Source organism: Stieleria mannarensis, from assembly GCF_014154935.1.
Taxonomy (GTDB): Bacteria; Planctomycetota; Planctomycetia; order Pirellulales; family Pirellulaceae; genus Stieleria; species Stieleria mannarensis.
Window position 1 is genome coordinate 173,014 of sequence record NZ_JACEHH010000001.1, and the last position, 57,671, is coordinate 230,684.

Genomic DNA, 57,671 nt, shown 5'->3' on the forward strand with positions numbered 1-57,671 from the left:
CCCCGATTGGCGGCATCCGGGGCATCGCTGGTTGGCTGCGGCGGTGATCGCCGTTTCGATGGCCTGGTTGGGCTATCTGATGTTCGGGGCCGCCGCGGGTTAACTGAACTGTCGCCGTCCTCTCCGAGGTCGGCGTGGGGCAAAGCTTCGCTTTTTATGCGCACGCCGATTTTATGCGCACGCCGAGTTCGGAGAACACGGCGACCCAAAGTCAGGCGGACCGCCTGTACTTGATGGCAGCGCGCGAATGCTTCCTCGAACAGGCATGGTGAACCGGCATGTCCAATCGGTCAGGGCGGGCGGATTTCGTGGCGCCCCGCTATACTGGAGCGGTCAGTCGCCAACTCAACATGATCCGCCGTGTCCCAGCCCATCGTCGATGTCCACCAGCTGCGGAAGACCTATCGCAGCCTGTCGCTGACCGGGCGCCGCCGGATCGACGCGGTTCGCGGCGTTTCTCTGCAAGCCTATCCCGGCGAGGTGTTCGGGTTGCTCGGCCCCAACGGCGCCGGAAAAACGACGCTGATCAAGATGCTGCTGGGTGTGGTCAAACCGTCCGGCGGCGACGCCACGTTGTTGGGGCAACCGATCGGCAGTTCGGCCGCCCGGTCCCGCGTCGGTTACCTGCCGGAATCGTTGCGCGTCGATCGCCATCATTCGGCGCGATCGGCGCTGCGTTACTACGGGCGGATGAGCGGCATGAGTTCGGCCGAGATTAATGCGCAAAGCGATGCGCTGTTAAAGCTGGTCGGGTTGGAAGGCCGCGATCGAGAATCCGTGCGGCGGTTCAGCAAGGGAATGTACCAGCGTTTGGGGCTGGCCCAAGCCTTGCTTCACGACCCCGATCTGTTGGTGCTGGATGAACCGACCGATGGGCTGGACCCGGTCGGACGCAACGAGGTCCGCAAGGTGATCGATCGATTGCGCGACAGCGGCAAGACGATTTTTCTCAACAGCCACATTCTGCAGGAAGTGGAGATGGTTTGCACGCGGGTCGCGATCCTGGCCAAGGGCGAAATCAAAGCGATCGGGCCGATCGACGAATTGGCACATCGAGACGAACAAAAGTTGATCGTCGAAGTCCCCGGTGAGGGGCATGGTGACCGGGCACCGGATTGGCAAGCGATCTTCGCACCGGGGGAAGCGGCGGAAATGGACGTGACCGAGGTCCGCAAGACGTTTCGATTGACGATCGCCGTTTCCGGCCAGGATCAAATCAATGGGGTGGTCGATCGGTTGCGCGGGGCCGGCCAATCGATTTCGCGATTGGAGGTGCGACGTGAATCGTTGGAGGAGACGTTCATGCGGTTGGTCGAAACCGACTCGGTTGCGAGTGCCTCAGCGGAAATCGAATCGGAGCGCCCGTCGGCGGTCGTCGGTGATGGAGGCCAAGCGTGATCAAACCGTACCTGGCCGTGATCGCGGACTCGTTTCATTCCGCGCTCGCCTCGCGGATCCTGTGGATCGCCTTTGTGGCCATCTGGATCTTCCTGGCGGCGCTGGCGCCGATCGGGTACCACGAAGATTACACGACGACGTTTCGCTGGTTCGATTTGGACAACGGCACGCAGATGAAAGCGATGCTGGCGCGGGGGCTGGTCGATCCCAAGGAATCGGAAACGGCGCTGGGACGCATCGCACGAACCTTTCCCGACGACATCCGGCGCAAGCTTCGTCAGGTCGCGCGCGGGGAAGACGTCCGCATCGACAAGGGCGCGCTGGCCGATTCGCTGAATGAATCGTTGGACGATGAATCCTGGTACGATCAACAAGCGTGGCAGACGACGGTTCGCTTGCGCGAGCTTCGCGAGTTGGATGAGATTCCCGAAGATCAGCTCACCACGCCCCAGCGACGGCGTCGGGCCAGGCTGCGGATCGAAGCGGCCTTGCCGGGCGTGTTCACCGCGATGTCGGCCCGCTCGATCACACTGTCGTATGCGGGATTTGATTTTCCCGCGTTCTTCTTGATCGGAAAGGAGCAATTCGTTTCGCTGATCAACCAGTTCGTCGTGCCGATCATGATGGATTGGTTGCTCGGATTCGCGCTGATCTTCTTGGGGATCTTGGTCACCGCGTCGATCGTTCCCGACATGTTGCAACCGGGATCGTTGCACTTGTTGTTGAGCAAGCCGATTTCGCGAACGATGTTGTTGTTGTCCAAGTTCATCGGCGGCTGTGCGTTTGTGTTTTTGTGCGTGACGCAGTTGGTCGTCGGGCTGTGGTTGATCGCGGGCTTTCGTTTGGACATTTGGAACGCGCGGATGCTGTGGTGCATCCCGGTCGCGGTGTTCTTGTTCGCGGTTTTCTTTAGTGTTTCGTTGCTTGCCGGATTGCGTTGGCGTTCGCCGATCTTGTCGATCGGCGTCACGTGCATGTTCGGCGCATTTGTGTTGGTGATCGGGTTCATCGGCGGCTACTTCGACACGTTGGTTCGCGGGCCCGACCGCATCGCCCAGATGTCGTTTGACGACCAAGACGTTGTGGTCACGACGCGTGGCGGCCAGTTGAAGCGTTTTGACTCGGCATCGAACCAGTGGGACGAGTTGATCGAGGGCGATTTTCGTCGTCGCGACTTGATCGTGCCGCCGGTCCGAATCGCGGACGGCAAGATCGCGACGGCGCGAATCCGAGGCGGCCGGTTTAACCTGTACGGCAGCGGATCGTTGGACCTGTTGGTGTTGGACGGATCTCGGCAATGGAAGCCCAACCCGGGACTGCGGTTGCCCAACGGAACGCGGCGTTTGATCGTCGTCGACGACCGGTTGCTCGCGCTCAATAACGCCGGGTTGATGGCAACGAAGATCGACGAAGCGATTTCCGAATCGGGGATCGGGCAAAGTGATCCGCCGCCATCGTCGGGGGAAAGCAGCGGCGAAGTTTCAGACTCCGGAACGGGCGCCGAAGCGGTGCCATCGCCGGAAAGCATCGGGGTCACCGCGTGGATCACCGATTTGATCCGCATGCAGGGCGGCGCGACCGAAGCGTTTCATTCCATCTTGCCCCGCGGCGTCACGTTGACCGATCCGGTGCGGGTGGAGGCGGTTTCGGGGGCGGATTCACTAATCGTTTACTCGCGCGGTCGTTTGATGCGGCTGGAGTTGTCGGCGGAGGCCGATGATTCGGCCGTCGGCGCACCGGTCACTGGCGGCGCATCGCATGAGCCCACCGCAACGCTGGCCGCGGATGTGTTGATGGACGACAACAGTGCGGCGCGGACGACGATGGCCGTCAGCGGTTCCGCGGTGCTCCTGGCCCGGGCGGACGAACCGATGCGCTGGATCGACGCGGCGACGTTGGAAACGCTCCTCGAGTTCCCTTCGCCGCAGGACCAGACGGTGGTGGCCGCCGAAGGGGTGGGCCAGGCCGATCGCTTTGCCGTTCTGACGACCGACGGCCTGGTCCGGATCGCGACGCGCAGCGGGGACGACCTCGTCTGGACGATGCTGCCGCAGCGCGAGGTGACGGCGATCGAATTCGACGCGCCATCCGGCCGGCTGGCGATCGCCCACCACATCGATTCGATCGATTTCGTCACCCTGGGCAGCGACGCCACGCCGCAAACGACCGTCGACCGGACCATCCGCCCCTCCCTGACCAGCTGGAGAAGTGTTGACCGTTATTTGATCACCCCGCTGCGTACGCTGACGCCACAAACGGGGGAATTGAGCCAGACGGTTGCGGCGTTGGTCAGCGGCAAGACGTCCTTTGCGATCGGGGGCAGTTCAGAAGAGGACCAGGAAGTCGTCCAGCTAAAAATCTTGCGTCCCGTCGTCAGTTGCAGCCTTTTCTTGGCCGTGATGTTGACGGTTTCGTCGGTGTATTTTGCACGCCGTGATTTTTGACGGCTCTCGGCAACCGACCGCCGACCAATCGCGGCAAAGTTTGGTTATCATAGCGGCCTTCCCGTTTCCTACCCGCGAGACATCACCCCCGCCATGAAACTTTCCCGCCTGGTCTTTGCTGCCGCAATCGCAGCCCTTGCTTTGGTGCCATCGGTCACGTCGGCCGAAACCCCCGATGGATTTCAGCCAATTTTTAACGGCAAGAACCTGGACGGCTGGCACGGCCGTCCCCATTTCAGCCCGATCAAGTTGGCCGAAATGTCCGAGCAGGAACGCGCCGAAAAGCTGGCCGAGTGGCAAGCCGACGCCGAAAAACACTGGAGCGTCGAGAACGGCGAACTGGTCAACGACGGGCACGGTGCCTACCTGGTGACCGACAAAGACTATCGTGACTATGAATTGCATCTGGAATACAAGACGGTGCCCCGGGCTGATAGCGGGATCTATCTGAAAGCCACCCCGCAAGTTCAGATCTGGGACACGACCGAAGAAGCCAAGTTCAAGCTGGGTGCCGACAAGGGCAGCGGGGGGCTTTGGAACAACAGCGCCGGTGCCCCGGGGAAAGACCCGTTGGTGTGTGCCGACAAACCGTTCGGCCAGTGGAACTCGGTCCGTGTGTTGCAAATCGGCGCGCGGACCAGCGTTTGGCTGAACGATCAATTGGTCGTCGATCATGCAATCATGGAGAACTATTGGGATCGACAATCGCCACTGTTCGTCAGCGGCCCGATCGAATTGCAAACCCACGGCGGTGAAATCCGCTGGCGTAACTTGAAGATCAAAGAGCTGAGTACCGAGGAAGCCAACAGCAAGTTGGCGGCCAAAGGTGCGGACGGGTTCCAGTCGATTTTCAACGGCAGCGACCTGACCGGCTGGGTCGGCGCGACGGACAACTATGAAGTCGTCGACGGGGCGATCGCGTGTAAGAAAGGAAAGGGCGGAAACTTGCTGACCGAAAAGGAGTACGCCAACTTCGTCGCTCGGCTGGAGTTCCGCCTGCCGCCGGGGGGCAACAATGGCTTGGCGATCCGCTCGCCGCTGAAGGGCAATCCGGCCTATGCAGCGATGTGCGAGCTGCAAGTGCTCGATAACACCGCGGAAAAATACGCCAACCTGGACAAGCGACAGTACCACGGTTCGGCCTATGGCATGGCTGCGGCGGCACGCGGGTACTTGCGTCCGGTCGGCGAGTGGAATTTTCAAGAGGTGACCGTTGACGGCAGCACCATCACGGTGGAACTGAACGGCAACGTGATCTTGAAAACCGATCTATCGGAGATCAGCGAGTACATGGCCGATAGCGACCACCCCGGCAAGGACCGTCCCAAAGGCCACTTCGGATTCGCCGGCCACGGCGACGCCGTCCAGTTCCGCGCGCTCTCCATCCGCGAACTGTAGGTCGCGGTTTGTAGAACCGTTGTCCCAACTGTTCCCCCATGACCGCGCAGCGGGCAGAGGATGCCGGGGTCAGCCGCAAGCGGCTGAGGGGGAACAATTGGGGACAATGGTTCTACACTTCAGTCCTCGCCCCGACCCCTGGGAACGAAACCTTCTCTCCCACCTCCCACCTCCCAACTCCCCGCCACCGTTGTGAACAAAGCGTGAAAATGGTAGACTTCGCGGCTTGCGCGAACCCGTAATTTACGGTGATTCCCGCGGTTTTCTACCTCTCCGCTAGGACACCACGTGGCAGACGAAAACGACGAAAACGGCCAAGACGAAGAGAACGGCTCCGGGGATCCGCCGGGCCCTCAAGGTGAAGGTGCCGCAGGTGGTTCAGGCGAGGGGGGTGAGGGTGCCCTGCGGATGATCGATCTGCCGATCGAAGACGAACTGCGGGAAAGTTACCTGACGTACGCGATGAGCGTGATCGTCAGCCGCGCCCTGCCGGACGTCCGCGACGGGCTGAAACCCAGCCAGCGGCGGATCTTGGTCGCGATGAACGACCTGAACCTCGGCCCAGGCAGCAAGCGGGTCAAGTGCGCCAAGATCTCCGGTGACACCTCGGGTAACTACCACCCCCACGGGGAGTCGGTGATCTATCCGACGCTGGTCCGCATGGCCCAGGAATGGAACATGCGTTCGCTGCTGATCGACAAACAGGGGAACTTCGGGTCGATCGCCGGTCTGCCGCCGGCGGCGATGCGGTACACCGAAGCGCGTCTGTCGGCGGTTGCCGCGGCGATGCTCGATGACCTGAAACTGGACACCGTCGACTTCATCCCGACCTATGACGAGGCGCGGACCGAACCGACGGTGTTGCCCAGCAAGTTCCCCAACTTGCTGATCAACGGGTCCGGCGGGATCGCCGTCGGGATGGCCACCAGCATCCCGCCGCACAACCCGACCGAAATCTGTGACGCGGTCATCAAACTGATCGATGAACCCGACACGACGATCGACGAATTGTGCGAAATCGTCCCCGGCCCGGATTTCCCCACCGGCGGCATCATCTGCGGACGGGCCGGCATCCGTCGCGGTTACAAAACCGGACGCAGCACGATCGTCGTGCGCGCCAAATGTCGCATCGAAGAAATGAAGGGCAACCGGCACCGGATCATCGTGTCGGAAATTCCCTACCAGCAATACCGTGACCGCGTCGTCGAACGAATCGCCGGGCTGGTCAACAACGATCGCATCAAAGGGATCTCGGGGATCCGCGACGAGTCGGACTTGAAGGAACCGGTGCGTTTGGTGATCGAGCTGAAACGCAACGAAGATCCCGATGTCATCCTGAACCAGCTGTACCAGTTCTCGCCGCTGCAAGACACGATCTCGATGATCTTCTTGGCGCTCGTCGACGGCAAGCCGCGCGAGTTGACGCTCAAGGAGATGCTGCAGGAATTCATCCGACACCGCATCACCGTGATCCGGCGGCGAACCCAATTCTTGTTGGCCAAAGCGCGACGCCGCAAACACACCGTCGAAGGGTTGTTGTTGGCGCTTGCCAATATCGACGAGATCATTCAAACGATCCGCACCAGTCGTACGCAACCGGAGGCCAAGCAACGCTTGATGGGCATCGAGTGCCCGGCATCGATGATGCAACGCGCCCTGGGCGATGAGGGCTTCCGGCAGTTCCAACTCGAACGCGGCGAATCGGACACCTACACCCTGACCAGCGTCCAAACCGACGAAATCCTCAAGATGCGGTTGGGGCAACTGGTCAACTTGGAACAGGAAAAGCTGACCGACGAGCACAAGCAATTGCTCGAAGAGATCGCCGACTACCTGGACATCCTTGGCAGCCAGGCGCGGGTCTATGGCATCATCAAGGAAGACTTGGAGGAGATGAAGCGCCGATTCGGTTCGCCGCGCCGCACCCAAATCAGCCACGAAGAACTCGGCAACATCGATCTGGAAGATCTGATCACCGAAGAAACGATGGTCGTGTCGATCACGCACGAAGGGTACATCAAACGCACGCCTTCGAGCGTTTACAACACCCAGCGGCGCGGCGGCAAGGGACTCAAGGGCGCCAAGACCGATGGCGAAGACCCGATCGAGCATCTGTTCGTCGCCAGCACCCACGCCTACCTGCTGTTTTTGACGACGACCGGAAAGGTGATGTGGCAAAAGGTCTATGACCTGCCCCAGTTGCCCCGCGATGCCCGGGGCCGTGCGATCGTCAACCTGTTGGCGCTTGGAGAAGGCGAAAAGATCGCCTCGTGCCTGGCCATCCGCGACTTCAACCAAGAAGGCGCTTACGTCGTGATGGCCACCCGCAGCGGATTGGTCAAGAAGACGCCGTTGGAACAATACAGCCGACCCAAACGCGGCGGGATCATCGCGATCAAGTTGCGCGAAGGCGACGAGTTGGTTTCGGCCAACGTGATCGGACCGGGTGACGAAGTGATCCTGGTCACCGCGTCGGGCATGGCGATTCGGTTCAAGGAATCTGACGCCCGGCCGATGGGGCGCAACACCTCCGGCGTCAAAGGCATCTCGCTGGTCGGTGAGGACAATGTGGTCGGAATGGTGGTCGCCGAACCGGAGGCGACGCTGTTGACCGTTTGCGAGAACGGCTATGGCAAACGCACCCCGTTCGGCCCCAACGCGATCGCCGATGAAGGCGGCGAAGAGACCGAGAGTGAGAATGGAAACGGATCGTCATCGGCCCGCTACCGGACCCAACGGCGTGGCGGAAAGGGGCTTCGTGACATCAAAACCAGCAGCCGCAACGGCAAGGTCATCGCGATTGCCCGTGTGGACGACAACGACGAAGTCTTTCTGATGACCGGCAAGGGAAAGATTCAGCGGATCGCCGCGCGGGACATCAGCGTGATCGGCCGCAACACCCAAGGCGTGCGGATCATGAACGTCGATGGCGGCGACACGGTGGTTGCCGCGGTCCGCATCCCGCCCGAGGAAGAGGCCGAAGAAGGGGCTAGCGAAGCCGATGCCGGTGCACCCACGCCGGAATCCGCAGCGGTTGTGGCCGACGCGGGCGAAACGAGTCAGCCCGCCGACGGCGACAGCCCAGGCTCCGACGAGGAAACGAGTGGGGATGGCGGCGAGTGATCGGCGTGTTGGCCCGTTCCGAGGCTCCGCCTCGGAACCCGCCGCAAATCAGGTAAGAAGATTTCGCGGCTATGAAAATGTCGAAATCCCATGGGGACCAAGCTAAGAATTCACCCTCCCTGGCAGGGAGGGTGAAGTTGTAAACGCCTGTTAAATCCCGGAATCACCGGATCCCGCCGCAGGCTCGAAACAATTTCAGCGCATCGACGGTGGGGCGGACGTCGTGAACGCGGATGACGTGTGCCCCGGCGGCGGCGACGGCCAGTGACACGCCCAGCGTCGCAGCGGTTCGATCGGCGGTCTTGTCGCCGAGCAGTTTGCCGATGAAGCCTTTCCGCGAGTGACCGATCAAGATCGGGGCATCCAAGTCACAGAATCTGGCGGTGTGCCGTAGCAGCCGCAAATTGTGCTCGTGCGTTTTGCCGAATCCGATGCCCGGGTCCAGGCAGACGCGTTCCTTTGCCAATCCGGCATCCAAGCAGAACGCCAAACGTTGCTGCAGGTAGTCGTAGATCTCCTCGACCACGTCGTCGTACGTCGGGTCATCTTGCATCGTTTGGGGCGTGCCCCGCATGTGCATCACGCAGACACCGACCTGTGCGTCGACGGCCAGTTGCGGCATCGCCGGGTCGCCTTCCAAGCCGGTCACATCATTGATGATCTCCGCACCGGCATCGATGGCCGCTTTGGCCACGGTCGCTTTGCTGGTGTCGATGCTGATCGGAATCGACAGCCGCCCGGCCAGCCCTTGGATGACCGGCAAAACGCGATCGATCTCTTCGCCGACGGCGACCGGGTCACTGTAGGGCCGCGTGCTCTCGCCACCGATGTCGATGATGTCCGCGCCGTCGGATTGCATCGCCAGCGCCAATTCGATCGCGGCACTCGGATCGTTGTGCCGTCCGCCATCGGAAAAGCTGTCGGGGGTGACGTTCAAGATGCCCATCACCAGCGGACGCGTTTCGAACGTCAGCACACGTTTGCCGATGTCCCAGCGTTTCTCGGTGCGGGCTTCGTTCTCAGGCATCCTCTGATGCTCCCTTACCAGCGGGATTCCATTTGCGAGACGATCCGTCGGGCCAGACGGTCGATGGCTTCTTGGTTGGCCGTGTCGATCGACTGGCCGGCCTCGGGCACAAACCGAACGCTTTGGCTGAATCCGATGCTGTCTTGATCAACGCTCGCCAAACTATTCTGCATCAACCGTCGCCCATCTCGTGACGTCCAAGTCGCGCCGACCGTGATCGCACTGTCAAGCGCCCGTGGGTCGTCGCTGCTGGTTTCGGTCAACACGGCTTTGGATTGCCCCGAGATGCTACACCGCAAAACGGAATCCGCGTTCGGGTTGCTGACAACCTTGTAGGGCGTCCGCCGCTCGACTTCTCTGACCAGGGCGTCGGTCAATTGTGGGCCTAAGTCGTGGCGGAACGTCTCGTTGCGGACCACGGGGATGTGCACGGTGCGAATGCCGCTGGGGTACAGCGCCGCCGAACCGAATTGGTAGGCCGCGCAGCCGTTGAGGAGGAGTAAACACAGGGAGGATATGAATCCGCTGAAAACGATTTTTAGACCGCGTTGGTGTCCAGCTGGACAGCGCCACGTTGACGTAGCGACGCTCGCCAGCGCGTGGAAAACCCCGTGGATCCACCTTCTGGCGAAGGTAGCTACGTTTGACCGGCGCTTGGCCGTAGGCACGGGTTGGGGGGGCGTTGGAGCGGCCATCGCGTGGTTGCCTGTTAGCGGAGCAGCTTCTTGCCGGTCGTTTCGCTGGGCGCGTCCGCCGGAGATTCCTCGCTCGTCTCCTCGGTCGGTTGCACCGAGTCGACGGTCACCAGCGGTGTGGAGCGTTTGGCCGATGGAAACGCCTTGGCGATGGCTCGGATGGCGAAGTTCTGGGTCGGCGTGGCCGGCAGGTCATCGATCCGCGCCAACACGTCGCGAGCCCGATCGGCCTGCGGCGTGGTGGGGTGGTCACGCAGGATTTTGCGATACAGCTGGGCCGCCGCACCATACTCCTTCTTGCGTTCACGATACTTGGCTCGGAACGCAAGTTTCTCGGCTTTGTGGTAGGCGATTTCCGCAGCTGCGCGGGCGAGCAACTGGTTGTACTTCTCTTCACGCAGTTCGTTGGGGAAGCGGCGACGTGTTTGTTTGACCAGTTCATCGGCTTCGTCCAGCACCAACTCGCTGTACTCCGGTCCGCCATAGATTTCGAGCTTGCAACGGATCCCCAGCAGGTGTGCCAGGAACAGGTGGTCGCTGTCGGTGAACGTTTCGCGAAGGTCGGTCAGGAACTCGTCGGCTTTTTCGTATTGTTCATTGCGAATGTGTTCGGCGGCCGCGGCCATGGTCGCGTCGTCAGCCAGTTTGCCGGTCGGGTCGTCGTAGCGGATTTGGTCCAACACACGGACCGCGTGTCCATCGGCATCGCGGAGCGGGCGGGTGGTGTCGAACAGATTCAGCGAGTACCAGGCATCGTCGCCGGCCTTGGAGACATCGATCCAGTACTTGCTGATCGAGAACAGCCGTGCGGCGGCGCGGTCGCCGTGACGGTTGCGTGGAAAGTCCTTTTGCAGTTCTTCGAAGGCGTCGCGTGCGCCGTTCAGGTCATTGGCAAAGAACAGCGACTCGCCTTGCATGAACAACGCGTCTTGATTCAATCCCGATCCCGGTGCTTCTTTGCACGCCTTTTCGAACAATTCGGCGGCCTCGGCGAACATCCCGGTGCGGGTCGCCTTGGGCGCCCTGGCGGCCTGTTTGAATCGTTCGTCGCCGCGACGATACAGTTCCTTGGCTTTGGGGATGTCTTCGTGCTTTTTACCGGTCACATAGCCGACCAGTCGATTGGTGCTGGGCAGACCGCTGGCCAACGTGCCGCCGGCGTTGCTGGCGCTGCCGGACGCCACGCGGGGCGGATCCTCCGCTTGGACCAGCGGCGGTGTTTCGGTTTCGTCGGTGGCCACGGATCCGAACGGCAGTCTGGGGAACCAGCCGCGTGTTGCCGACCCGCCGCCGAAGCTCTGGCACCCGGCCACGGCCGCCAACACGCAGGTCCCTAGCAACGGTCGCAATCCGCATCGGGTGAAGCGGCCGGGGCGGTCCAATTGTTGTTGATTCTTTTTCATTCCACCGGTTCCATCCGGGCGGGCAGGTAAGGTTGCATTTTCGGGGTCGAGCCGAGGATTGCTTGGATGTATCGGTTGATCAAGCCTCGCATCTCCCGATAAACCGACGAGGGAAGCTCGATCGGCAATCGCGTGTGGGGGGCCAGCAATCGTTCCAGGTGATCGATGGTTTCCCCGCTGACCGTCAACAGGCTGTGCTGACGCGGTCGACAGTCGCGACACACGACGCCGCCGGCGATCGGTGCGAACGCGATCCGCGGGCTGTCGCCGATGCGGCCGCCGCAATCGACGCAGCGGCGCGTCGCCGGTGCATGGCCGAGTAATCGCAGGGCCGAGGTGTCAAAGCCGAGCAGTGCCAAGGCGGAATTTCCGCGGCCGTCGATCTGCCCGAGCGCGTCGAGCGTCAGGTCGTACAGCCCGGGATGGGGATCGTGGTTGTCCGTCAACAGTCGAAGCATTTCGGCGATGTAGTATCCGGCATAGACGCGATCCAACGACTTTTCCGCCCCGCGAAAACGACGCTGGAGCTTGGCCTCGGTCAACAGATCGAGCGCATCGGAGGATTTCCGAATCAGCACTACACGACAGACGGCCAGCAGGTCAAGCGAACCTTCGAAGGAACTCTTGGGGCGGCGAGCGCCCTTGGCCAACGCGGCGACCTGGCCGAAGTCGCGTGTCAGCAGCGTGACGACCAAGCTGGTTTCGCTGAACGGGATCGCTCGCAGGACGACCGCCGTGGTCTGCTCGGCAGCCATCTACAGTTCGTCGTCGTCTTCGCCCAAGTCGCCGAGCGTTGCCAGCAATTCGCTCATTTCCGCCGCGGCGTGTCCATCGCCCTGGTGGCGGGCCTGGTCGATGCCGTCGCGCAAGTGCGTCCGGGCCTCGTCGATGCGGCCCAAATCGACCAGCTGTTGGGCCGCCATGAAATAGGCCGGCACGTAGGGGGGAGTGTCACGCATCAGTTCGCCCAGTTTTCCCAAACTGCTGTCGTGGTCCCCTTCGCTGCGCAATTCCATGGCCAGGCTGTAACGCAAGAACGTGTCCGAGGGATCGTCCTCAAGCATCGCCAGGATTTTTTCTTTGCGTGACATACCTTAGAGCTCCTTCGTCCAACGCTGGCCGCGTTGGGTGTTCTCAAAATGCAGTGACGTGAGTTGTTCGTTGAGTTGCGAATGTTCACCGTTGATGGCGGTTTCGACGCGAAAGACACATCGCGTGGCCATCGATTGGATGATCGCGGCGATCAGAAAGGTTTCCGCGGAGGTCAATTCGCCGGGCGTTTCGGTGACCGACAGATCCAGAATCGCCTCTGAGCAGCTCATCACCTGGGCCTCCGGGTCGCTCAACCACAATCGCACGTTGGCCAGTCGATCGCCGTTGCGGTGGTTGATCAATTGGTGGTGTTCGATATCCAAGTGGGCCATCGCCGACGCATAGCGTCCTTGTTGCGGAACGACGGCGGATCGTTCGGCCCGCGTCGTGCGGCGGTACTGCATCATTTCGCGATTGACCGGCGGGCGATACGGGGCCGTCGTGACCACCATCCGCTGAAAACTTTTCTCGGGCGAATACCCATGCCGGCTCAACAGCGACGCGGCGCGGACATCGACGTCGGGGACCCCGATGCCGTGACCGATGGGCGACAGCCCGACGTAACCGCATTGTTGGTCTCGCATCGGGCCGGCCAGGATCGAGTGACATTGCTCGGCTCGGATGCGTTTTTCGGCCGCGGCGAGCAGGTCGTCACAGCATTTCAGTCCGGCGTGGGTGAAACAGATCGCCGACAGGATTGCGACATCGCTGGCCGGCATTCCCGACCAGTCGTCGCCGTGATCGCCCGGTCGGCTGAAATGGCACCAGGCTTCGACATGCCCGTCGATGGTCGCGACCAATAAATCGCGGGGCGAAAAAAACACTCGCGACAAGATCGCACGCTCAATGATGGTCGCACTGATCGGCGGCGGCGACTGGGCCGCCGTCCAGTGCTCGCTCCACACCCTGGCCAACCCGGGTAAGTCTGCATTGCAAAATTCGCGTACTTCGCTCATGGGGGGGATGCCTCGTGGATGACTCGTGGGAAAATTGTCTGCGGAGGCAAAATGCGGTTAGAAAGGGACGGTGGGAAGCCACACGGCGGCGCGGTAATGCAGTGGGGCGCGGGCGGTTCGGTCTCGGGGCCAGCAATCCTGTCAGCCAGGCAGCGGAATGCTGTCCGCCGGACTATGATTGCCAAGCATACCGCCTGGATCGCGAGAACGTTACCGGCTTTTAACCAAGAGCGCTCAGTTAGAATCAACGGGGGCCCCGATGCTGGCGTGAACCGGCTGAATTCCTCCCTTCGCGTTGCGGTGTGCTCCCGAAACTTTACTTTCACCCCCTGGCCGTCGGTGGATCACCCCGCCAGGGTTTCGCAGGCTCTCGACAAAGGCGTCTGGCTGGCGAAAACAGGGGCTCCGAAACGTACACAGGCACCGGATTCAAAATACGATGGTTGCAGGAACAAGCGTGACCGATCTACCCGACGACCGCGGTGATGTCTTGCCTCCCGTGTTGCCGGTGGACCGCCGGGTCAAACAGGGGGGCTGGCTGTTTTTGCTTTCGCTGCTGGTTTTCTTCGTCGCCACGCTGCTGCTGTATGCGCTGTATGCGATCTCACGCAGCGACGATCCGCTGAAACTGGTCCCGCTTCCCAAAACATTTTTGGTCAGCACGGTGTGTTTGATCGTGATCAGTTTTTTGGTCCACGCGGCGACCCGGACGGTCCGTCGCGATCGATTCCGCACGACGGGGTGGTTGTTGGGGATCAGCACCGCCGCGGCGGTCGTGTTCACGGTGGTCCAGTGCCTGGCGATGACGGAAATCCTGCTCGGTCCGGCGACCTTCCAAGGCCCGGGCCGCGGGGTGGCGGGCATGGTCGTGGTGCTGGCGATCTTGCACGCGCTGCACGTGTTGGGCGGCATCATCGCGTTGGGCATCGTCGCGGCCCGTTCGGCGATCGGGTTGTACGACCACGAACGCCATTGGCCGGTCGATTTCGCCGCCCATTACTGGCACTTTCTGGACCTGGTGTGGCTGTGCATGATCGTGACGTTCTGGCTGACCACCGGCGGGTTCGGGTTTTAGTCGGACAGCGGTTTTTTTGTTCGACGTAGCTACGCTCGCCAGAGCGTGGAAACGCCGGGGATCCACCTTCTGGCGAAGGTAGCTACATCTGACCGGCGATTCACAACGTTTCTTCTGCGAAGTGGCGTTGTCCAGCCTGACTTCATCTTTACGTCGGCGGCGGCAGTTCCCTAGACTGCGGCCCAATACGGTGGAACGGACGGCCACAACACCGACACGAGCCAAAGGACGGGCTATATGTATCGCTGGTTACTCTGCTTTCGTTATCTCAAAACACGCTACATCGCGCTGGCGTCGATCATCTCCGTCACGCTCGGGGTGGCGACGCTGATCGTCGTCAACAGTGTGATGAGCGGTTTTTCGACCGAGATGCACGAGCGGCTGCACGGTTTGGCGTCGGACGTGATGATCGAATGTCACGCCACCGGCGGCATGCCCGATCCGGACGCCCACCTGCGTGAAATCGAACGAATCTGTGGTCCGGCCCTGGTCGGATCCTCGGTCAGCGTCAGCGTCCCGGCGATGTTGGGGATCGATTTCCGCGGCCAACAGATCGGACGCCACGTCAATTTGATCGGCTTGGACCCGACCACCTACGACAACGTCAGCGACTTCGGCAAGTACCTACTGCACCCGGAAAACAAAACCTCGGCCAGTTTCCAGCTGCGTGAATCCGGCTACGCCCCCGATCGCAAGCAGCTCGCCGCGGCCGGTTGGCGACACCGTCGCGATCGAGTCACTGAAGAACGCCGGATCGAAAAGCTGGTCGCCCAAGAGCGGGAAATGATGGCCGAACTGCGGCGCAAGGCTGGTGGCCAGTCCGACGAGTCCGACGAACAAGCCGAAGCGGCCGCCGCGGCCGCCGCGGCAGCCGAGGGACCTTCCTTCGGGCCTTCGCTTTCGCAGGAATTGATCTCCGGCAGCAGCGACCAGTTGGTCGCCGCGGTGGACCCGATGACCGAACAGTTTCCCGGCATCATCCTGGGGATCTCCACCTGCAGTGTTCGCCACCGAGACGATTCCGGCGAAGTGGCCGACCACTTCTACGCCCAGCCGGGCGACGACGTGCGGATGATCTTTCCCAATGCGGCGGGCGAAACCAAGGTCATCAACCAAAAATTTACGGTCGTCGATCTGTATGAATCGGGGATGAGCGAGTACGACAGCACGTTCGCGTTCGTCCGCTTGGACCAGCTGCAAGAATTTCGCGGCATGATCGACCCCCAAACCGGCGTCCGTAGCGTCACGACGATCCAATTAAAACTGGCCGAGGGCACCGACCTGAACGCCATCCGCGACGCGCTGCGACATCGTTTTCCGCCCGAGTTGTACGCCTACAACATCCAGACCTGGCGCGATCTGCAAGGCCCGCTGCTCTCCGCGGTGCGGCTGGAAACCACCATCTTGAACATCCTGCTGTTCCTGATCATCGCCGTGGCCGGGTTCGGGATCCTGGCGACGTTCTTCATGATCGTGGTCGAAAAAACACGCGACATCGGAACCCTAAAAGCGCTTGGTGCTTCGGGGCGTGGCGTCAGCAGCATCTTCATGTCCTATGGGCTGCTGTTGGGATTTGTCGGCAGCGGTGCCGGTTTGGTCGGCGGGCTGTTGTTCGTGCACTACATCAACGACATCGCGCGCTTGCTGGAAATGTTTACCGGACAAGAGGTATTTGACCCGACGGTTTATTACTTCACCGAGATCCCCACGATCGTTCATCCCTTCACCTTGGTCTGGGTGATGTGTGGCGCGATCGCCATCGCGGTCCTGGCCAGCGTTTTGCCGGCCATGCGGGCGGCACGCATGCATCCCGTCCAAGCACTGCGTTTTGAATGATCCGCGGAAACGGTGTTCGACACCTTTTTGTGCTAGCGACCGAGAATCGCCTAAAGGCTAGACACCAACGGTTGCAAATGTGTTCCCCCCCTCCCCATGCCTTGAGACCGTTTGATGCCGACTCCTCTCGTTTTGACCGCACGCGGATTGACCAAGAGCTATCACAAGGACCGCATCGATGTTCCCGTGCTTCGCGGTGTTGATGTTGAAGTCCGGCAAGGTTTGGTCACGGCACTGGTCGGCCGCAGCGGCAGCGGCAAAAGCACGCTGATGCATTTGCTGGCCACGCTGGACCGTCCCGACGCGGGCGAAATCTTTTTTCGAGGCAACCGGATCGACAACGCACCACGCGCGGTCCGCGATCGCTATCGGAACCATGAGATCGGCATCATCTTTCAGTTCTATCATCTGTTGCCGGAACTTTCGGCGATCGAAAACGTGCTCGCCCCGGCCATGATTGGCCAAAGCGTTTGGGGCTACTTCAAGTCGCGGTCGGAAAACCGTCGCCGGGCCGAAGCGTTGCTCGATCGTGTCGGATTGTTGCACCGGGCGAAACACCGTCCGGGTGAAATGAGCGGCGGCGAGATGCAGCGGGTCGCGATCGCTCGGGCACTGATGACCGATCCGAAGATGCTGTTGGCCGACGAACCGACCGGCAACCTGGACACCGAGACCGGCCAAGAGATTCTGCGGTTGTTGGCGGATCTAAAAGAGACCGACAATCTGACGATTCTGATGATCACCCACGACGACGAAATCGCCGCCTCGGCCGACGTCTGTTGGCGGATGCAAGACGGACAGATTCACCGTGGAGCGGTCGCCGACGATGCACCCGCCCTTGCCACCCAAGCCGCATAAGCTGCGTTCCAATTGGATGTTCCTGCCGTAGCGGAAGCCGCCAAGGCTTTCGGCGGAAGCCGCAAGAGCTTTCGGCCCCCCGTGCGGTGTCGCAACGCCAGTGCGAGACTCTTGGCGAGTTCCCCTATCCGAAACCCAAGCTGTGACAAAGCACTAGATTCCACCACCGAATACGCCCCCGGCCGGCGGCTTCATTGGGCGAATCAGGGTGTCCAGGTCAAAGTCGCTGTCGTCCTGATACAGCGTCGTGATGTCTCCGAATTGGCCGCCATCGTCGATGCCATTTCTGCCTGCGCTGTAGATGACAAAACCCTGGTCGGTTTGGCGATAGATCAGCGGCCGATCGGTGTACGGGTCGGCCGGAACCGAGGGGAGAAACTCAGGGACCAACGCTTCGAGTTCCGAGGGCAAGCGGCCGTACTTCTCCGAAAACACCCTCACGGCGAATTCGGCAATCAGCATTCGCAACGCGGCGTCACGCCGATGAATCGCATCGCCGGTCGCCTCAACCGACGGTGACACCAATGTCTTCGTTTCGGTTGCCGTTTGTGCTGACAAGTGTGCCGGCGCGTGCATCGCCAGCCGATACTGCCAAGCCAACCGTTGATCCATCATCAAGTCGCTGCGGCGGCGGATCGAATCAAGTGATTCACGCTGGCAATCGATGGTGATCAGCGCGGGCAAAAGTCTTTCAAGCTGGTCGATCGGCAGGTCGTTGCGTATCCGCGTCAAACCTTCCTGGCCAATGCCTTCGATCGCAATGCCCGTCAACGCATATGAAAAATCGCTGCCACGCCCGAGGCCATGTCCGACGTAAATGCAATCGATCCATGATTCACCGGCCTCGGAAAACTGACCGTTGGCAACCATTGCTTTGGCTTCTTTGTCCATGCAGCGCGCCCACGATCTGAAGACGTTCAGCTTCTGTCCCAGGTTGTTGACATCGACTTTGCCGGCCAGCGGATCGGGCCCGCGAAACGATTGGCGACCGGAGCCTCGAATCGATTCGTATGCCGCAGCGATTTTGTCGGCATTCTTTTTGCGTCCCGTTCGGGAAAGAACTTCCAACGTTTGCTCCTTTGGATTCAACCGCATCGATTCCGCCATGGCCGCTTCCAGCTGATGATAGACCGTCGAATCTTGGGCGATCGGATCGGGTGGAGCCAACGGCGATGCCATCTTCACCGTGATCGGAATCAAGCAGATGCCATACAATCCGATCAGGGAGCATGACGCCACCATCGCGACTTGCCGTGTCGACCGCTGTGCGGAGGCATCGATTGATTGAGAACAAAACGCGCCGGCCGTCGCGACACATAGCGTCGTCATCAAGAGTGCGGCCGAATAGGCTCCGATCATCGTCCAGTACGGGGCACCCGGCAAGAAAAACAGCGAACTGGCTTGCATCAACCACTTGCCGCCGACCGCGGCGAACTGAAGGGCTACACCGAGGGCAATCACCAGAGCAATCATCGCAACGATTCGATAACGTGCGCGAAAATCCATGAAGATTGCCGCGATGGAAACCGTGGCCGCCATCATCCATCCTGCTGCAATGAGCATCGATGGCCAGTGCGGAGCGGAGGCGTGCTGCAGCGCGAGCATGTTGATCGCAAAGAGAACCGCCAGCAAAACGATCGCCAACATCACGTCGAACAGGCGAAACGACAGGGCGAAGGTATCGCAGCGGGTCACGCTGCGGGGGCCGAGCCGAAAGGCATCGCCAAACAACATCGCCACCAGTTCAATGCTGAAGAAGACCGGCAAGAACACCAGGAACGTCTCCAGCCAGCCAAAGTCCCAAAAGATGCGAACCGCCCAGCCGACACAGGCCGCTGCAACAATCAGCCCCGTCAACGCCCCCGACCAAAACTCGATCCGCTTCCACAGTGGCGGGACCGTGCGCGGATGTCGCCGACGCACTTGATCACGCCGGACGATGCATCGCAGCAGACTCAACAGCAGTACTGACCCGGCTCCGGCGAGACTGAAGCACACGATCGGCTGGTACGCGTGCAGCGGAAGCAGTAGCCCCAACGCGGCGACGCCGACCGCCGACCGAGCCAGCCAGCGGCCTTGCCCCAATGCCACCCACATCGGGAGCAGGCTGAAGAGGATCCCGGCCAAACCCATCGCCTCGGCCGGGCAGCGAAAATCGGGAAACGTGTGCATGGAGTATTGGGACTGTGGTGGGAGGACTCACAACAGGATAACAAAATCCCGATTTCATCAGGCAAACGCACCCTCGTCTCTCGAAACGACTAGAATCTTACCTCTCCCCTGTTTCCCGCCTCGCTCGCGTTTCGGAGCTCCGCCATGTCGCGACCCTTTCGACTGTTCCTCTCATTCGTGCTACTGCCACTGCTGGGCGGATTCGCACCCGCGGTTGCCCAGGAATCGTCATTTCAAACGCTCTTTGACGGCACCAGTCTGGACGGTTGGCAACACAGTGGGAACTGGGTAATCCAAGACGGTGTGATCACACGCACCGGCAAGGGCGGATCGCTGACCTACAAGGCGGCCAAGGTCCCCGACGACTTTGAGCTGCGGTTCCAGTGGAAAGTCGCTGCGGGCAGCAATAGCGGTGTGTACTACCGACCCGGCCAGTACGAATATCAAATCCTGGACAATTCCAAACACAAGGACGGCAAGAACCCTCGCACCAGCGCGGCGTCCTTGTATTTCTGTATGCAACCGTCGGCCGACGAGACGCGTCCGGTGGGCCAGTGGAACGATGCCCGGATCGTCTGCAAGGGTTCCGTCGTCCAGCACTGGCTCAATGGCACCAAGGTCATCGACTTTGACTACAGCGATCCCAAGTGGGCGTTCAACGTCGACATGCTGAAACAACGCGGTGGCAACTTGGCCAGTCGCGGCGGGAATCTCAGTTTGCAAGACCACGGCGATCCGGTCTGGTATCGCAACATCCGCATCCGCAGCATCCCCGCCGACGAAGACATCGGGCACAGTGAGGTCACGCCGGAAACGATCGCGCCGGCGGTCCTGAAAGCGGAGGCCGAAAAGCTGGCCGGCATCGTTGCCCGTCGCACCGCCGCCCAGAAAAAGGCGGCGGCGACGAAGAAGGAATCGGTTAAGCGGTCCGAAAAGCGACCCAACATCTTATTCATCTTGGCCGACGACCAGTCGCCGTTTGATCTGCAGATCTACAACAAGCAATCGAAGTTGGAAACGCCCAATTTAGATCGACTGGCCGCCGAAGGCATCGTCCTGGACGCCGCTCACCACATGGGGTCCTGGTCCGGTGCGGTTTGCACGCCATCGCGGCACATGATCATGAGCGGACGCAGCGTTTGGCACCTGCCCAACCGTGGTCGATCCAAACAGAATCCCAACGCCGACAATCCCAAGCTCGTCCCGACCGACTTGCCCGATCACACCATGGCCGCCGTCTTCAACCGTGCCGGCTATGACACCATGCGGACCTGCAAGCGGGGCAACAGCTACGACGCGGCGAACCAGTTGTTCACGATTGTTCACGAGGCCACCAAACGCGGCGGAACGCATGAAACCGGCAGCGCCTGGCACGCCGATCGAGTCTTGGACTACCTCGGCCAGCGTGAAGCGACCAAGGACACCGATCCGTTCCTGATCTATTTCGGATTCTCGCACCCGCACGACACCCGAGACGGTCGATCGGATCTGAACGCCAAGTACGGCGCGGTCAATCACACCGACAAGGATTCATTGCCGCCGGCTAATCCCAAACAACCCCAGCTGCCGATCAACTATTTACCCGAGCACCCGTTTCACCACGGGCATCCCGGATTGCGCGACGAAGAAAAGGTCAGCGGCGTCTGGAAACGCCGCGACGAGCGAACGATCCGTAACGAATTGGGACGCGAATTCGCGTGCAGCGAAAACATCGACCAACAGATCGGGCGTGTGCTTGAAAAACTTGAGCAACTCGGCGAGCTGGACAACACCTACATCTTCTACACCGCCGATCACGGCATGGCGATCGGCCGGCATGGGTTGCAAGGTAAACAAAATCTGTACGAACACACCTGGCGCGTCCCGTTCATCGCCAAGGGGCCAGGCATCCCCAAAGGAACCCGAGCTCCGGGCAACATCTACTTGATGGATGTCCTGGCCACGATCTGTGACTTGATCGGCGTCGATGCGCCGAAGACGAACGAAGGCACCAGCTTTGCCCCGGTCTTGTTCGGCAAACAGCAAGTCATCCGCGAGACCCTGTTCGGCGTCTATTGCGGCGGCACGAAACCGGGGATGCGCTGCGTCAAACAGGGCGACTGGAAATTGATCAAGTACGACGTGCTGGACGGGAAAGTCCGCGAGACACAACTGTTCAACCTGGCCGAGAACCCGCACGAGTTTCTGACGCAACATCATGACGCCTCGGTCAGTGCATTGGTGGGAACCACGCCTGCGCCGGAGCAAGTCAACTTGGCCGACGATCCGAAATACAAGGCCCAGCGGAGCAGGCTGGAAAAACTGTTGCTCAAGGAAATGCGCCGCCTGGACGATCCCTATCGTCTTTGGGACCAGCCGCAGCAGTGAGCCGCAACCGTTGGTGTCTAGGCTTTAGCCGATTCCCCGGCATTGCGACCATTGACGTAGCTACGCTCGCCAGAGCGTGGAAACCATTGACGTAGCTACGCTCGCCAGAGCGTGGAAACCCGGGGATCCACCTTCTGGCGAAGGTAGCTACTTTTGACCGGCGATTCACGAAACAAATAACCTTGAACACGATGAAAATCCTCGATCCAAAATCCTACTTCTGCGCACTTCTGCTGATCGCAACCAGCTTCGCAGCCCCACAAACCGACGCCGCGGAACCCACGCGGACCGACACCGGGTTTCCGGTCACACATGTTTTTGCCGCCGGCCAAGACGGGTACAAGGTCTTTCGCATTCCCGCCGTGATTCGCGCGGCCAACGATGACTTGCTGGCGTTTTGTGAAGCCCGTCAAGGCGGTGATGCCAGCGAGATCGATCTGGTGATGAAACGCTCGACTGATGGCGGGAAATCGTGGAACGCTCTGCAAGTCGTGCAGAAGAACAGTGACTTTCGCAGGTACGTCAGCGATGCGGTGACCGAGATCACGATCGGCAATCCGGCGCCCGTGGTCGACCTGCTTGACCCGGAGCATGGCGATCGGATCTGGATGCCGTTCACGCTGGAGAACGATCGCGTGTTCGTCATCTTTAGCGACGACCATGGTGCGACATGGTCACCGCGGCGCGAGATCACCCAAGACGTCAAGAAGAAGGCGTGGGGTTGGTACGCGACCGGACCGGTTCATTCGATTCAAATCCAGCGTGGTCCCGATCGCGGACGTCTGGTCGTGCCGGCGGACCACCGGATCGGCCCCGACGGACACGATGGCGGTGATCTGGGGGCGCACTTGATCCTCAGTGACGACCACGGAAAAACCTGGCGTCTGGGAGCACTGGATGAAACGTACGATGACGCGATCGGCGCCAACGAAACCACGGTGGTCGAACTTGCCGACGGAACGATTTACATCAACACCCGCAACCAACTCGGTGGAAAACCGAGGACGCGTGGGGAAGCCTGGAGCGGTGACGGTGGCGAGACGTTTGATTCACGTGATCCCCGATGGAAAGCATTCCGCCCGGCGCCCGACGTGCTCGATCCGCCTGTCGTGCAAGGTGCATTGCTGGCGGTGAAGAACAACTTGATCGTCTTTTCCGCTCCCGATCAGAACGGCCCCAGCGGGTCGGGACGCAGCGATCTGCGTCTTCGATATTCATCCGATCAGACCAAGTCTTGGCTGGACGGACCGCTGATCCACACCGGACCCGCGGCGTACAGCGATCTGGTGATGGTCGACGACCAGACCGTCGGTGTGCTGTTCGAAAACGGCGACGCTTCCGGCAAGAATGCCTATCAACGCATCAGTTTTGCACGTGTGGATGTTGGGAAGATCCAGCGTGCTGGCGGGGATCAGTAGGATCAAAAAATTCATCTCGAACCGACGCAGATTCGGCATCGAAATGTAGCTACCTTCGCCAGAAGGTGGTTCCCCGGCGTTCTCCATGCTCGCATCGAGCGTGGCGACGGCGGCTACTTCAACCGCACGATAGGGCCCCCCCGATGATCGCATTCAACCGACGATGCCTGTTGACAGCCGCTGGAGTCCACGTGGCCGCAGCAACGTTGCGGTCTGCCGATGCCGCGCAACCATCGATCGGATTCGGGTTCGGCACCTACGGCATGAAAAGTCTGAAGACGGCCGAAGCGATCCGTGCCTGTGCCGAGATCGGTTACGACGGGGTCGAATTTGCGCTGATGGATGGCTGGCCCACCGCGCCGGAATTGCTGGCCAAGTCGGAACGGACGGAGATCCGTCGGCAGTTGCGCGACCTGGGGCTTTGCGTTCCATCGCTGCTGCACAGTTTGCCCTGTTTGCGTTCGGATCAACAGCACACCGAGAACTTGGAGCGTCTCAAGCGAGCCGTTGAATTGGCACACGATCTGGCCCCGGAGAAGCCTCCGGTGGTCCAATCGATCGTCGCCGGAAAGACGGATCGGTGGGAGCCGTCGAAGCAGCGGTTGGTCGATCAGTTGGCTGATTGGGCCGAGGTCGGTCGTGCAAGCCAAACGGTGGTCTGTTTTAAGCCGCATGCGGCGCATGCCGTGCACACGCCCGAGAGGGCGTTGTGGGGTCATGACCAGATCGCCAGTCCCTGGTTGAAAATCGTTTACGACTACAGTCACTTTTTGCTGGAAGGCCTTTCGCTGGCTGAGAGCCTGAAACAACTGCTGCCGATCACAGCTTATGTCCAGATCAAGGACAGTCGCGGCACACCGGCCAAGCACGAGTACCTGCTGCCCGGCGACGGTGAAACCGACTACGCCGAGTTAGTGAGCATCTTGAAAGACGCCGGCTATGGTGGTTTCGTCAATGTCGAGGTCAGTTCACATGTCCATCGCAAGCCCGGCTACGATCCCGTCGGCACGGCCAAGCTGTGTTATGAGCGGCTTGCACCGTTGTTTGAATCGACGGGAGGGAAATGCCAGCGGGACGCGTGAGCGAGCGGCACGTGGGGTTCACCCCGCGTCCAGCGCCCGCCACTGGCTGACGCCACGTGCTGGCATCGCATGCCAGCGGGACGCATCAGCGAGCGGCACTTGTCACGAGGCGAAAACCTTACCCGACATCCACCAATTCCCTGATCACACCGCTGGAGTCTTGGAAAGGATCGCCGGGGTCGACTCCGGCGCGATCGAGCATCGTGTGCCAGAGACGCGACAGCGGAGTCTGTTCCGGCAGACGCAGGTGCCCTTGGTGGGCGACACCGGCTGCTTTGCCACCGAACAAACAGGTCGGCAAGCGGTCTTTGGAGTGTCCGATCCCCATCCCGCTGGAAAAACCCAGCAAGGTGTGGTCCAACAAATTGGAACCGTCGGGCTGTCGGAACGATTTCAGCCGATTGATGAAGTAGTTCCAGTGCGAGAAATAAATCCGATCCACTTGCGCCAGTTCGGCAAGATTCTTGGGGTCGTTGCCGTGGTGTGTCAATTCATGGAATCCCTTGGAAACACCGAATTCGGGAAAGGTCCCGCCGGAGCTTTCTTGGCGGACGACGTAGCTGACCACGCGCGAGGAATCGGTTTCGTACGCCAGCGCGATCAGGTCGTACATCATCCGCGCGTATTTCTCATAAACGAACTGCCCGGCCGGCATGCTGACGGTATAGCTTTCCGAAAAGTCGCTGATGCCGCTGGTGTCGACATTCGGTTTGGGTTTGACGTTCCAATCGATGTCGCGCTCGAGTTGCTTTTCGACTTCGCGGACGCTGCTGAAATACTCGTCCAGTTTGACACGGTCCTGCCGACCAACCGTGCGTTCCATCTGTTTGGCATCCTCCATCACCAGATCCAGGATGCTGCGTCGTTGTCGAAATCCCTTTTGACGCAGTTCGGTTTCCTCCGGCCCGTCGACTTTGAACAAACGATTGAACAGCACGTGCGGGTCGTTTTCCGAGGCCAGCGGGACGCCGTCGCGGTTCCAGGACAGTGTCCGCAGGTTGCCGCCGAATCCCGTGCCGCGTTGCACGCACAGTTGCAGCGACGGAAATCGGGTTTCGCGTCCGAGTTGTTCGGCAGCGATTTGATCCATGGAGACGGAGTTGTTGATCGAGCTGCCGTCTTTGGCCTTCACGCCGGTCGAAAACGTGTAATCGCCTTGGTGACCGCCGCCGTGTTCCAAGTAGGTCCCCGAGATCACGGTGAAGTCGTCTTTGTGTTCGGCGAGCACCTGTAGCGTCGGCGAGAGCGTGTATTCGCGGCCTTCATCGACCGGCTCCAACTGCCGCATGTTCATGCCCGTGCCGAAGTAGAAGATGCCGATGCGTTTGGGCATGGCAGATGCAACGTCGTCTTCAGCAGCGGCGGCAGACGTTTTGGGAAGCATCGCCTCCAGCAGCGGCAGCGCCATCGCGCCCCCGGTGCCTCGCAGGAGCGTGCGGCGTTTCAATCGCGGTGCGTTGATTTTGCTCATGAGTTTACTTCGCTAAAAAGGCGTCGGACAACACGATCCCTTCGACCAGACTGTGCAGACTGTGTCCGTTGGATTTCATTCGATCGACCAAGGCGTCGATTGTAACGCGATCACTGGGCTCGACGATGCGGCCGAGTGCATAGGTGAACATCTTCTCGGCAAATCCCCGCAGGAACCGATCGCTTTGGGATCGCAATGCGGCGCGGTATTGCTGGATCGTCGTAAACTGCGTGCCGTCGGGCAACGTTCCGCTGGCGTCGATCACCGCTTCGTCGGGCCACCAGGGGCGTTCGCCGTCCTGCTTGGTCCGCCACTGCCCGGTGACGCTGAAATTTTCCAGCCCCAGGCCGTACGGATCGATCGTGCGATGGCAGTTGGCGCATGCGGCGATGGTGCGGTGTTGGTCCAAGCGTTGTCGCACCGTCAACCGTTCGCCATCGACGTTCGGTTCGACTTCACCGACATTCGGCGGCGGAGGTTTCGGCGGATCGTTGAACAGGACATCCAGGATGTATTTTCCACGCTCGACGGGCTTGGTTCGGTTGCCGTCGCTGCCCCACTTGTGCACCGCGGCCATCGTCGACAATCCGCCGCGGACCGACGGTTGGGGAAACTGAACGCGAACGAGCGTGTCGCCCGTCACATCCGGGATCCCGTAATAACGAGCCAGTGTTTCATTGGCCATCGTCCAGTCGCTATCCAAGAAGTCCAGCAAACTGCCTTCGCTGCGCAGGATCTCGCGAAAGAATTCGATCGGTTCGGCGTTGATGGCCTCGTTCAGCCCGGCGTTTTCGGATCGATAAAAATCACGATAAAGCCTTTGGTCGATGGCAAAGCGATCGAATTCATCCGCCTTGAGCCACTGACGCGCAAAGCCATCGACCAACGCGTCCGCTTTTTCGTCGGCCAGCATCCGCCGGACCTGTTCCCGCAGCACCTGCGGATCGGTCAGATTCTCCGTTGCAGCCGTCTGCCGTAGCGGTTCGTCCGGAATCGTGCTCCACAAGAACCGGCTCAATCGGAACGCCAGCTCGTTGTTGTCGAGTTCGGTGTCGCCGGTCGGGTCGACGACTTCGCCGGTGCGGACGCCTTCGCTGACCAGCAAGAACGCCGGGCTGCACAGCATCGCCACGATCCCCGAACCGACCGCGTCGGGGAACGATTCACCGTACTCCATTTCACTAAGAACGACGCCGACGATACGATCGATTTCGGTCTCGGTGACGTTGCGGCGAAACGCACGGGGCAGCAACCGGGCAAAGATCTCTCGCGCGTAAGCTTCGTCGAACTCCGACTCGTCGAGACCGCGATGGAAAATGATTCCGGTGCTCTCCGGCGGCCACTGGTCATACAACGGGCCTTCCAACTCGATCCAATCGAACAGGATGCGTGGCAGGTGGTCGGTCGTTCGGGTGTCGGGTTCGATGCGCCCTTGGTTCGGGAAACCCTGTGCGCCCAATTGAGCTTGCAGACGTCCCGCCAGGCTCGCGTTTCCATTCTTTGTCGCTTCTTCGGCGCGTCGACGCAGGTCGCTGAAGTGATAGTTGACCCGGCCGAAACCCGGCGCGTCGACAAACTCGATTCCGATCTCGTTGCCACCGGCGACGTCGAAGGCGCGTTCGACTTCGATCACTTCGGGATGTTCCAGCGTTCCGGGGACCTTGCCGAAATACAGATCGCCGTCGCCGCTGCGTTTGATGCGGATGTAGAGTGCATCGCGATCGCGAGGGTCGGCGCCCAAGCGGACGCGCAAACGATAACGTCCGCGAATCGGGATTAACTGGTCGTTCCAAGGGTGCCGCAGTGCTTCGTCGCTGCGCATCCCCTGGTTCATCGTGATGATGCCCTGGTCGGTCAGGATCGTCTCGCGTGACTGTTTGATGTACGCGATCCCCCCGCTGCTGTCTTCGTACTCCATTCGATTGCGACGCGTGGGAACCGGCGGCGGCCCGGTGACGATCGCCTTTTGGGCAACCAGCGCGGCGACGTCGAAGTACTTTTCCATCAACGAAGGGTCTAACAACAACGCCTTGCTGACGGTGTCAAACCCGTTCATCGTTCCGTCGGGCGGCAGCAGATCGAGCGGGCCTTCGCCGGGCAAAAACTCGACCGCCAACAGGTCACCGACGATGTTCGCGTATTCTCTGCGGTTCAGTCGCCGCATCAGCTCGCGGCCGCCGGTGCTGCCCGATAACATCGCCGCATGTTTAAGCTCGCCGGCGATCCAGTCGGCGACCGCAGACGCCATTGCCGCGGGCGGCTGCGGCTGGTCCTCCGGCGGCATCTCGCCCAAATTCAGGTTGTCCATCACCTCGATCCACTTCGACGCGGTTTGTGAATCGGTGAAATCGGCAGCCAGTGTGTCCAGCCTTAGATCGCCTTCTTGGGTGTCCGGCCCGTGACAATCGACACAGTAGGTTTGGATCAGTTTCTTAACGGAATGCCGGTAGAGCGTTGCGTCGTGCGGTTCGGCGGAATGCACGCTGCAACACGCGATCATGGAAATCGTGCAGATCAGGACGATCGATCGGAATGGGGCAGACTTGATCATGCAGGATCGGGGGTTAGTCCCAGGAAACGGTGTAGGCGATGACGTTGGTTTTTGGCATTTGGTCATTGAGCGTGTTGATCTGGTCTTCCGTGATCCCGGTGCCGTTGCGTGGCAACCACAACTCTCGCAACCACGTCGCTTTGGCCATCTTGATCATGCCCTCGTTGGTCAGTCCGGCGGCGGGTCGAAAGCCGCGGTTGGCCAACCACAACTTGCGAACGCTTTTCGCCGTCGCCAGGTACTCAAACGCGACGTCCTGCAATCCCGGCGTTCGCAACGACAGGTCGCGCAGATCCGGCAGTTCGGTCAACGGCCCCAGTCCCGATCCGGTGATTTGATCCGAGCTGATTGTCAATCGTTGCAGTCGATTAATTCGCCCGAGATGTTTTAGCCCTCGATCGGTGATGCCGCCTGACGTCAGCTGCAAGTCACGAATCGAGATGGCGCCGGATAACGCGGCGATTCCGGCGTCGGATAATCCGGCCTGGTCGGCGGACGTCTCATTGCCAAGTCGAAGCGATTCTAAACGTGGGATCGTTCCGAGTGCTGCCGCCGCGATGTCACCAGCAGCGTTGTCGGTCAGGTTCACGTCACGAAGTCGTTGCAGTTTTTCCAGGGCCGACATCGCCGCGTCCGAGATGCCAGTGCAACGTTGCAGGCTCAGTTTCTGCAACTCCCCGAGTTCGGCGATCTGCACCATGGTCGGTTTGCCGAGCTGAGTTTGTCCGTCCAGCGTGAGTGACTGAAGTCCCGGAAACAGCGACAAATTCGCCGCACCGGCGTCATCCATTGCACCGGGGTGACGATCCGGAGCGGTGCTGGCCAAGCTGCTCAACGGGCAGTTCGCCAGCGACTTCAGGTAAGCCCCTGTGGCTTGATTCTCCCAGACCAACAACGTTTCCAGGTTGCCGTTACCGCTCAGGTGGCTGATCCCGACGTCGGTCAGACGTGAGCCCGCATCATCACCGGTTGCGCCGTAGCATTCAAATTCGGTCAATGAACGGAAGCCGGAAAGCGACTCCAGGTGGTCGTCATCAAGTCGACCATCACGCGGAAAACGCAACGTGTTCAATTGCTTCAGCCGCGTCAGCACGGACAGGTCAAGCGTTTCGACGCCCGATCCGCTCTTGAAGACCAACGCCCGCAGTTGATGCAGCCGGGAGATCACGTCGAGCCCTTGTTGTGAGATTTGTGCATCACGGCCGCGCCAGCCGATGCTTAGCCGCTGCAGATCCGGCAATTTGGCCAAGTGTTCGAACACGGATTCGTCGACACGTGATCCTTCCAGTCGCACTTCGATGTCGATGCCGCGGGACGAATGCAGAGTTCCTCCGGCCGCTTCGATCGCCGCAATCGCCGCGAGTTCGGCCGTGTAGGCATCACGGACCGTGGTCGATGTCGCCGGATCGGCTTCACGGACGATGCGGAATCCGACATAGCAGGCGGCATCGTCGGCATCCCACGCGGTGCGTGAGGAGGATCGGCAAATCAGGTCCCCGTTGTACCAGCACCCGCCACGGATGACATGGAATTCGTTGGTCGTTGTTTGCGGTCGGTCGCGATTGACCGGGTCCACCGCAACGCCGCAGGGTTGGTCATAACGCGGCCGGGAATAGTCTTTATAAACCGTGTCCAGCCACAGATCCTCGCACCATTCCCAGACGTTGCCGTGCATGTCCGCGATTCCCCAAGGGTTACGGGTATAGCTGCCGACTGGTGCGGTGAAGACATGCCCGTCGCTGGGATCATTTTCCCAATCGAGTAACCATTGTCGTTCGGCGGCATGGTTGCGGTGTCGTTCCAGTTCGACGTTGCCCAGATTGGCGTGCTCGTGCACCACGCCCTTGGCAACGTCGCCGAACGAAAACCAGGTCGTGGTTCCGGCGCGGCAGACGAGTTCCCATTCCGCTTCGGTCGGCAACCGATATCGCACGCCGTCGCGTTGGCTCAGCCATTGGCAATACGCCTTTGCGTCGGTCAAGCTGACGCCGACGACCGGGTGATCGTCGGCTTGTTTGAAACCTGGATTCTTCCAGCTGAATTTTTGGTCGCGTAGAAAGTCATGCGATTGATACAGCGGCTTGTCGTCCGGCGTCGGATCCCAGCCGACCATTTTGGTCATGCCGCGTTCGGCGGTCGTTTGATAGCCGGTGGCGTCGACGAAGCGGCGGAACTGGCCGACGGTGACTTCTGTTTCGGCGATGTAGAACGGCTTGGTCACCCATGTCACGTGGGCCGGGCCTTCGGCGTTCCCGTAGCTTTGGCCGGTGGTCGACAACGGGAACGCTTGCTGCAACGCACGTTCGCCGCCGTCGGTTCCTTGAACGAAGCGACCGCCTTCGATGAACCGAAAGGCCGTATCGGTGGTCCGGCTGGATTCTTGTGCGACCAGCAACGGCGATCCACCGCAAACACCCCAAATGATCACCAACGCAGACGTCGCTACGCTCGCCAGAGCGTGGAAGGCGCCGGAGATCCACTTCGATGTAGCTACGCTCGCCAGAGCGTGGGAAATCTCGGGGATCCACCTTTTGGTGAAGGTAGCTACCTTCATGCGTCGACTCACGATGCTGCTTGTCATTTTGCGATCCCCGGCTTCCGACTTGCGACCGCCTGATGGGCCACACGACGGAAGAACATGGCGTCCTCCTCACTCATACCCTGCGGGCGGAACGACGTTTCGGTCGCATCATTTCCGGTCAGCACTTCGTACCAAACCAGTCCCGCCAGGAAACAGCCTTGGTTGTTTCCGTGTTTGAAATCCAAGCGAAACGCTTTTTGGTCGCCGTTGGTCCGCCAAAACCAACCGGTCACCAACGAGTGGGTCTGCTTCGGCAGTGCGGGGTAGACCGGGGTGTCGTAGTCAAACTCTGGATCGACCACCAGCACCTCGCGTCCTGAGGTATTGCGAGCCAATTGAAACGCGGTGCCGACGGGGATGATTCGGCTGTTTAACTGTTCTGCGACACTGTCGTACGCTGCAGCCAGTCGCCGGTACATTTCCTGTTGCGTGATCCCGTCCGATTTCAGCAGCGGAGAATCGGGGCGATAGGCCCATGTCTGGTGAACAAGGATTTCCGCCTGAGGAGCGTGTTCGCGGATGATCGCGACGAGTTGTTCGACGTACGGATGGTAGGATTCCGGTTTGTAGCTGAGCGCACTCATCTGTTGCAGCGTGACGTAATCCCATTGTTCGGCGGCCAGGTATTCCTGCAAACTGTATCGCTTGCCGGCGTCGCCACGGTAAGGTTTCTGGTCGGGATCGGTCGCGGACTTTTCTGCCAAGGCGGCATGTTTCTCGAGCGTGCAACCGCCGATGTTTGCCGTGCCGATGACGATGCGACAAGAACCGTCCGAGTCGGCGATCGATTCGAGATACCGGCACGCGTTTTGAGCAAAGCTGTTGCCGATCGTCAACACACGCACGATGCGGACGTCCGTCTCTTGACCACGGGCACCTGGCACCAGCAACGCGTGACAGATTGCAAACACGAATCCTACATGAAAAGCTTTCATCGCCACTCCCGGTTTCCTCGCCAATGTCTCGTTTTAGGGTTGCACAACCCTGGTTGTTCGTTCGGCCGTATTCTAACTGGACCGCAGCACTTCGGGATTGATTCAAGCACAATACCAAGCGACGTGTTGATTGAATCAGCCGCAGTTATCGCCGCCACACAACCGGGGCTAGCCCGGATTATTCATTAGCCGATGAGCGCTAGCTCACGGTTCATGTGCTTCCACGGCGATTGGCGGAGGAACCGCACGCTAGCGCGTGGCGGCTGATTTGCGCAGTGTGTTTTTGCAAGGTTAAACAGAAGATCTTCGGTTGCATGGCTTTGCGTCGTTTCGCTTCAATGCCGTGAAAAATCCGGGCTAGCGCGCACCTTCGGCTGATCGTTGGATTTTTCATTGCGACTGGATCAACAGGCCGCAAGCGAGTTCAGCTGCGAAAGAATCAGGTTGCGGGTGACTGCTACTGGGCGGTCGTCAGCATCTCGGGACCGCTGCGCGTGCGATACAGAAAGGCATCGGAGGTCAGCAGCGACGTGATCAGCGCGTTCATGCTGCCGCCGGATTCTTTGTACGCGCGATGGGCTGCTTGCAATACCGGCGCGTCGTGCAGCGTTTCGTTGCGGCCCATCCAAAAACGGAATGCGTGGCGCACGAACACCTGTTCGACACGCTCGCTCTCGGCAAGCCGTTGAATCATCTCGATGGCGTTGGCGACTTCGCCGTCGAGCGCGGGGTCACCCGAATCGATGATTTCGCCGCTGCTGTCGACCGGTTGGTTTAGCTCCAGCGTGCGATACACGCCCGCGTGGTTGTACATTTCGAACGGCAATCCCAACGGGTCCATTTTTTCGTGGCACGTCCAGCAATAGGTTTCGCGGGTGACCCGCATGCGCTGGCGCAGCGTGTTGTGGGGCTCGTCGGGCAGCATCGCGTCGACGGTGATCGGCACATCGGGGATGCCACCGCCGAGCAGTCGTTCGCGAATCCAGCGGCCGCGCAGGATGGCGTGGTTATCCATCGCATCGCTATGCGACACGAGCCAACTGGGATGGGTCAGGATGCCCATGCGTTGGCCTTCGGGAGCGGTGGCGAGAATCCGCTCGGGTTTCATCGAGCCGTTGCCAAAACTGCGACGACTGACGCGGGCAAAGATCTCCGCCCCGGACAGGTCCGCGGCGGCGATGCCTAGCTTTTCTTTGTCCAGCCGGTACTGTCGCACCGTCGCGGCGCGAGCCTTTTCGGCCGCCGCGACCGCTTTCTTCTTAGCCGCCAATTCCCTTTGTTTCTTCGGCGTGTCGCCGTCCGGGTTTTCCTTCAGCCACTTTTCAAGGTCATCCAGTTCCTGCCGGGCCAGTTTCAGCGCGGCGTTGTCCTTTTTCTTTGCTTCGGCCTCTTCCTGTTCGACCGCCGCCACCGCCGCATCGTGTTCTTCCTTGGTTCGTTTTCTACCGAAGTAGTACGTGTCTTTGTCCGTGGCGACCACTTTGTCGGTGGTCAGCAATTGTTTCAGCACGTCCTTGTCTTCTTGCAGGATCAATTCGACCAGGCGATCGGTGCTGGCGGTGGCATCGAACATGGCGCGGTAGTGCGATTCACCTCGCACGGTCACGCCGGTTTCCGTTAGCGCCTTGTTGTCCTTGCAGATGTAGCCGGCCAGGTCATAGTCGAAGTAATCGCGAAAGAACTTCAGGATGCGCGGCTTGCGGATGCTGTCGTCGCGGAGCATCCGCTGGACTTCGCGGCGGACATCGTCCCGCGTTCGCATCCGTCCTTCGATGATCGCCGTGCGCAGCTCCTGGTCGGGCCGGATGTAACGCAGTGCGTGATTGACGGCCAAGCCGAGTTCCCAGTCTTGCAGCATGACGCGCCCGTGCGGATCCGGCGTGCCGTAGGGGACCAGTTCCGGCCGGAACAGCGCATCGCGATCCAGGAAGATCGCCGACAATCCCAGGATGGCGCCGTCTTCTTTGCCGAGCTTCTGGATCGATTCGTTGACAATCTGCAGGTATTGATTCGATTCCCGTTCGTTCGGCGGTCGATACGTCAACGCCTCGAACAGAAAATCCACCGCGGCCCGAACACGCTGGTCCGAAACGCCGGCGTCCTTCATCAGGTCATAGACCGGTGTCAGCGGACGCACGACCTTGGTGCTGTAAACCAGGCTAGTCGGTAATCCACGCAGGTCACCGACCATCTTGTCGGCGATCGAATTGGGATCGTCCGTGATCTGATAGGGCTTTGCAATGCTCAGCGGGCCTTCGGCCATGTAGCGCAGGATGTCATCGGCCAGGTCCAGGATCTGAGTCGCTTCGGCGCTGTTGACGGTGTAGAAGTCGGGGTAGTTTTCCAGTCCGTGTTTGCGCGCCGAGGACAGGATCGCGGGGACGCTTTTGACGGACGTGGCGTAGGCGACCGTCCCGCCTTGCCACTTGATGATGCGGTCGACGCCGAAGTACAGCTTCAGTTCGCCGCCATGGTTGGTCGGCACGGCATCACCGTGTGTGCGGAGCCCCGGTTTTTCGGGATCGTACTGCGGTTCGGTGTTGATCAGCTCGTTCAGACGCGTGATGTGCTCTTGCGGCGTCACCCGCCAAATCCGAGCCGGCGAGGAGGTCGGGACAAGCTGGATTTCTTCGGGCAATTCGCCGAACAGCAATTCGTGATCGAGGAAATTGCCTTTGTGGGGGTCACGGTGGGCATGGAAGCCGCCCTTGTCGTGCATCACCCGCGACAGTTCATCCACGATCCAGTCGGAGAATTTTAACCGGTCGACCACCTCCACGTCCGCTGCGTCTGGCGGCGGCATTTCCTGGAGCGAAACCTGGGCCCACACGCTTTTCCAAGTGCCGGCGTTGATCTCGTCGACCGGTCCCAAATCGTGCAGCGACAGATCGCCCTCGGGGGCCGTCTCGCCGTGACAATCGATGCAGTGGTCGGCGAGAAACGCGCCCGCGAAATTTTCGAAGGTCTTCTCGGGCGCTTGCCCTGGGACATACGTTTCGGCATCAACCGATGGCAGCACACCGAACGACAGCCAACACGCGACGATCAGGACGCACGAAGTGGAACGAAGCATCCAGGGATTCTCGTGACGACGTTTCTGCCCTGGGTTGCTCGACTTCATAAGGGTTCCAACTTGGGGTCTGGAAACGATTCTAACCTGGCTCACGCGAGCACTTCCTTCAGCGGACCGTTGCCGGCGTCGTACTTTTGAGCCTGTTTGTCGTCCATGTTGAAGCGGTCGACGTTCTGGCCGACGGCGCGCAACAGGCTGGCATACAACGCGTTGATCGGACGCTTGCCATCCAGTTGGGTGAAGCAACCGGATTTAAAGGCGCCGTCCAGGTTGCCCAGCAGCATCACCGGCCAGTTGGCACCGTTGGTGTGTTGTTTGTCGGCGTTGTTGCTGGTGTAGACGATCAGCGTGTGGTCCATCATCGTGCCGCTGCCCTCGGGAACACTCTCCAGGGCTTCCATGATTCGGACCAGCATGCGGCTGTTGTACTGGCGGATTTTGATCCAGATCGGATTGTCCGGCTGTTCCATGTGACCCAGGTTGTGCCCCTGTTGCTCGATCCCCAGCCCCTTCCAGGCGCCGAAGATCTCCCCGCGTCCCGAACCGATCGTCAGGGTGTTGGTGATGCCCGAGGTCAGTGCGGAGATGCCGAGGTCCAACAGTCGATCGTGCCAGTCGGTTTCGAATTCGGGGTTGGCGTAACGTTCGTCCACCGTCGGTGCGAACTGGCGCAGATGATCGCTGACCGCGCCCAGCCGATTGCGCAGCCCGTTGGCGTCTTTGAATCCCTGGACGTATTGGCCGTAACGTTGGCTGTCGGCCGCCGGAAGCGAACGGCCCTTGGAGGCGGCGAACTGTTCGATTTGCAACATCAAGCTCGTCCGGGCCTCGTGCTGCAACCGAATGTCGCCGCTGGAGATGCCGCCATAAAGCATCTGATACAGATGGTTCGGATTGGAGTGCATGAAGATCGGCTGCCCGGCGCCGCTGGCTGACAATGTCGCCAGTGTCGGCTTGGTCGTCATGTTCTCGATCGAGTCCATGCCGATGCACAGGTGCGGCAGCAGCGTTTGCGGCAGCACCTTGCTCAATTCGTAATCGATCGTTGCCGCACTCGGCGGCACCCCGTCGCTGCCGCGGTAGCCGCCCAGGGCGCCGAAAAAGGCACTGTGGGAGGGACTGGTGTGCAAGCCGTGCAGCCCGTTGATGATGTGCAGCCGATCCTTGTACGGTTCCAGGGGGCTGATCGGCTCGGGCAATTTGGCCTTCCCGAGCGAGCCGCTGTTTTTCATCCCGCTGGGGATGCAGGTTTTGGGGTCGAAACCCTGGTTCTGCATGAAGAAAATGATTCGCTTGGGAGTCGTATTGCCAAAGCCCGGTGACGCGGCAGCGGGGGATGCAAGCAAAGGCTGCGTGAGACTCGAGGGGGCGAAAGCAGCGCCGACGCCGGCTGCGAACCCTCGCAGCATGTTTCTGCGGTTGATCATTATGACTCTCTGTGCGAGATCGAAGAATGCGTGTCGATGGTCCGGCTGAAAACGACGCTAAGGTCGTTCTGGCGATTGCCAATCGCCACCACGCACCGGCCGGAGGGAAGGGGAACGGCCGATCAGGGTAGGTCTGGGGGATGTGGCTGGCGGACCCGATTATATAACTAAATGCTTATCGGAGTCCAATTATTTCACGCTCCAGGAAATTAGGTGCCCGTTCCTGACGCATCCTTGTAGTCACGCCGCAGCTCAGTTTTCGTCCTTGACGATGCCTTCCGAGGGTCGCCGTGTTCTCCGAACTCGGCGCGTGCGTGAAAAAGCAAGCTTTGCCGCGCGCCGAGTTCGGAGAACACGGCGACGGTCGGGCCCCATCGAAAACCAAGCTATGGCGGACCACTCGAGATAACGCAAGCGAAACCCCAGTCTGCAGCGAGTACCCCCCATCGGGGTCAATCTTGTGTTGAAAGCTTCGCCAACTCGGCCAGCTCTCCGGCACCCAGGGCCCGATCAAACACCGCGACGCCGCCGATCCAACCGGTGAATCCGACGCTGCGGGAGCTGTGAATCACGCGGCCGATGGTGAAGGGGCCGCCGCTGCCGTCGTCCTTGGGCGTGTAGATGCCGTGCGGATACCACCACGGATTCAGCCGCAGTGCGACCAGATCGCGTGCGGTTTCGGTGACGCTTCCGTCGGGATGCTTCTGCAGTGTCACGCTGATCTTGGTGAACCGGTACTCCCGCTGTTCGGTCCGTTGGTCGGGGGTTTCGCCGGTGACTTTGACGCTGATCGGCTCGTCTTCCGGTGGATTGTAGAACTGATCGGCAGGAAAGTCCGGGTCTTCACCGGGCTGGCGGCCGGGCGTGCGGTGCCAGTGGCCTTGCATGTAGGCGTTGTAGGCCGAGCCCAGCAGCCCACCGCGACGCGGGTTTTCCAGCCAACGGTCGCCCGCCTTTCCGTCCAGCCAGCCGGTCAGCTCATCGCGGCGGTGATCAAACGTCATCGCGAAGCATTGCCACGATCGATCCAAAACATCGGCCGGAGAATCCGCCGGGACTTCGGGTGACTGTCCGAGCGAGTTGCATTTGTGCAGCGCGTACTTGTTTAAAAACGAACTGGCGCCGTTTTCGGAGACGTGACCACAGGCGCTGCCGGGTTTGTTCAGCCCGGCAAACAGCGCGTATTGCCGCTGGCCGCGTTCCACCTTGCGAATTCCGGCCGTCTCTTTTTGGTGCAGGTCGGTGCCCTCGTGCCAGATCCCTGCCAGGGCATGATTGCCGCTTTCGCGGATCGCCCAGACGACCACGGTCACCGATCGGTCCTCGCCTTTGATGTCCAGCGGAGTGTCGTGCAGACGCGATCGGGGCACGAACAAGAAGGGACGAAAATGCGGATCGGTCTCGCGGCGAATACGGATCGCCTGGCCAAACGGCCCCCGACCGAGTAACGGGAAATCGGCATAAGACGCCGCCCGTCCCTGGCCCCAATAATCTTTCACATAGTTCGCCGCATCCAGCGGATACTCGGTCGGCGCGCCATCGGCGACGTGAGCGGTGAAGCGTCGCTCCCCCTCCGGCTCTCGTTTGACAAAGTCCCAAAACGCGACCAATCCCGGCGTGTCGATGACGGTTTGTCGTGCGGTTTGATCATCCTGGGCGTCGGTCGCGACAGGAATGAACAGGCAGATGAGGAACGCAAGGAGATTTTTCATGGTGATCAACGACGACGGTGGTGGAGTATGCCTGTCGGCGGGGGCATCTGGGAGACAGGTCCCCAGTCTAAACGTTCGGCGTGAACCGCTGAACGGTTTTCACAACGTCTTCTCAAATCATTGAAACTCGTTGTACTGCACTCCCTGGGATCGACCGGAACGCGGTGGAGGCGCGGGGGCGTTCCGCTGGTGCGGATGCGGCGGGGGCTGCAGATGTGGTTGCCGATGCCTCCCCGAAGCACCGGGCGGTGGAGGATGCGTCGCGGTCGAACTGGGGGTGAAGGGCGAGTGTTTGACCGGTGACGGTTCGACCGTTCGGCCCTCGAAAAGCGGGCTGGATGCATTTTCGACAGGAACGATCTCAATCCCTGAATACCAGACGGCAAATCCCAGGACGCCCAGTGCCATTGCAGATTTCAACCACCGGAAACTGAAGTGGTAGCTGGTTGATTGGCCGGCACGCTGCGGCGGTCGACGCTCCAGAAAGCCGGTGATGATCAATGGCAACCGCAGCAACGTCACCACCATTCCCGTGATCGCGTCTCCGATTTGCTGCGTCCAACGTGAGGCGTTTCTTGCTGCACGCGCGCCGTTTGGAACCTTGTTCTCGCCCGACTCGGTCAGCAGTCGTGCCAGGCAGTCAGGCTGTGCAACGGGCGTTAGTGTGCGACAGACATCGCGAAAGGAATCGGGCCGCCGTTCGGGTGACTTTTCGAGCAGTTGGTCGATCAGGGCGACCACCGATCGAGGCACATCGCAGCGAAAATTCTTGATCCGTGGCGGTGGTGACTCCAGATGCGCATGGATCTTTGACGCCATCGTCGAATTGTCTGCGGTCGAAAAGGGCGCTTGTCCCGTCAGCAGGTAATAGAAGGTGCAACCGAGCGAGTAGAGGTCGGCTCGGAAATCGACGCGACGCGCATCGACCGCCTGTTCGGGCGCAAGGTAGTCGAGTGTGCCCATGATTTGTCCGGTTTCGGTCAGCGTTTCTCCGCCGACCGAACAGCGTGCCAGTCCCAGGTCCAAGACCCGCACGGTTCCATCCCGATCCAGCATGATGTTCGCCGGCTTGATGTCTCGGTGGATGGTGTCGTTGTCGACGATGAACTGGAGTGCGAGGGACGTTTGGCGGATGATCTCGCTGGCCGCTGCCACGCCGAGCGGTCCGTGGCGTCGCACGAGTGTTCTCAAGTCTTCGCCGTCGACGAAATCGGTCGCCAGAAACATCTTGTCGCCCACGACGCCACCGTCGGTGCAGCGCACGAGATTGGGGTGGCGCAGTCGGGCGGCGATTTGCGCCTCACGTTGAAATCGATCCAACGTCTGCTTATCGTTTGCGTCGACGTGCTGGAGAACTTTGATCGCGACCGGCAATTTCAACCATCGATGGATGGCATGATAGACCTGACCGTAGGCACCTTGTCCGATCAGTTTTTGGATTTCGTATTCGCCGATCAACCGTCCCGTCCAGTCGCCCGGCTGCAGGTTCGCCTTCGACCGATCCAAAGCGGTTGGCGGATTTCCATCGGCCGACTGATGTTTGACCGGATACTGGACGGTTGGTTGATCCATTTCGTTGCCCCTGACCTCGCGACACCCTTTTCTGACCCGCGTCACGCATCGACGGGCGTGGGCCAACGGCAGACACGTTTCGACGCGATCCACTCGATTCAAAGGTGGGACAATGAATCTGGCCAAGGTTCGGCCGACTCTGATTAGAGCGGCGGTCACACCGGTGACCGTGCCAATTGATCCGGATATAACGCCTTCAACATCGCGGCCAGTCGTACGGTGCCAGTCGAATTGTCATCGCGGGCATCGGCGTTGGTTCCGCGGGACGTGGACGGCTCGAGGGCGACGTCGCGGTTACACTAAAACCGTGTCTCGCTTTGATTTTTTTAGGCAATTTCGCGGTTCCTGCGCATCCACCCCTGCCCGCCGGACCAACATCGGAGTGAAGTCATGCCAATCTCGTCTTTCTTCTCGACGTCGCGCTTTGCCGTTGCAATCCTGTTGATTCTCTGCTGTGCGGCCGCAAGGTCGCAGGAGCCGGTCGCAAGTTTCGAGTTGCAAGATTATTTAGGCGCACCGTACTCGCTTGGTGATTTCGACGAGAACCCGGTCATCGTCGTCGCGTTTCTGGGGACCGAATGCCCGCTGGCAAAAGTCTACGGTGCTCAGCTTCAGGGCATTGCGGACCAATTCAAAGCGCGTGGGCTGATCGTGCTGGGGATCAATTCCAACCAACAAGACACACCCACGGAGATCAGCCATTACGCACGCGATCATCGGATCACGTTTCCGCTTTTGAAGGATCCCGGCAATCGGGTCGCCGATCGATTTGGTGCAGAACGCACACCGGAGATTTTTGTCTTGGACGAACATCGCAGGATTAGGTATCACGGTCGGATCGATGACCAATTTGGGGTCGGGTACGCCCGACCCGAGGCCACGAACAATTACCTGAGACGCGCGATCGAGGAACTCTTGGCCGGCAAACCGGTGAGCACTCCCAGTACCGAGGCGGTCGGTTGTCACATCGGTCGAGTCAATCGTGCACGGCCGACCGGGAATATCACGTACGCGAACCAGATTTCCCGGTTGATTCAGCGGCATTGCGTCGAGTGCCATCGCGTGGGAGGTATCGCACCCTTCGCGTTGCAAAACTACGAAGATGTCGCTGCTTGGGCCGAGACGTTGTGCGAAGTCGTGGAGGACGAGCGGATGCCGCCCTGGCATGCCAATCCAAAGCACGGTGACTTTGCCAACGATGCGCGGATCAGCGAGGAAGAGAAACAACTGCTCTATGATTGGGTCGACAACGGCTCGCCCGAAGGCGACCGAGAGCAACTGCCGCCGGCGAAAGAATTCATCGACGGTTGGGCACTGGGGAGTCCGGATTTAGTGGTTCGAATGCCCGAACCGATCACGGTCAGTGCAACCGGCGTGATGGATTATCAGTACGTGACGATCGACCCCGAATTTACCGAGGGCAAGTGGGTTCGAGCCTCGGAAATCCGACCGGGGGTGCGAAGTGTCGTCCATCACATCCTCGTGTTCGTGGACACGTCTGGCGCCGACCCCATCTTGCAGGAGCGCGGCGTCGGGTTCGAGACGGTGGGCGGGTACGTGCCTGGGTCCCCGCCGATGAACCTGGCCGACGGCGTCGCCCGCTATGTACCGGCCGGTTCCAAGTTCGTGATGCAGATCCACTACACCCCCGACGGTCGCGTCCGCAACGACCAAAGCGAGATCGGGCTTTATTTCGCCGATCCCAAGAACGTCCGGCGGACGATGCAGTCGGGTGTGGTTGTGAATCTCGACTTCGAGATTCCGCCCGGCGAGGACAGTCATCGTGTCGAGGCAACCTATCGGTTTTCTCATGACATGGAGGTGCACTCGTTGACACCTCACATGCATTTTCGTGGGAAATCATTCCGGTACGAATTGATGTACCCCAATGGGACACGGGAAACGTTGTTAGACATTCCGCGCTATGACTTCAACTGGCAGAACTCCTATCGTTTCTCCAAGCCAAAGCTTGTTCCCGAAGGCAGCCTGTTGAAGTGCATCGCCCACTTTGACAATTCGGAAAACAATCCGTCAAATCCTGATCCGACGATTCCGGTTCGCTGGGGCGAGCAAACGTGGGAAGAAATGATGATCGGCTTTTACGAAGCAGTGTTTGTCAATCAAGACCTTTCCGTACCGGAGCCGCAGGTCGACCCGATTGCAGGGGGCCGCTACCGAGCCACGTTTTTCTACAAACCCGATCGTCCGGCAAAGACGATCAACTTGGCCGGCACTTTCAATGATTGGAACAGCTCGACGCATCCTTTGACGGATCCCGACGGCGACGGCATTTATTCGGCCCAAGTGATCGTGGATGCCGGTGAATACCGATACAAGTTTGTCATCGATGGCAACTATTGGACACACGATCCGGCCAGTCGCAGTCTCACCGGGTTTCTACATGAGAGCTATTTCGTGGCCGGACCCGAACGCGACCGGAGGCAGCGATGAGAAGGCTTATGCGAACGTACCTGCTGGTCTGCATTCTCGCGGGCAACATCATCGCCCATGCGGCCGAGTCGGTCTACATCGACTCGTCCGCCGACGGGTCCGCACCGACAGGACTACAGTCCGAGCCGATACCGATTTCGGGCCATCCGACCGTTCTCTCGATGGCGTCGACAGTGGAATCGATGCGGTTGCGAGCGGTTGATGTCAACGGGGAGGTCCGTCAATGGAGCATGGGTTCTCTCGAGCAACCGGAGGTGCTTTTTCGATTGGGCGAACAGCCTGTCTGTGCGATCTTGTCGGCGGATGCCAAATGGTTGGCGTCCAGCGATACAAATGGCGTCGTTACCGTCACCAACATCGAGAGCGGCAAAACCGTTTTTCGTGACGGGGACACCGAGGAGAACACGATGGCATTGAGGTTTTCCAGAGACGCTCGACGGCTCGGCGGTGTGACCAGCGGGGGAGTCGTTCGCGTTTGGGAGACCCGGTCAGGCAGGCTGACCGATCGCTTCGAAGTGACACCGGGGGCCCTGCAGTCGCTGTCATTCGCCGGAAATGGAGAACTGCTCGCGGTCGCTTCTTTCGGACGTGAGGTGGTGGTGTTCGGGCTCGGTCATGCGACGACGCAAACCATTTCGATCGATCGAGCGCGTATCACCGCTACGGCTTTCACTCCCGACAGCAAGCAAATGGTGATCGCGGCTGCCGATGGTACGATGCGGATCGTGGAACTGGGCGAACAGGAAATGCCACGAGCACTCGCGAATCACCCCTTCGCCGTCTGGACCTTAGCGTTCGACGATCACGATCGACTCGCGGCCGGCAGTTGGGACGGCATGATTCGTCTGTTTGATACCAGATCGTGGAAGGTCATCCAGTCCGTGAAGACGCATCAAGAGTCCATTTGCGCGCTACAGCTTGGCACGCAAGGAATGGTTGCCGCGGGAATCGACGGTCGGTTGTTCTATTGGCCGCCAGAGCTTGCTGCCAAACCGCAGCGTGGTTCGATCAGTGGATCAAACGAACCGGTTTGGGTGGCAGCTTACTCGCCAAACGGAAGTCAATTGTATGTGGGAGGGAGCGGAAAACGATCGGAGTTATGGGATCTGGAATCCAAGCAACGCCGCGGCACCGGACCGCTGCATCCCACGGTACGTTGTGCGACCTACTCGCCGGATGGTCAATTACTGGCGACCGGAGGTGACGACACAAACATCGTTATCGCTTCGACGCGAGACGGTACGGTCCGTCACCGGCTTTCCGGTCATCCCGGTCTCGTGTCCGCCCTCGTTTTTGTTGACGATGGGCAAACACTTGTCAGCGGTTGCGACCGTGGATTGCTTAAGTTTTGGGACGTGAGGACCGGGACCGAAGTCGCATCGCGAAAACGTCACAAACAGCAACTTTATTGCCTCGCAGTCTCACCGGACGAAAAGTGGCTGGTGACCGGTGGAGGACATTGGGCCAAAGGCGATCCCGGAGAACTGATCGTTTGGAACTTGAAACGCCGCCGGTTCGAAACGATGTTGGAAGGACATTCGCTGACCGTTTGGTCGATCGTGTTCGCGCCCGACGGAAGTTATTTCGCGACGTCGGATTCGGCCGGCGACGTCAAGATCTGGAATACGGAAACACATGAACTGGAACGCACGTTGAAACATCAAGCATGGCTGCGGCCGTTGGCGATTTCACCGGATGGCACGACCCTTGCGGCGGGACGCGGCGACGGGTCGATTCGGCTGTGGGACACGCGGACATGGAAACAACGCGCTGTATGCAACGGACACGACGGATTCACGTTCTGGCTGACATACTCCCCGGATGGGGCCACCTTGGTCTCCGGCGGCAACGACGGAACCGTGCGGTTTTGGCCGACCGAATAGCGGGCGTCGGCGAAATCGCCCGCACAGGCGACGTCGGATTCGTCCCACGGTCTTTCCGCTTGGTTTCCGTTGTACGGGAAGCCGTCGGTTGTTCAATGGATGTCGTGCCAAATCGGTGTCGCGCGGATGCGCCGCAGCAGAGTTTCTGGATGGACAGTGGGGTCAGGAACGGCGGCGTCTTCGAGTCCGCGGACGATTTGGTGTCCGTCATCTCCAATTGTCCCATGAGTCCGCCGTGTCGACGTTCATGCCTCACGGGTTCGGCTGGCAGCCCGATCTGCCCGACGGCCGTGACTATACCTACCGGGAGCGGAGCATCAGGGAGTCCCTGGGGCGGTTGCGGGGGGCACCCGAATTGCCGCTGCCTGACCAAGTGGATCTGCGCGGTGACAGCGAGGGGGAGTACTTCACCGAGGTCGACGACCAGGGACCGCTGAACGCCTCGAGCGCATTCGCCGTGTTGGCACTGGTGGAATACTTCCAGCGACGCATTCATGCTTGCACCTGCGACGCATCCAGGTTGTTTCTGTACCAGGCAACCTGCCACCGCGGCGCCACATCCGGGCGTGCGGCGACGGACTCGGGCGCCCCGATCCGTGGCACACTGAAGACCTTGATGCGGACCGGCGTCCCGAGCGAAGCGCGTTGGCCCTACCACGTCGAAAACTTTGCCACCGAACCGAGTGTGTTCGTGTCCGCCGGTGCCGAGCGGCCGGCAAATCTGCGCTATTTCCGGTTGGATGAACCCAACACCAGCGGCGCGCGAACGTGGGCCACCGTCAAGTCGTTTCTCGCCGCCGGATTCCCCGTCGTGTTCGGGTTTTCGGTTCCCGCATCGTTGTCGCGAGCGGCGGACATCCCCTACCGCGCCGAGTTGGATGCCACGCGCGGGGGCCAAGCGGTCGTCGCCGTCGGCTACCACAGCGACCACTACGGACCCGATCAAGATGCGTTGCTGATCCGCAGTTCCTGGGGAAGACAGTGGGGAGACAATGGGAACGGGTGGCTTCCCGTCGCGTTCCTGCGGCATCAGCTGGCACGCGACTTTTGGACGCTGTTGTCCGACGACTGGCTCCGCAGCGGCGAACTGACGCGTCCCGTCCTGAGCGACACGTTTGCTTCCGGAAGTCGTCTGTAGAAAAGCCAGCAGCATGGCGCACACTGAAACCGTGCCCCCGTTTCCACTGAGCTCATGATGCGTCACCATGAAATCACCTCGCACCATCGCAACGATTCCTCTCGTGTTGCTGTTCTCGTGCGCCGGGTGCACGCCGACACGTGAAACGCAAACCGACGATGCCAAAAAGCGCGCGATCGTTGAAAACGTGTCCAACGAAACGGCGGCGAACTACTACTCGTATCCCCAAAGCCAGGCCGGCGAAGAGGGCTCCTGGTATGACATCCCCGACTTCTTCGCCGGGATGGACGCGATCAGCATTTCGGACGCCGAGTCGGGTGAGAAGGACACGGCCCCCATCGCGGCCCCCGACGCGCTGCTCGATCCCACGCAACGCAACGGCGACGGATCCGTGGTCCGCCAGCAGGTCAGCGTTGAGCCGCCAGAGCTGAACAACGAAGAGCGGATCGGACGCAACACGTGGATGGTTTGGTGCGCCGGCAACGAAGGGTTTTGGGATTGGTTGTGCACCGACAGCTTGGGATTCATCGACCTGTTGAAACTGGTCGACTCGCGACGGCGAAACCAACGTTTTGCCGACACCGGGATGATCAACGAACCCGGAATGCAGCAGGCACGATCGGCTCGCAAGGACGAACACGGGCTGTGGCTGGACGCGCCCGCCGACGCTCGGGTTCGCGCCTGGCGGACCGCCTACCTGCGCCAGACCTTTGCCGCCATCGCCGAAGGCAAGCACAAGTCTCAAATCGGCCTGCGACGCAAAGGGCCATCGGGAGCGTACGACGGTCCGCCGCTGTACACCGGCGACGGCGACACGTTCAAGGGTGAATCCTACCGCTACCCGTCGCAGTACTTGGCCGACGACAAGACGGCTTACGGGGCGACCAACAATGCCGGGTATGGCGATGCCCGGTATGGGGGCCGCGGTAGCAATGCCGAAGAAGACGGTGGCGATGTCGAAGACTACGGTGGCGACGGCGGCGGATCCGAGCGAAGTCAATCCGAGCGAAGTCGATACGAGCGAAGTCGATACGGCCGATCGAACGCCGAGTCGTACGGGGACCTGGACCGACGCGTCCCGCCGCCGGATCTGTACGGCCTGTCCAGCGGCGTGATCGGTCTGCGGCTGTTCCCCAATCCGTACTTCGACAAGGAGGCGCAGCAGCGCTGGGATGCCGAACGCTTTTACAACGACGACACCTACTACAACGATCCCAGTCTGGTCCGGCCCTACCGAGTGGGAATGAGTTGTGCGTTCTGTCACACGTCCTTCCACCCGCTGAAACCGCCCCGCGATGTGAACAACCCGCGTTGGAGCAACCTGTCGGGCAACATCGGGGCGCAGTACCTGAGCATGCGGGCGACCGTCGGCGGCCAACTGACACCCGATCAATTTGTTTATCACTTGCTGGACAGTCAGCCGCGCGGGACGATCGACACCTCGCTGATCGCATCGGACAACATCAACAATCCCAACACGATGAACGCCGTGTTCGGATTGCCGCAACGGGCGATCCTGTCGCTGTTCAATCCACAAGAGCAACTATCAAAGGAAAGTTCACGTCTGCCATCGCTGTGGAAACATCCCGATCCCAGCCGCCCCGGCGACGGTGTCGACGTGGTCCCCGAGCAATGGGTCGAGCGTGCCGAGCAGCTCGGCGCGGTGGATCAAATCGCTGCGTCGAATGACAATCCGCGTCACGTTCCCAGGATTCTGTTGGACGGGTCGGATTCGATCGGCACCTGGGGTGCCCTGGCCCGCGTGTACCTGAACATCGGCAGTTACTGGGAGCAGTGGAACCAACTGCATCAAGTCGTCATCGGGTTCGACGACCAGAAACCGTTTCGGCTGGCCGATTGCGAGGAGTACTCGGTTTATTGGAATGCGACCGAGCGACGTGTGCCGGGATTGCGTGATTATTTTTTAAAGATCACACCGACAATGCCGCTGCTTTCCACGCCCGGCGGAACCGCGCGCACGCGACCGATCGAGGATTCCGAACGGGCGCGGTGGAAGAAGCAAGCCGAACAGGAAGACCGCGATTTTAAATCGATCCTGGCCGCCGAGCGGGCCAAACGCGTCGACGTCAGCCGGCTCGCCCACGGCCGAACCGTCTTTGCCCGCAACTGCATCGTTTGTCATTCCAGCATCCAACCGGAAAGCACCGCGGCAATCCTGGACGGTTTCCCGACGGACAAGGATTTCGATGACTTGGTGGACCGACGCCTGGACGTGCGCAACGCCTCGGCGAACGCCCCCTCGGCACGCAACGGTGAGTTCTGGGAACACGACCCGGCCCAGTGGCTGGAAGACCCCGCCTATCAAACCTGGGCCGATGCGGTGGTCGAAGAACCGACGTTTTGGACCGAAAACTACCTGTCGACCGACTACCGCGTGCCCGTCAACTTGGTCAAAACGAATGCGTCGCGGGCGATGGCGACCAACGGCATGACCGGCCACATGTGGGAAGACTTCGCCTCGGAAAGCTACCGCGCACTCGATTCGCCGGGCGTGATCGAGTTCTTCAATCCGTACAAGGGTGACGCGGGCGAAATGGACTCGTTCACGCCGCGGCACATCAATCCCAATACCGGGCAGCCCGACGGGGGCGGCGGGCCGGGGTACTACCGCGTGCCGAGTTTGATGTCGATTTGGGCGACCGCGCCGCTGCTGCACAACAACTCGCTGGGGCTGTTCAACAACGATCCATCGGTCGACGGGCGACTGCTCGCGTTTGACGATGCGATCCGCAAGATGCTGTGGCCGCAGAAGCGTTTGGAAAGCAGCAGCTACAACGACGCGACGCCGGAACGATTGCGACGTGACCAGGGGCTGATCTGGCGGACGACCGAGCCGACGTACTTGACGGTGGCGTCGGAGCGCGTGCCACGTTTCGCGTACCAATTGCCCTTTGTCGCCGACCTGCACGAATCGAAGACGTTGATGTGGTTGAAGAGCGTTCGGCCGCTGTGGTTGCCGAGTCTGATTTTTCTACTCGGCGCATTGATCGTATTGCTGTGCAGCAACATCGAACACAAACGCTGGATCGCGTACCTGATCGTCGTCTTCGCCGCGGTCGTGGCCGTTGTCTTGTGGTGGGCGCGGTCCTACAGCGGGGTCGGCTGGGCGGCACCACTGCGGGGCATTCATCCCTGGCTGTTTCCCGTGCTGGCGTTGGTCGCGGTCGCCGTGGTGCTGTGGTTGCCGCTGCCGCGACGAATCGCACGCTGGTGCGGTTATGGGCTTGTCATCGCCGGTCTGGTCGTCGGCGGGTTGGTGTATTTCAAAGCCGGCAAACTCGGTGACGTCAGCATCGGTCCGATTCCGGCCGGGACACCGGTCAATCTGCTGGCCAACTTCAATCCCCAGGCCGAGTTCGCGACGCAAAAGCAGGCGGTCGCGACGTTGGTCAAGGGGCTATCGGAGATCCAGTCGCGGCAGCTGGAACCGGAGGCAGCCGAGCAGGTGATGAAGAAGAAAATCGCGCCGGCGCTGATGGACGTCAACAAGTGTCCCGACTTCGTCATGGACAAAGGTCACTACTTTCCCTGGTTCGATTCGATGACCGACGAAGACAAGAACGCGCTGATCGAGCTCCTCAAGACCCTATGACCACCATGAGCGACCCGCAGGAAACGAACGCGCCCGCCGAATTTGATTACATCATCGTCGGCTCCGGCGCAGGCGGCGCGCCCTTGGCGGCGCGGCTCGCCCGAGCCGGAAAGAGGGTGCTGGTGATCGAAGCCGGGACCAATCACACCCAACGCGGGCCGCGCGACGGTGGCAACGAAGTCTCGCGCGTGCCGCTGCTGCACGGGGCGTCGACCGAACATCCCGATCTGTCATGGCGATTCTTTGTCGACCACTACCCACGCAACGGCGCCGGTCAGCTTCCCGACGGGATCGACGAAGACCCCAAGTGGCACACGCCGGATGCCCAGCAGGGCGAGGACGACTCGCACAAAGGCATCTTCTATCCCCGCGCGGCCGGCATCGGCGGCTGCACGATTCACAACGCGATGATCACGATCGCCGGCCCCGAATCGGACTGGGATGATCTGGCGGACTTCTTGCAGGACCCGAGCTGGGATGGCCGCCAGATGCGAGCCTATTTCCGCAAGCTCGAACACAACGATCACCTCCGCGCGCCCGATCGCCGCCGCCGGCGAAAGAAACGCCACCTTTGGCTCTATCTGTGGAACAGCGTGTTGTTTCTGTTCGGTCGTCGTCCCGATGCGACCGGCGGACGACACGGTTTTCGCGGCTGGCTGCACACCAGTTTCACCGACCTGTCGATCGGATTGCGGGATCGCCAACTGGTCAAAATGCTCAAGGCCGCACTTTGGGTTTCTAAGAAAGAGGGGCTCGACAGCGCCTGGTCCTGGACGCGAACGGTGCTGAAGGGACGCGTCGGCAGATCGCTGGACCCGAATCACTGGGAGACGCAATCCGACAGCCCCGAAGGCGTGGTGCTGATCCCGACCTCGGTGTACGGGGGCGCGAGCACGATTCACCAAAACCGTTCCACCCCCTACGCGATGCTGGGTCGCCGCAGCAGCCCACGTGAACTGTTGCTCGAGACCATCGCCGAGCACGGAGACAAGCTGACGATCTGGACGGATTGTCTGGTCACCAAAGTGATCCTGGAAGGCGACCCGAAGCGCGCCGTCGGGGTCGAACTGCTGCGCGGTGAGCGGTTGTATCGCGCCCACGTCCATCCCAACGACCAACCCGGCCAGCCCGATGCGGTCCGAGTCAGTGAGGGTGGCGAAGTGATCCTCTGTGGCGGAGCGTTCAACACGCCGCAGCTTTTGATGCTGTCGGGGATCGGTGACCCCGAAATGTTGAAAGACATCGGAGATCCCCGACACCCCGGACAGGAAAAACAATCCGTTGAATGCATGGTTCCGTTACCCGGCGTGGGCAAAAACCTGCAGGACCGCTATGAAGTCTCGATCGTCAGCCAGATGAAAAAAGACTTCAGCCTGCTCGATGGAGCGACCTTCAACGTTCCCGCCGATCCCGACGCGACCGACCGTCATCTGCGGCAGTGGCGCGACGAGGGGACCGGGCTGTACACCAGCAACGGCGCCGTCCTGGGGATCTTTAAACGTTCGCGCCCCGACCTGCCCAAACCCGATCTGTTCATCTTTGGGATCCCTTCAGAATTTCGCGGCTATCAGCTCGGCTATTCGCAGATCAGCGATCACGATCGCTTCACCTGGGTGATTTTAAAATCGCATACCCGCAACCGCGAAGGAGTGGTTCGGCTGCGGAGCGTTGATCCACGGGACACGCCGAAAATCAATTTCAACTATTTCGGCACCGGATTGGAGCCTCAGGCCGGTTCCAGTTCCGCCGACCCCGACGTCAAGTCGATTGCCTATGGCGTCGAGTTTGTCCGCAAGATTCTGCGCTCGGCACGCTCGGTCGTGGAGCATGAAATTCACCCGGGGCCACAGTTCAGTAGCGAAGCGACGGTCAACGATTGGATTCGACGCGATGCCTGGGGACATCACGCGTGTGGAACCTGTCGCATGGGACCCGATGGCGACGCCGGGGCGGTATTGGACAGCCGGTTCCGTGTCCGTGGCGTGGCCGGTCTGCGTGTCGTGGACGCCTCGATCTTTCCCAAGATCCCTGGCTACTTCATCGTTTCCAACATCTACATGGCCAGCGAAAAAGCGGCCGACGTGATTTTGGCGGACGCGACGTGCGGCCAACAACAAGACAGCGACCACTATCCGCTCGAATTGCACAAGAAGGAAGCCGAGGTGATCCGGCGGCGTCGCGAGCAAACCGAGTTCGTTGCCGCGGCGGAATCAACCGCGGAGCCGACGTCGGACGAAGTGAATAGCGAAGCGGCGACGGTCGGTTTTGGGCCACCCCTGGGACCACAGGGACAATGGAACAGCGACGTCACGGGGCTGGCGCTTTCCGGCGGCGGCATCCGCAGCGCAACACACGCGCTGGGGGTGCTGCAAAGTCTCGCTCGCAAGCGGTTGCTGCGACGCGTCGATCTGATGTCGACGGTGTCCGGCGGAGGCTACATCGGTTCGTTTCTGGGCCGCTGCTTTGACCGCTTGCGCCCGGAATCCGTCCTCCGCAGCGGCGGCTTGCAATCGACGCCGCCGACGGACCAGGTCGAACAAACGCTTAGCGACTCCCAATCGCCGCCGCTGCAATGGCTGCGCAGTCATGGCAACTACATCGCGCCCAACGGCCCCGGCGCCGTAAGATTGAACCTTGCCGTGTTCGTGCGCAACCTGATCAGTTTGCATCTGGTCGTCGGGCTGGCCATCGTGACGCTGTTCAGTCTGGCCAATGTCATCCGATACGGCGGACTGGACACGACGCTGGGTTTGACCGGATTGCTGGATCTGGGCGAGATGCCGATCGGGAACTTGGTCCAATCACTGATCGGGCCGTGGTTCAGCCCTTGGTTCATCCTGGTCGAACTGCTGTTGCTGTTTCTGGTCTTCCCCCGAATCATCGCCTATTGGATCGTCTCGCAGGACAAACACGAGTCCTTCAAATTTGTCCCGATGCTGATCCTGTTTTCCGTCGCGGGCGTGTTGTTGTTGATCGGCGTGAAAGACGGCCTGCGATTTGAGCCGGTGCTGTTGGGGTTGGCGATGTTTTCGTCACTCGGGCAAGTCGAACTGGCGTGGTGGCGTGGACACCAACGGGAGGCGGCGACCGGATCCGGCGGCGTGGAAACGCAACGACTGCGGACGCGAAACTATTTGACCTATGATCTCGGGCTCGCCTTGGCGCTGACCGGAGCGGCGCTTGCGTTCGCGTTAATCGATACGTTAGGACACGGACTGCAGGAATGGAAACTGCAAGCCAACTTCACTTACACCAAAGCGTTCGCCTCGCTGGGAGCGGGGATCATGGCGATCGTTCCGCTCGCCCGCTGGTTGGCGAGTTTCTTTCGCGAGCAAGGGGCCAGCGGGCCTCCCTCGACTCTGAAACGAATTCTGCTGCGTGACATGACCGCGGGGCTGCTGGCGGTGGTCCTGTTCACATTGCCGTTGGTCGCGTATTCATTCACCTCCCACGCGCTGTTCCAGGGCGGGCTGACGTTTTGGACGGGGGTTTTGGTGACACTCGGGACGCTCGCGTTGACGATTCTATTGGCGTTTCCCAGCACGCTGACGTTCGTCAACCGATCCTCGCTTTCGCAAACCTATTCTGCGCGCTTGGCCCGGGCGTACCTGGGGGCGTCCAATCCCGCGCGGCATCGTCCCGAAGGGATCAACGTGACCGAGGTCATCGCCGGAGACGACGTGGCGTCGATCCGCGACTATCGCCCGCATGAAGCCGGCGGTCCGTTGCACTTGATCAACGTCACCATCAACCAAACCGTTGACTTCGGTTCACGACTTCGCAAACGCGACCGCCAAGGGGTGAACATGGCGGTCAGCTCGCTCGCGGTTTCCGTCGGCGAACACTGGCACGGGGCGTGGACCGACGCCTCGCATGCCGGGCAATCGGGGGCCCGCAAGGTTCCCACCGGTCTGGACCCGATCGCCCGACAACCCGGCCGCCCACATCCCCTGGCCGACCAGATGGACCGCGCCGCCGATCGGGCCGAAATGTTGTCGCTGCGGCAATGGATCGGCATTTCCGGTGCGGCCATCGACCCGGGGCGCGGACGCACGACGCATCTGGGCACCGCCCTGCTGATGGGACTGTTGAACATGCGAACCGGGCACTGGTGGGACAGTGGGATCGCGGCGGCCGATCGAATCGGCTGGCCAAAACTTTCGCCGCTGCGCCGATTCCTGTATCTGATCCCACGCTGCTTCCAGACCCAAGCCCTGCTGATCTCCGAATGGATCGCCCGCTATCCCGGCCCCTGGGAACGGTTTTGGCACATTTCCGACGGAGGCTATTTTGAAAACCTGGCCGCCTATGAACTCGTCCGTCGCCGGGTGCCGCGGATCATCCTGTGTGACGGCGGTGCCGACCCGAGCTATGAATTCGAAGACTTTGCCGAGTTGGTCCGCAAGGTGCGTATCGACTTCGGGGCTCGCATCGAGTCCTTGACCGAGGCGGATTTGGACGCGTTGGTTGCCGGCGGTGTGCTGCCGCAACCGACACGCGAGCACTTGGGCAGCGTCAAACAACTTTACCCGTCGATCGGCTCCGGCGGAAACCCTTCGGGGCCTTCCCAGACTCACGCGGCGCTGTGTTGGATTCATTACCCCGGTCATCCACCGGCCACCCGATCGCTGTTGCTGTATGTCAAATCCAGTTTGACCGGAGACGAACCGGATGACGTCCGCAATTACCATCAAACGCACCCCGAATTCCCGCACGAATCGACCGGCGACCAGTCGTTCGATGAAGCCCAATGGGAAAGCTATCGCAAGTTGGGCGAGCACGTGGGGTCGGCGCTGTTTGACAGTGATTGGTTTTGGAACGTTCCGTTGCCGCCAAGCGATGGGAGGCCGGCATGATTCGACGACAATGGACCTGTTGGCTGTTGTTGATGGTTTTGCCGTCGGTGGCCACCATCGCTTCGGACCATGCCGATCCGATCGACGTGCTGAATCGTCAGCGACAGGAACGCGCGCTGACGGATCTGTTTGTGTTCCCCGTCACGAAAGACCGGACGCCGGCGTTTCCGTTCGAGCGTGACGCCAAATTGCCACTGCACGATCCATTGGCCGATGTCGTGCGTGAACCACTGAGCGACGAACAACGCAAGCAAATTGATTCGCTGGTGATCATCTTGTGCGTCCGTCGTCAATTGACCGATTCAACGACATTGAAGCTGGAACCGTACACCTACAAAATCAACATCGACTACAACAGTTCCGTTGAGTTTCCGATGCGGGCTGACGCTGCCGCGGAAACGGGGAACGCAACGACAGCGGCAGCCGAGGCGGATCAAACCGGGCACTCGCATGCCAGCGACAAACTGTCCGTCGTTGAAGCCTTCGCACGCTATGGCGGCAAGATCTCGCATCCCGAGGAGATCAAGGAAGACATCGTGATCGAGTTTCGGCTCAACAACGATGGCAAGTTGCAACCAGGCTACCCGCGATTTGCACAGCCCCAGGGACTGGATGTCCAGCTCGTCTCGGAGGCGGCAGTCCACGACGATCCGTTTATCTTTCCCGCGTTCTTTGGCACCAACATCGTCGCGATGCAGGCGCGTGTGCCGCTGAGTGTTTTCCCAGACGACCGCACGGACTTTCTGATTTGGGCCACGTCCCACAAGGGATCAGGTCCTCCGATCGATCATGTCGGTCGATCGCTGCGGACCCAGAACCCACGGTTCGAATTGCTGAACACTTTGCACCCGAGCCGACACGTCGCGGCAATCACCAATGAACACGAGCATCCGAGTTTGATGCGGGACATCTTCTTGCGGCTGAACTTCGGTTCGCTGTTCGCCTACCGCCGCTGGGACTTTGTCCCCGACGTGATGTGTTATTCGACGCAGTACCCGGTCGGTTTTCCCAACGGTCGCTTGTTGACCGATGACGTCGCGGCGATCCTGGCCCAGCACGGCGACACGTTGCTGTATGAACTGTCCTATCAAGACGACCGCTATCGCTGGCCGCGTCAAACCACCAACGACGGTCGCAATGACGGTTCGGAAGCGTTTTTGTCCCAGCCGCCGTATCTGTTGCCGGCCAATCCGCAGCGTGCCCAACCGCCCCCATTGCGGTTGTCCACCGCCAGCATCGTCAAACTGACGCTGATCGTGATTGCGTTGCTGTTGTTCTGGCTGTTGACTCATTGGTTGTTTGCCCGCTGGTACCACCGTCGTCAAGTCCGCCGCAGGTACTTGTAGGCCATGGAATTCGATCGCGACCATCTCGGACCACAAGGCATCGATGCCGACGACCAGGCCTACGACGGCTCACGCTACCAGGATGTTAAGGCCGCGCTGTTTCAAAACGCCTACTATTTGGAATGGGGTGACCAAGGCGAGCCGCCCTTGCCGTGCTATGGAGTCACGCTGGGGCGTGTCTTGCGTGGGATCTTACCGAAGGGTTTGCCCTGGCAATTCAAAGCCGCCGCACAGCGGACCGTCGATTCGCACGCGGACCTGCGTTGGGGATCCGATCACCGCGGTTTCCGACGGCTGCTGCACCCCAACGGTGTCTGCCTGTTGGGTCGCTGGATCATCGATGTGGAAAATGAATACAGTGGGTATTTTCGCAACGGCAGCGAAGCGTTGATCATCGCCCGCTATTCGACCTGCTGTAGCGAAACACGCCGCGGCTACATCCGATCACTGTCTTTGGTGGGCAAGCTTTATCCGACCACCGACGTCAACCACCGCGAAAAGCTGCCGACCGCCGACTTCATCACCCAAGAAGACATCGGTGGCCAGCGGACGCCCTACATCAACGACGCCGAACTGCGGAACGCACCCAACGTCACGCCCTGGCGACGCGGCTGGGGGACGCCCATCCTGTTGATCACGGGGCTGCTGTTCAAATTCGTCAACGTCGAACCGGCCATTCGTCAGCTGCACACGATCGCCGAATTGGGAAAGCCGACGGGGGAACCGACGCAAACGCCGCGTTTTATGCGATTGACGGTCGCCGAAGACCAGCCCCGCATCGCCGGCGAGGAATTGGATTTCCGTGATGAAATCCTGGAGCAACTCTACGACCGTGGCAGCTCCGCATCGACCGGTCGAACGCTGACCTTCAACATCGAAGTCACCGACCAGGGCAAACGCCGCGGTCTGTTGTGGCAACGCTGGCGCTTTGAAAACTGGCGGCGGATCGGCCGGATCGAGTTCACCGAAGCAGTCGCGTCATACAACGGCGACTTCGTCCTTCACTTTCACCACCCGACTTGGCGCAGCGACCGCAATGATCCCGACACGACGAGCAGAAAGGCACGATGAGTTGCCCTTCGATCCCGACGCAGATAACCGATTTGCTTGCTTACGCACCTGCGGACTGCTAGCATGCCCCATTGAAGAGGGTGGTTGGAATTCGGATGTCGACTGGGGGCTGGTATGACAAACGACAGGTCCGGTTGGGAACAAGAAGAGTGGCAATCGATTCACCAGCGTCGTGAAAAAGCGTTCCACACGGCGGCTCCGGACGACGCCCACGAGCGTCCCAAGAATTTGATCGGCCTGGCGCTCTCCGGCGGCGGCATCCGATCGGCCTTGTACAATGACGGGTTTCTGCAAGGGCTCTCACACCGCGGTTTATTGCGTTATGTGGACTATCTGGCCAGCGTTTCCGGCGGCGGCTACATCGCCGGTCACTTGATTGCCCAGGCGGAACCGCACGGAGAACAAGACGGCAACGGCGAGGGCAAGCAAGGATCCAGCACGTCAAGTGCGGATCAGACAGCGGGGTTTCACGATGATGACCGCGACGATGAGGGGCGGTTTAAACGTTGGCACTTGGGCCGCAAACCGGGGACGGGAGAAGTCGATTCGCGGCGGTTGGCGGCGGTGGGTGGTTACCTGAGTCGGCCGATGGAAGTCCTGCCGGCCTACCTTTGGTCGTGTTTTTTTAGTGCCACGTTCTACATCGGCATTTGCGGGATCTTGGCGACGCTGGCGGCGCTGTTCTGGCGATCGTTTGACGACCCGACGTTTCGGGCGATGTACTTTGAAGTGCTGGGGATTCGTGCCGGCAACGAATTTTTGATCGCGTTGATTCCGGCGATCTTGTTTCTGGCGGTCTTTGTGATTTTGGAGATCGCGTGGTCTGCGTTTCGCTGGGTGATGGGCGAGAACTCATGGAACCTGCAGCAGAAGCACATTTCGGTCCGGGCCTGGTCGTTCGTGGCATTGGTATTGGCGTTTTTGACATCCATCGCGATTTTCTTGGGAAACGGGACGACCAACGTTCAATCGGCCGCGGGCGGTTCGCTGTACTTGAATCACTACGCCCAGTGGTTGGCCGTGATCGCGGGAACGCTGCAAGTCCTGGTCTTTTTCGGCAGCGACCGTCTGTTCCGATCCGAGCGTGAAGATGCCAAAACGTGGCAGCGGCATCTGCAGCGATTCATCGCCGTCGGGGTGACGCTGTTCTTGGTGTTTTCAATGATTCACTGGATGGGCCGGGAGAACATCAGCCAATTTGCCAACCACCGAGATCCACATTTGATGGTCGGCGACGTCAGCGACTGGCAGACGTTGGAACATGTGTTTGAAACCTATGAGGAAACCCCGTTCTATCGGATTCCCGCTCTGTTGCGTTGGAGCGTCTCTTCGGCGATTGGTGTTTTTTCCGACCCGACCACGCCCCTGAATGTCTCCGACGGCCTGGAAGAGAAATTGAAGTTATCCGATGGTTGGGAGCAGACGTTGGCAACGCGGCGATGGGGGCTGTTCGCCGATGCGACGACGGTGGTGCCGGCGAGTCGCGAGGTTGGAAACGACCAAGGCGAGGAGGGCACACAGGAGGTCCCCTCGCCTTGGATGCTGGAGCATCGACTGCTGGGGGCCTTTTACGCCTACAAACTAGCAATGTTTGATTCAGGTTCGTCGGCCGAAGCGGATGGAGAGCGAAGGACCGGCAGCGAGGAC

General features: G+C 60.4%; 34 protein-coding genes (2 of these 34 only partly in view). 19 read left to right on the forward strand and 15 right to left on the reverse strand.

All coding sequences use genetic code 11. The features are described 5' to 3' along the window. From H1B37_RS00590 to gyrA, 5 genes are all read left to right on the forward strand, one after another. Nucleotides 1–103, forward strand: partial view of a hypothetical protein gene (locus H1B37_RS00590; protein WP_182864666.1) — the final stretch only. It extends 344 nt beyond the left edge of the window; the window shows 103 of its 447 coding nt (coding positions 345–447); its start codon lies off the left edge, out of view; it ends in the stop codon at nucleotides 101–103. Nucleotides 104–360: 257 nt separating this feature from the next. Further along, a complete protein-coding gene (locus tag H1B37_RS00595; RefSeq protein WP_182864667.1) occupies nucleotides 361–1,398 on the forward strand; it encodes an ABC transporter ATP-binding protein in 1,038 nt (345 codons plus the stop codon). Next, nucleotides 1,395–3,842 carry an ABC transporter permease gene (locus tag H1B37_RS00600; protein ID WP_353620744.1) on the forward strand — a complete coding sequence of 816 codons (2,448 nt, stop codon included), beginning with the start codon at nucleotides 1,395–1,397 and terminating at the stop codon, nucleotides 3,840–3,842. Before H1B37_RS00595 ends, H1B37_RS00600 begins: the two co-directional genes overlap by 4 nt. 93 nt (nucleotides 3,843–3,935) lie before the next feature. After that, nucleotides 3,936–5,240 (forward strand): 3-keto-disaccharide hydrolase, encoded by a 1,305-nt coding sequence (locus H1B37_RS00605; protein ID WP_182864668.1) that lies wholly within the window; start codon nucleotides 3,936–3,938, stop codon nucleotides 5,238–5,240. A gap of 288 nt (nucleotides 5,241–5,528) precedes the next feature. After that, nucleotides 5,529–8,363, forward strand: a complete 2,835-nt coding sequence (gyrA, locus tag H1B37_RS00610) for a DNA gyrase subunit A (protein WP_182864669.1) — start codon at nucleotides 5,529–5,531, stop codon at nucleotides 8,361–8,363. 163 nt (nucleotides 8,364–8,526) lie between these two features. Here the strand turns inward: gyrA and folP are convergent, their stop codons facing one another. The 6 genes from folP to H1B37_RS00640 all read right to left on the reverse strand — a co-directional run bounded on the left by folP (nucleotide 8,527) and on the right by H1B37_RS00640 (nucleotide 13,536). Next, complete coding sequence (gene folP, locus H1B37_RS00615) at nucleotides 8,527–9,390, reverse strand: dihydropteroate synthase (RefSeq protein ID WP_436297902.1); 864 nt, start codon at nucleotides 9,388–9,390, stop codon at nucleotides 8,527–8,529. Between the two features lie 14 nt (nucleotides 9,391–9,404). Beyond that, nucleotides 9,405–9,821, reverse strand: coding sequence for an LPS assembly lipoprotein LptE (gene lptE / locus H1B37_RS34255; RefSeq protein WP_353620745.1), 417 nt, complete (start codon nucleotides 9,819–9,821; stop codon nucleotides 9,405–9,407). Between the two features lie 278 nt (nucleotides 9,822–10,099). After that, complete coding sequence (locus H1B37_RS00625; protein ID WP_182864671.1) at nucleotides 10,100–11,488, reverse strand: tetratricopeptide repeat protein; 1,389 nt, start codon at nucleotides 11,486–11,488, stop codon at nucleotides 10,100–10,102. Then, complete coding sequence (gene recO / locus H1B37_RS00630) at nucleotides 11,485–12,243, reverse strand: DNA repair protein RecO (RefSeq protein WP_182864672.1); 759 nt, start codon at nucleotides 12,241–12,243, stop codon at nucleotides 11,485–11,487. Before recO ends, H1B37_RS00625 begins: the two co-directional genes overlap by 4 nt. Continuing rightward, nucleotides 12,244–12,579, reverse strand: a complete 336-nt coding sequence (locus H1B37_RS00635; RefSeq protein ID WP_182864673.1) for a tetratricopeptide repeat protein — start codon at nucleotides 12,577–12,579, stop codon at nucleotides 12,244–12,246. A gap of 3 nt (nucleotides 12,580–12,582) precedes the next feature. Further along, complete coding sequence (locus tag H1B37_RS00640) at nucleotides 12,583–13,536, reverse strand: hypothetical protein (protein WP_182864674.1); 954 nt, start codon at nucleotides 13,534–13,536, stop codon at nucleotides 12,583–12,585. Between the two features lie 439 nt (nucleotides 13,537–13,975). Here H1B37_RS00640 and H1B37_RS00645 point away from each other — a divergent pair, with 439 nt between their 5' ends. From H1B37_RS00645 to H1B37_RS00655, 3 genes are all read left to right on the forward strand, one after another. Next, entirely contained in the window at nucleotides 13,976–14,611 is a 636-nt protein-coding gene (locus tag H1B37_RS00645; RefSeq protein ID WP_436297906.1) for a cytochrome c oxidase subunit 3, read from the forward strand. A 237-nt stretch (nucleotides 14,612–14,848) separates the two neighbouring features. After that, nucleotides 14,849–16,447, forward strand: coding sequence for an ABC transporter permease (locus H1B37_RS00650; protein WP_182864675.1), 1,599 nt, complete (start codon nucleotides 14,849–14,851; stop codon nucleotides 16,445–16,447). A 114-nt stretch (nucleotides 16,448–16,561) separates the two neighbouring features. Next, complete coding sequence (locus tag H1B37_RS00655; protein WP_286177254.1) at nucleotides 16,562–17,305, forward strand: ABC transporter ATP-binding protein; 744 nt, start codon at nucleotides 16,562–16,564, stop codon at nucleotides 17,303–17,305. A gap of 153 nt (nucleotides 17,306–17,458) precedes the next feature. Here the strand turns inward: H1B37_RS00655 and H1B37_RS00660 are convergent, their stop codons facing one another. Further along, on the reverse strand, nucleotides 17,459–19,477 hold the full coding sequence (locus tag H1B37_RS00660) for a DUF2339 domain-containing protein (RefSeq protein WP_182864677.1): 2,019 nt from the start codon (nucleotides 19,475–19,477) through the stop codon (nucleotides 17,459–17,461). Between the two features lie 144 nt (nucleotides 19,478–19,621). Between H1B37_RS00660 and H1B37_RS00665 the strand changes: the two genes are divergently transcribed. The 3 genes from H1B37_RS00665 (at nucleotide 19,622) to H1B37_RS00675 (ending at nucleotide 24,344) form a co-directional block, all read left to right on the forward strand. After that, nucleotides 19,622–21,844 carry a 3-keto-alpha-glucoside-1,2-lyase-like domain-containing protein gene (locus H1B37_RS00665; RefSeq protein WP_286177255.1) on the forward strand — a complete coding sequence of 741 codons (2,223 nt, stop codon included), beginning with the start codon at nucleotides 19,622–19,624 and terminating at the stop codon, nucleotides 21,842–21,844. Nucleotides 21,845–22,035: 191 nt separating this feature from the next. Beyond that, complete coding sequence (locus H1B37_RS00670) at nucleotides 22,036–23,262, forward strand: sialidase family protein (protein ID WP_220497972.1); 1,227 nt, start codon at nucleotides 22,036–22,038, stop codon at nucleotides 23,260–23,262. Nucleotides 23,263–23,405: 143 nt separating this feature from the next. Then, nucleotides 23,406–24,344: a sugar phosphate isomerase/epimerase family protein gene (locus tag H1B37_RS00675; RefSeq protein ID WP_182864679.1), complete on the forward strand. Its 939-nt coding sequence runs from the start codon at nucleotides 23,406–23,408 to the stop codon at nucleotides 24,342–24,344. A gap of 118 nt (nucleotides 24,345–24,462) precedes the next feature. On the opposite strand, the gene H1B37_RS00680 is transcribed toward H1B37_RS00675, so the two are convergent. From H1B37_RS00680 to H1B37_RS00715, 8 genes are all read right to left on the reverse strand, one after another. Next, nucleotides 24,463–25,815, reverse strand: a complete 1,353-nt coding sequence (locus H1B37_RS00680; RefSeq protein ID WP_182864680.1) for a DUF1552 domain-containing protein — start codon at nucleotides 25,813–25,815, stop codon at nucleotides 24,463–24,465. Between the two features lie 4 nt (nucleotides 25,816–25,819). Continuing rightward, nucleotides 25,820–28,366, reverse strand: coding sequence for a DUF1592 domain-containing protein (locus tag H1B37_RS00685; RefSeq protein WP_182864681.1), 2,547 nt, complete (start codon nucleotides 28,364–28,366; stop codon nucleotides 25,820–25,822). 13 nt (nucleotides 28,367–28,379) lie between these two features. Next, a complete protein-coding gene (locus H1B37_RS00690; RefSeq protein ID WP_182864682.1) occupies nucleotides 28,380–30,794 on the reverse strand; it encodes an SUMF1/EgtB/PvdO family nonheme iron enzyme in 2,415 nt (804 codons plus the stop codon). Between the two features lie 149 nt (nucleotides 30,795–30,943). After that, nucleotides 30,944–31,882: a DUF4886 domain-containing protein gene (locus H1B37_RS00695; protein ID WP_182864683.1), complete on the reverse strand. Its 939-nt coding sequence runs from the start codon at nucleotides 31,880–31,882 to the stop codon at nucleotides 30,944–30,946. 457 nt (nucleotides 31,883–32,339) lie between these two features. Continuing rightward, the gene (locus H1B37_RS00700; protein ID WP_182864684.1) at nucleotides 32,340–34,955 is read right to left on the reverse strand and encodes a DUF1588 domain-containing protein; all 2,616 of its coding nucleotides are present in this window, start codon (nucleotides 34,953–34,955) and stop codon (nucleotides 32,340–32,342) included. A gap of 89 nt (nucleotides 34,956–35,044) precedes the next feature. Then, nucleotides 35,045–36,382, reverse strand: coding sequence for a DUF1552 domain-containing protein (locus H1B37_RS00705; RefSeq protein ID WP_182864685.1), 1,338 nt, complete (start codon nucleotides 36,380–36,382; stop codon nucleotides 35,045–35,047). Nucleotides 36,383–36,834: 452 nt separating this feature from the next. Continuing rightward, nucleotides 36,835–38,094 carry a LamG-like jellyroll fold domain-containing protein gene (locus H1B37_RS00710; RefSeq protein WP_286177259.1) on the reverse strand — a complete coding sequence of 420 codons (1,260 nt, stop codon included), beginning with the start codon at nucleotides 38,092–38,094 and terminating at the stop codon, nucleotides 36,835–36,837. Between the two features lie 117 nt (nucleotides 38,095–38,211). Then, nucleotides 38,212–39,666 (reverse strand): serine/threonine protein kinase, encoded by a 1,455-nt coding sequence (locus H1B37_RS00715; RefSeq protein ID WP_182864686.1) that lies wholly within the window; start codon nucleotides 39,664–39,666, stop codon nucleotides 38,212–38,214. A 390-nt stretch (nucleotides 39,667–40,056) separates the two neighbouring features. Here H1B37_RS00715 and H1B37_RS00720 point away from each other — a divergent pair, with 390 nt between their 5' ends. From H1B37_RS00720 to H1B37_RS00755, 8 genes are all read left to right on the forward strand, one after another. Next, nucleotides 40,057–42,117 carry a redoxin domain-containing protein gene (locus H1B37_RS00720; RefSeq protein WP_182864687.1) on the forward strand — a complete coding sequence of 687 codons (2,061 nt, stop codon included), beginning with the start codon at nucleotides 40,057–40,059 and terminating at the stop codon, nucleotides 42,115–42,117. A gap of 8 nt (nucleotides 42,118–42,125) precedes the next feature. Then, nucleotides 42,126–44,000: a WD40 repeat domain-containing protein gene (locus H1B37_RS00725; protein ID WP_182864688.1), complete on the forward strand. Its 1,875-nt coding sequence runs from the start codon at nucleotides 42,126–42,128 to the stop codon at nucleotides 43,998–44,000. Between the two features lie 247 nt (nucleotides 44,001–44,247). Further along, on the forward strand, nucleotides 44,248–45,138 hold the full coding sequence (locus H1B37_RS00730; RefSeq protein WP_182864689.1) for a C1 family peptidase: 891 nt from the start codon (nucleotides 44,248–44,250) through the stop codon (nucleotides 45,136–45,138). 67 nt (nucleotides 45,139–45,205) lie between these two features. Continuing rightward, the gene (locus tag H1B37_RS00735) at nucleotides 45,206–48,751 is read left to right on the forward strand and encodes a hypothetical protein (protein ID WP_182864690.1); all 3,546 of its coding nucleotides are present in this window, start codon (nucleotides 45,206–45,208) and stop codon (nucleotides 48,749–48,751) included. A gap of 5 nt (nucleotides 48,752–48,756) precedes the next feature. Continuing rightward, nucleotides 48,757–53,607, forward strand: a complete 4,851-nt coding sequence (locus H1B37_RS00740) for a GMC oxidoreductase (RefSeq protein ID WP_182864691.1) — start codon at nucleotides 48,757–48,759, stop codon at nucleotides 53,605–53,607. After that, on the forward strand, nucleotides 53,604–54,953 hold the full coding sequence (locus H1B37_RS00745) for a hypothetical protein (RefSeq protein ID WP_182864692.1): 1,350 nt from the start codon (nucleotides 53,604–53,606) through the stop codon (nucleotides 54,951–54,953). The genes H1B37_RS00740 and H1B37_RS00745 overlap by 4 nt, the downstream gene beginning before the upstream one ends. A gap of 3 nt (nucleotides 54,954–54,956) precedes the next feature. Beyond that, nucleotides 54,957–56,024, forward strand: a complete 1,068-nt coding sequence (locus H1B37_RS00750) for a hypothetical protein (protein ID WP_182864693.1) — start codon at nucleotides 54,957–54,959, stop codon at nucleotides 56,022–56,024. A gap of 114 nt (nucleotides 56,025–56,138) precedes the next feature. Then, nucleotides 56,139–57,671, forward strand: partial view of a patatin-like phospholipase domain-containing protein gene (locus H1B37_RS00755; RefSeq protein WP_182864838.1) — the 5' end (the start) only. The gene runs 3,657 nt beyond the window's last position; only the first 1,533 of its 5,190 coding nucleotides appear in the window; the start codon lies at nucleotides 56,139–56,141; its stop codon lies off the right edge, out of view.

Coding starts and splice junctions, on each gene's coding strand:
- H1B37_RS00700 (WP_182864684.1), bottom strand. CDS start 34,955: ATGCTTCGTTCCACTTCGTGCGTCCTGATCGTCGCGTGTTGGCTGTCG.
- H1B37_RS00655 (WP_286177254.1), top strand. CDS start 16,562: ATGCCGACTCCTCTCGTTTTGACCGCACGCGGATTGACCAAGAGCTAT.
- H1B37_RS00650 (WP_182864675.1), top strand. CDS start 14,849: ATGTATCGCTGGTTACTCTGCTTTCGTTATCTCAAAACACGCTACATC.
- H1B37_RS00715 (WP_182864686.1), bottom strand. CDS start 39,666: ATGGATCAACCAACCGTCCAGTATCCGGTCAAACATCAGTCGGCCGAT.
- H1B37_RS00695 (WP_182864683.1), bottom strand. CDS start 31,882: ATGAAAGCTTTTCATGTAGGATTCGTGTTTGCAATCTGTCACGCGTTG.
- H1B37_RS00645 (WP_436297906.1), top strand. CDS start 13,976: ATGGTTGCAGGAACAAGCGTGACCGATCTACCCGACGACCGCGGTGAT.
- H1B37_RS00725 (WP_182864688.1), top strand. CDS start 42,126: ATGCGAACGTACCTGCTGGTCTGCATTCTCGCGGGCAACATCATCGCC.
- H1B37_RS00625 (WP_182864671.1), bottom strand. CDS start 11,488: ATGAAAAAGAATCAACAACAATTGGACCGCCCCGGCCGCTTCACCCGA.
- H1B37_RS00745 (WP_182864692.1), top strand. CDS start 53,604: ATGATTCGACGACAATGGACCTGTTGGCTGTTGTTGATGGTTTTGCCG.
- H1B37_RS00750 (WP_182864693.1), top strand. CDS start 54,957: ATGGAATTCGATCGCGACCATCTCGGACCACAAGGCATCGATGCCGAC.
- recO (WP_182864672.1), bottom strand. CDS start 12,243: ATGGCTGCCGAGCAGACCACGGCGGTCGTCCTGCGAGCGATCCCGTTC.
- H1B37_RS00710 (WP_286177259.1), bottom strand. CDS start 38,094: ATGAAAAATCTCCTTGCGTTCCTCATCTGCCTGTTCATTCCTGTCGCG.
- H1B37_RS00720 (WP_182864687.1), top strand. CDS start 40,057: ATGCCAATCTCGTCTTTCTTCTCGACGTCGCGCTTTGCCGTTGCAATC.
- H1B37_RS00640 (WP_182864674.1), bottom strand. CDS start 13,536: ATGAGCGAAGTACGCGAATTTTGCAATGCAGACTTACCCGGGTTGGCC.
- H1B37_RS00665 (WP_286177255.1), top strand. CDS start 19,622: ATGTCGCGACCCTTTCGACTGTTCCTCTCATTCGTGCTACTGCCACTG.
- H1B37_RS00705 (WP_182864685.1), bottom strand. CDS start 36,382: ATGATCAACCGCAGAAACATGCTGCGAGGGTTCGCAGCCGGCGTCGGC.
- H1B37_RS00740 (WP_182864691.1), top strand. CDS start 48,757: ATGAGCGACCCGCAGGAAACGAACGCGCCCGCCGAATTTGATTACATC.
- H1B37_RS00635 (WP_182864673.1), bottom strand. CDS start 12,579: ATGTCACGCAAAGAAAAAATCCTGGCGATGCTTGAGGACGATCCCTCG.
- H1B37_RS00685 (WP_182864681.1), bottom strand. CDS start 28,366: ATGATCAAGTCTGCCCCATTCCGATCGATCGTCCTGATCTGCACGATT.
- H1B37_RS00735 (WP_182864690.1), top strand. CDS start 45,206: ATGAAATCACCTCGCACCATCGCAACGATTCCTCTCGTGTTGCTGTTC.
- H1B37_RS00670 (WP_220497972.1), top strand. CDS start 22,036: ATGAAAATCCTCGATCCAAAATCCTACTTCTGCGCACTTCTGCTGATC.
- H1B37_RS00605 (WP_182864668.1), top strand. CDS start 3,936: ATGAAACTTTCCCGCCTGGTCTTTGCTGCCGCAATCGCAGCCCTTGCT.
- folP (WP_436297902.1), bottom strand. CDS start 9,390: ATGCCTGAGAACGAAGCCCGCACCGAGAAACGCTGGGACATCGGCAAA.
- H1B37_RS00730 (WP_182864689.1), top strand. CDS start 44,248: ATGCCTCACGGGTTCGGCTGGCAGCCCGATCTGCCCGACGGCCGTGAC.
- H1B37_RS00675 (WP_182864679.1), top strand. CDS start 23,406: ATGATCGCATTCAACCGACGATGCCTGTTGACAGCCGCTGGAGTCCAC.
- H1B37_RS00680 (WP_182864680.1), bottom strand. CDS start 25,815: ATGAGCAAAATCAACGCACCGCGATTGAAACGCCGCACGCTCCTGCGA.
- H1B37_RS00660 (WP_182864677.1), bottom strand. CDS start 19,477: ATGCACACGTTTCCCGATTTTCGCTGCCCGGCCGAGGCGATGGGTTTG.